The 57,671-nt window shown below is 39.8% G+C and carries 48 protein-coding genes (1 of these 48 running past the window's edge); 8 read left to right on the top strand and 40 right to left on the bottom strand.

Annotated features, from left to right (window positions below; genetic code table 11):
* From NLW78_RS12180 to NLW78_RS12170, 3 genes are all read right to left on the bottom strand, one after another.
* Nucleotides 1-1,017: the 5' portion of an ATP-dependent helicase ComFA gene (locus tag NLW78_RS12180; protein ID WP_254497422.1), read on the bottom strand. Its footprint begins 348 nt before the window's first position; the window shows 1,017 of its 1,365 coding nt (coding positions 1-1,017); the start codon lies at nucleotides 1,015-1,017; the stop codon falls past the left edge of the window.
* Between the two features lie 150 nt (nucleotides 1,018-1,167).
* Nucleotides 1,168-1,848, bottom strand: a complete 681-nt coding sequence (locus NLW78_RS12175; protein WP_254497421.1) for a response regulator transcription factor — start codon at nucleotides 1,846-1,848, stop codon at nucleotides 1,168-1,170.
* 119 nt (nucleotides 1,849-1,967) lie between these two features.
* A complete protein-coding gene (locus NLW78_RS12170) occupies nucleotides 1,968-3,110 on the bottom strand; it encodes a sensor histidine kinase (RefSeq protein ID WP_254497420.1) in 1,143 nt (380 codons plus the stop codon).
* A gap of 86 nt (nucleotides 3,111-3,196) precedes the next feature.
* Here NLW78_RS12170 and NLW78_RS12165 point away from each other — a divergent pair, with 86 nt between their 5' ends.
* A complete protein-coding gene (locus NLW78_RS12165; RefSeq protein WP_254497419.1) occupies nucleotides 3,197-3,829 on the top strand; it encodes a YigZ family protein in 633 nt (210 codons plus the stop codon).
* Nucleotides 3,830-4,340: 511 nt separating this feature from the next.
* On the opposite strand, the gene NLW78_RS12160 is transcribed toward NLW78_RS12165, so the two are convergent.
* The 3 genes from NLW78_RS12160 to NLW78_RS12150 all read right to left on the bottom strand — a co-directional run bounded on the left by NLW78_RS12160 (nucleotide 4,341) and on the right by NLW78_RS12150 (nucleotide 9,702).
* The gene (locus NLW78_RS12160; protein ID WP_254497418.1) at nucleotides 4,341-4,826 is read right to left on the bottom strand and encodes a VanZ family protein; all 486 of its coding nucleotides are present in this window, start codon (nucleotides 4,824-4,826) and stop codon (nucleotides 4,341-4,343) included.
* 71 nt (nucleotides 4,827-4,897) lie between these two features.
* Nucleotides 4,898-8,431: a YhaN family protein gene (locus NLW78_RS12155; RefSeq protein ID WP_254497417.1), complete on the bottom strand. Its 3,534-nt coding sequence runs from the start codon at nucleotides 8,429-8,431 to the stop codon at nucleotides 4,898-4,900.
* A complete protein-coding gene (locus NLW78_RS12150) occupies nucleotides 8,431-9,702 on the bottom strand; it encodes a metallophosphoesterase family protein (RefSeq protein ID WP_254497416.1) in 1,272 nt (423 codons plus the stop codon). The genes NLW78_RS12155 and NLW78_RS12150 overlap by 1 nt, the downstream gene beginning before the upstream one ends.
* Nucleotides 9,703-9,956: 254 nt before the next feature.
* On the opposite strand from NLW78_RS12150, the gene NLW78_RS12145 reads away from it, so the two are divergent.
* Nucleotides 9,957-10,493: a hypothetical protein gene (locus tag NLW78_RS12145; protein ID WP_254497415.1), complete on the top strand. Its 537-nt coding sequence runs from the start codon at nucleotides 9,957-9,959 to the stop codon at nucleotides 10,491-10,493.
* Nucleotides 10,494-10,509: 16 nt separating this feature from the next.
* Here NLW78_RS12145 and NLW78_RS12140 read toward each other — a convergent pair whose 3' ends face one another.
* From NLW78_RS12140 to NLW78_RS12105, 8 genes are all read right to left on the bottom strand, one after another.
* Nucleotides 10,510-11,469 (bottom strand): LCP family glycopolymer transferase, encoded by a 960-nt coding sequence (locus NLW78_RS12140; protein WP_254497643.1) that lies wholly within the window; start codon nucleotides 11,467-11,469, stop codon nucleotides 10,510-10,512.
* 64 nt (nucleotides 11,470-11,533) lie between these two features.
* Entirely contained in the window at nucleotides 11,534-12,490 is a 957-nt protein-coding gene (locus NLW78_RS12135; RefSeq protein WP_367617682.1) for an LCP family glycopolymer transferase, read from the bottom strand.
* Nucleotides 12,491-12,651: 161 nt separating this feature from the next.
* Nucleotides 12,652-13,356, bottom strand: a complete 705-nt coding sequence (locus NLW78_RS12130) for a LutC/YkgG family protein (RefSeq protein WP_254497642.1) — start codon at nucleotides 13,354-13,356, stop codon at nucleotides 12,652-12,654.
* A 12-nt stretch (nucleotides 13,357-13,368) separates the two neighbouring features.
* Entirely contained in the window at nucleotides 13,369-14,784 is a 1,416-nt protein-coding gene (locus NLW78_RS12125; RefSeq protein WP_254497413.1) for a LutB/LldF family L-lactate oxidation iron-sulfur protein, read from the bottom strand.
* Between the two features lie 17 nt (nucleotides 14,785-14,801).
* Nucleotides 14,802-15,524, bottom strand: a complete 723-nt coding sequence (locus tag NLW78_RS12120) for a (Fe-S)-binding protein (protein ID WP_254497412.1) — start codon at nucleotides 15,522-15,524, stop codon at nucleotides 14,802-14,804.
* An 85-nt stretch (nucleotides 15,525-15,609) separates the two neighbouring features.
* A complete protein-coding gene (locus NLW78_RS12115; protein ID WP_254497411.1) occupies nucleotides 15,610-17,283 on the bottom strand; it encodes a ribulokinase in 1,674 nt (557 codons plus the stop codon).
* Nucleotides 17,284-17,322: 39 nt separating this feature from the next.
* Complete coding sequence (locus tag NLW78_RS12110; protein ID WP_254497410.1) at nucleotides 17,323-18,087, bottom strand: DeoR/GlpR family DNA-binding transcription regulator; 765 nt, start codon at nucleotides 18,085-18,087, stop codon at nucleotides 17,323-17,325.
* A gap of 66 nt (nucleotides 18,088-18,153) precedes the next feature.
* Entirely contained in the window at nucleotides 18,154-20,220 is a 2,067-nt protein-coding gene (locus NLW78_RS12105) for a bifunctional aldolase/short-chain dehydrogenase (RefSeq protein WP_254497409.1), read from the bottom strand.
* Nucleotides 20,221-20,589: 369 nt separating this feature from the next.
* Between NLW78_RS12105 and NLW78_RS12100 the strand changes: the two genes are divergently transcribed.
* A complete protein-coding gene (locus NLW78_RS12100; protein WP_254497408.1) occupies nucleotides 20,590-21,612 on the top strand; it encodes a LacI family DNA-binding transcriptional regulator in 1,023 nt (340 codons plus the stop codon).
* A 53-nt stretch (nucleotides 21,613-21,665) separates the two neighbouring features.
* Here the strand turns inward: NLW78_RS12100 and NLW78_RS12095 are convergent, their stop codons facing one another.
* From NLW78_RS12095 to NLW78_RS12015, 17 genes are all read right to left on the bottom strand, one after another.
* Entirely contained in the window at nucleotides 21,666-23,453 is a 1,788-nt protein-coding gene (locus tag NLW78_RS12095; protein ID WP_254497407.1) for an L-fucose isomerase, read from the bottom strand.
* A gap of 15 nt (nucleotides 23,454-23,468) precedes the next feature.
* Complete coding sequence (locus NLW78_RS12090) at nucleotides 23,469-24,935, bottom strand: rhamnulokinase (RefSeq protein ID WP_254497406.1); 1,467 nt, start codon at nucleotides 24,933-24,935, stop codon at nucleotides 23,469-23,471.
* Between the two features lie 24 nt (nucleotides 24,936-24,959).
* On the bottom strand, nucleotides 24,960-25,610 hold the full coding sequence (locus NLW78_RS12085) for a class II aldolase/adducin family protein (RefSeq protein ID WP_254497405.1): 651 nt from the start codon (nucleotides 25,608-25,610) through the stop codon (nucleotides 24,960-24,962).
* 31 nt (nucleotides 25,611-25,641) lie between these two features.
* A complete protein-coding gene (locus NLW78_RS12080; RefSeq protein ID WP_254497404.1) occupies nucleotides 25,642-26,379 on the bottom strand; it encodes an SDR family oxidoreductase in 738 nt (245 codons plus the stop codon).
* 139 nt (nucleotides 26,380-26,518) lie between these two features.
* Complete coding sequence (locus NLW78_RS12075) at nucleotides 26,519-27,445, bottom strand: ABC transporter substrate-binding protein (RefSeq protein WP_437181976.1); 927 nt, start codon at nucleotides 27,443-27,445, stop codon at nucleotides 26,519-26,521.
* 114 nt (nucleotides 27,446-27,559) lie between these two features.
* Nucleotides 27,560-28,561, bottom strand: coding sequence for an ABC transporter permease (locus tag NLW78_RS12070; protein WP_254497402.1), 1,002 nt, complete (start codon nucleotides 28,559-28,561; stop codon nucleotides 27,560-27,562).
* Between the two features lie 30 nt (nucleotides 28,562-28,591).
* Complete coding sequence (locus NLW78_RS12065; protein ID WP_254497401.1) at nucleotides 28,592-30,094, bottom strand: sugar ABC transporter ATP-binding protein; 1,503 nt, start codon at nucleotides 30,092-30,094, stop codon at nucleotides 28,592-28,594.
* Nucleotides 30,095-30,407: 313 nt separating this feature from the next.
* Nucleotides 30,408-31,946 (bottom strand): xylulokinase, encoded by a 1,539-nt coding sequence (gene xylB, locus NLW78_RS12060; RefSeq protein ID WP_437181971.1) that lies wholly within the window; start codon nucleotides 31,944-31,946, stop codon nucleotides 30,408-30,410.
* A 17-nt stretch (nucleotides 31,947-31,963) separates the two neighbouring features.
* Nucleotides 31,964-32,398: an RbsD/FucU family protein gene (locus NLW78_RS12055; RefSeq protein ID WP_254497399.1), complete on the bottom strand. Its 435-nt coding sequence runs from the start codon at nucleotides 32,396-32,398 to the stop codon at nucleotides 31,964-31,966.
* A 27-nt stretch (nucleotides 32,399-32,425) separates the two neighbouring features.
* Entirely contained in the window at nucleotides 32,426-33,298 is an 873-nt protein-coding gene (locus NLW78_RS12050) for an ROK family protein (protein WP_254497398.1), read from the bottom strand.
* Nucleotides 33,299-33,318: 20 nt separating this feature from the next.
* Nucleotides 33,319-34,311 (bottom strand): Gfo/Idh/MocA family protein, encoded by a 993-nt coding sequence (locus NLW78_RS12045; protein WP_254497397.1) that lies wholly within the window; start codon nucleotides 34,309-34,311, stop codon nucleotides 33,319-33,321.
* A gap of 58 nt (nucleotides 34,312-34,369) precedes the next feature.
* Nucleotides 34,370-35,194: a carbohydrate ABC transporter permease gene (locus NLW78_RS12040; protein WP_254497396.1), complete on the bottom strand. Its 825-nt coding sequence runs from the start codon at nucleotides 35,192-35,194 to the stop codon at nucleotides 34,370-34,372.
* Nucleotides 35,194-36,096, bottom strand: a complete 903-nt coding sequence (locus tag NLW78_RS12035; protein ID WP_254497641.1) for a carbohydrate ABC transporter permease — start codon at nucleotides 36,094-36,096, stop codon at nucleotides 35,194-35,196. Before NLW78_RS12035 ends, NLW78_RS12040 begins: the two co-directional genes overlap by 1 nt.
* A 129-nt stretch (nucleotides 36,097-36,225) precedes the next feature.
* Nucleotides 36,226-37,485 carry an ABC transporter substrate-binding protein gene (locus NLW78_RS12030; RefSeq protein WP_254497395.1) on the bottom strand — a complete coding sequence of 420 codons (1,260 nt, stop codon included), beginning with the start codon at nucleotides 37,483-37,485 and terminating at the stop codon, nucleotides 36,226-36,228.
* Nucleotides 37,486-37,588: 103 nt separating this feature from the next.
* Nucleotides 37,589-38,995 (bottom strand): response regulator, encoded by a 1,407-nt coding sequence (locus tag NLW78_RS12025; RefSeq protein ID WP_254497394.1) that lies wholly within the window; start codon nucleotides 38,993-38,995, stop codon nucleotides 37,589-37,591.
* Nucleotides 38,995-40,434 carry a sensor histidine kinase gene (locus tag NLW78_RS12020; RefSeq protein ID WP_254497393.1) on the bottom strand — a complete coding sequence of 480 codons (1,440 nt, stop codon included), beginning with the start codon at nucleotides 40,432-40,434 and terminating at the stop codon, nucleotides 38,995-38,997. The genes NLW78_RS12025 and NLW78_RS12020 overlap by 1 nt, the downstream gene beginning before the upstream one ends.
* Nucleotides 40,431-41,423 carry a sugar-binding protein gene (locus NLW78_RS12015; protein WP_254497392.1) on the bottom strand — a complete coding sequence of 331 codons (993 nt, stop codon included), beginning with the start codon at nucleotides 41,421-41,423 and terminating at the stop codon, nucleotides 40,431-40,433. Before NLW78_RS12015 ends, NLW78_RS12020 begins: the two co-directional genes overlap by 4 nt.
* 212 nt (nucleotides 41,424-41,635) lie before the next feature.
* Between NLW78_RS12015 and NLW78_RS12010 the strand changes: the two genes are divergently transcribed.
* The 3 genes from NLW78_RS12010 (at nucleotide 41,636) to srtD (ending at nucleotide 44,070) form a co-directional block, all read left to right on the top strand.
* Nucleotides 41,636-42,688, top strand: a complete 1,053-nt coding sequence (locus tag NLW78_RS12010; RefSeq protein ID WP_254497391.1) for a DUF5005 domain-containing protein — start codon at nucleotides 41,636-41,638, stop codon at nucleotides 42,686-42,688.
* Between the two features lie 94 nt (nucleotides 42,689-42,782).
* Nucleotides 42,783-43,475, top strand: a complete 693-nt coding sequence (locus NLW78_RS12005) for an LPXTG cell wall anchor domain-containing protein (protein WP_254497390.1) — start codon at nucleotides 42,783-42,785, stop codon at nucleotides 43,473-43,475.
* Complete coding sequence (gene srtD / locus NLW78_RS12000; protein ID WP_254497389.1) at nucleotides 43,468-44,070, top strand: class D sortase, LPxTATN-specific; 603 nt, start codon at nucleotides 43,468-43,470, stop codon at nucleotides 44,068-44,070. Before NLW78_RS12005 ends, srtD begins: the two co-directional genes overlap by 8 nt.
* Nucleotides 44,071-44,160: 90 nt before the next feature.
* Here the strand turns inward: srtD and NLW78_RS11995 are convergent, their stop codons facing one another.
* Nucleotides 44,161-44,748 carry a helix-turn-helix domain-containing protein gene (locus NLW78_RS11995; RefSeq protein ID WP_254497388.1) on the bottom strand — a complete coding sequence of 196 codons (588 nt, stop codon included), beginning with the start codon at nucleotides 44,746-44,748 and terminating at the stop codon, nucleotides 44,161-44,163.
* Between the two features lie 97 nt (nucleotides 44,749-44,845).
* On the opposite strand from NLW78_RS11995, the gene NLW78_RS11990 reads away from it, so the two are divergent.
* A complete protein-coding gene (locus NLW78_RS11990) occupies nucleotides 44,846-45,820 on the top strand; it encodes a DMT family transporter (protein ID WP_254497387.1) in 975 nt (324 codons plus the stop codon).
* 139 nt (nucleotides 45,821-45,959) lie between these two features.
* Here NLW78_RS11990 and galT read toward each other — a convergent pair whose 3' ends face one another.
* The 8 genes from galT to NLW78_RS11950 all read right to left on the bottom strand — a co-directional run bounded on the left by galT (nucleotide 45,960) and on the right by NLW78_RS11950 (nucleotide 56,044).
* The gene (gene galT, locus NLW78_RS11985) at nucleotides 45,960-47,492 is read right to left on the bottom strand and encodes a UDP-glucose--hexose-1-phosphate uridylyltransferase (protein ID WP_254497386.1); all 1,533 of its coding nucleotides are present in this window, start codon (nucleotides 47,490-47,492) and stop codon (nucleotides 45,960-45,962) included.
* Between the two features lie 29 nt (nucleotides 47,493-47,521).
* On the bottom strand, nucleotides 47,522-48,511 hold the full coding sequence (gene galE / locus NLW78_RS11980; RefSeq protein WP_254497385.1) for a UDP-glucose 4-epimerase GalE: 990 nt from the start codon (nucleotides 48,509-48,511) through the stop codon (nucleotides 47,522-47,524).
* Nucleotides 48,512-48,532: 21 nt separating this feature from the next.
* Entirely contained in the window at nucleotides 48,533-49,711 is a 1,179-nt protein-coding gene (locus tag NLW78_RS11975; RefSeq protein WP_254497384.1) for a galactokinase, read from the bottom strand.
* A gap of 153 nt (nucleotides 49,712-49,864) precedes the next feature.
* Entirely contained in the window at nucleotides 49,865-51,625 is a 1,761-nt protein-coding gene (locus NLW78_RS11970; protein WP_254497383.1) for a glycoside hydrolase family 2 protein, read from the bottom strand.
* A gap of 25 nt (nucleotides 51,626-51,650) precedes the next feature.
* Nucleotides 51,651-52,484, bottom strand: a complete 834-nt coding sequence (locus NLW78_RS11965; protein ID WP_254497382.1) for a carbohydrate ABC transporter permease — start codon at nucleotides 52,482-52,484, stop codon at nucleotides 51,651-51,653.
* Complete coding sequence (locus tag NLW78_RS11960; RefSeq protein WP_254497381.1) at nucleotides 52,484-53,470, bottom strand: carbohydrate ABC transporter permease; 987 nt, start codon at nucleotides 53,468-53,470, stop codon at nucleotides 52,484-52,486. Before NLW78_RS11960 ends, NLW78_RS11965 begins: the two co-directional genes overlap by 1 nt.
* An 80-nt stretch (nucleotides 53,471-53,550) precedes the next feature.
* On the bottom strand, nucleotides 53,551-54,819 hold the full coding sequence (locus NLW78_RS11955; protein WP_254497380.1) for an ABC transporter substrate-binding protein: 1,269 nt from the start codon (nucleotides 54,817-54,819) through the stop codon (nucleotides 53,551-53,553).
* A 145-nt stretch (nucleotides 54,820-54,964) separates the two neighbouring features.
* A complete protein-coding gene (locus tag NLW78_RS11950; protein ID WP_254497379.1) occupies nucleotides 54,965-56,044 on the bottom strand; it encodes a M24 family metallopeptidase in 1,080 nt (359 codons plus the stop codon).
* 225 nt (nucleotides 56,045-56,269) lie between these two features.
* On the opposite strand from NLW78_RS11950, the gene NLW78_RS11945 reads away from it, so the two are divergent.
* Nucleotides 56,270-57,487 (top strand): ROK family transcriptional regulator, encoded by a 1,218-nt coding sequence (locus tag NLW78_RS11945; RefSeq protein ID WP_254497378.1) that lies wholly within the window; start codon nucleotides 56,270-56,272, stop codon nucleotides 57,485-57,487.
* Nucleotides 57,488-57,671 lie beyond the last annotated feature (184 nt).

The raw sequence follows: 57,671 nt of genomic DNA, 5'->3' as shown, positions 1-57,671 counted from the left end.
ATCGATAGTTGGAGCAAAAATTAAAAATGCTCGTTGTTCCCTTTCTTTTTCTTGAATCCATACTTTTAGTTCGTTTGGGACTTCCCCTTTTTTTATATCTTTACGAAGATGGAAACACGGTAAAAAACGGGGAACTGGGAGTGGTTGGCCGTGGTATCGTTGAGGGACAAAGACAGCAGGCAATATACGCAATTTCGCTTGCCACTTAAGTAGAAAACGAGGTGTTGCTGTCAGGTAGATAAAGCTACACCGGGGACGTCGAGCACGGGCGACGGCAAAAGGTAGCATGGGATCATGATGATACGGGAAGGCGTCTACTTCATCTATCACAAGAACATCAAAGGCTTCTTTATACCGTAATAACTGATGAGTTGTAGCTAAAATAAATTGATGCCCTTCGTCTTTATCGTTCGTTCCACCATAAAGCGAGGCGATTGTTACATTCGGAAAGGATTGACGAAAACGGGGAACTAATTCCTTAATGACATCCGCTCTCGGGGAGACTAAGCATACTCTTTCCCCACGGAAAAAGCATTGTTCGAGACCGGAAAACAACATTTCAGTTTTGCCCGCACCACAAACTGCCCATACAAGTAGTTTCTCTTTATCCTCCATAGCACTGTTAATTTTTTTGGATGCTTTATGTTGAAAATACGTCAAGGTTCCATTCCATCGTGACGCCTTCCTTACTTTAGGAAATTGAACTGTAGGACCAATCCAAACATATAGGGGTTCAAATGTACTTGCCCTCCCCATTTGAATACATTTACGGCAATACATTTCCCTTTGGCCTTTCCTGGGAATTTCAGCAAAAAGTTTTGTTTCCCTATTACCACATCGATTGCAACGATAGTGAAATAATCGTGCTTCAATGCTCGGTACTTTTTTCAAATAACCATCTTGCAGCAACCAAGCTATAACGGAAGATGAGAAGGGAAGTTCCGATCTTAGTAATTGCTTTCCTTGTAATACTCGAGCATAACGTTGTATTGCAATGTTTCGGACTATTTCATTCATAACCGTCACCTTCCAGTTATGATTCGTACCCATGTTAAATGTTTATCCTTCATTTATCGATAAATGAAAATGCTCTTTTCCAACAAAAAACTTACTTTAAAACTCAGTTTTTCCGCTAACAAAAGAAAAAACTCTACCTTTACGGCAGAGTTAGAGTACTTCAACCCATCCTTTTTTGATTGCTTCTACAACTGCTTGAGTGCGGTCGTTTACTTTCATTTTTTGAAGAATATTCGATACATGGTTTTTTACGGTTTTTTCACTAATAAATAATGTTTCTGCTACACCTCGATTACTTTTTCCATTGGCAAGAAGTTGCAACACTTCACATTCACGTCTCGTCAGTAGGTGAAGTGGTTTCCGATACTCGACTTTTTCCATGGAACCGTTACCGCCACCTTCAGCAGCAAGTCGACGATATTCCTTTACTAAGTTATGTGTAACCTTTGGATGTAGGTATGAACCGCCATTGTGTACTACTTTTATCGCTTCGATTAATTCCTTCGTATCCATTTCTTTTAGTAAGTACCCTTGGGCGCCCGACTTTAATGCATGGGTAACATAGGATTCATCATCATGAATCGACAAAATAATTACTTTTATATGCGGAAACTTATGAATTAAATTACTCGTTGCCTCAACACCGTTAATATGTGGCATGTTAATGTCCATCAAAACAACATCAGGTTCATGTTCTTCCACAATGTCATTCACTTGGCTGCCATCGTCACCTTCCGCCACTACAGTAAAGCTCTCTTCAAAATCTAGTATTCTTTTAATTCCCTCTCGAAATAACTTGTGATCGTCTATTAAAACGATATTTGTCCCCATCTTTAAACCTCCTAATAAGTAGATAAGGCACCCCTCGGTTTATCTCTCTCTACGTTTCTATCGCTTCCATTTACGTAACATTATACACGATTTGTCTAATCTTTGAACTACTTAATTTCTTATTGTTTCGTTAATGGTACTTTTATAATGACTTTTGTCCCTGTGTTCGTTCTAGTTTGTATGTCTATTTTCCCATTTAGCATCTCTACTCTTTCTTTCATACCGAGAATACCAAATGAAGATTGTGCAATATTATCTAATTCAAAGCCGACACCGTTATCTTTTACCTCAATTTGAATTTGGCTATTCCCCTTTTTCATATATACTTCAATGATAGAAGCGTTCGCATGTTTCACTGCGTTTTGTACTGCCTCTTGAACTAAACGGAAAAAAGCCGTCTCATACTGAGTTGGTAAACGTTTGTCGAAACCTTCAGACAGAAAACGAATCTCGGTATCTTCATAATGCTCCTCCACCGTAGCTAAATATTTCTTTAACGTCGGGATTAACCCTAAATCATCTAAAGCCATGGGACGTAAATCATAGATAATTCTACGAACTTCATATAGAGCCGATTTCACCATATCTTTCATATGACGAATTTCATTCTTTGCCTCATCGACTCCTCGTTTATCGAATGTACGTTCAACTAAGTCTGAACGTAACATGACATTTGCTAACATTTGCGCAGGACCGTCATGAATCTCCCGGGATAAACGGCGTCGTTCCTCTTCCTGGGCATCAATGATTTTCAGACCGAATGCCTGTTTTTCCTTTGCGGACTGTAACGTTTCATATACATCTTTAAAATCATCTGTTAGATAATTCAATATGACAGAAATTTTGCTTAATAAGTTATCAGAGCGATTTAATGACTGGGAAATAGACGAAATACGATGTTCGAGCTCTGATCTTCTGCGGCGGAGCTGGTCTTCTTTTTCCCGCATAATAAACAATTTTGATTGAAACTCATGTGTATCTTGATATACTTGACGTACTTGTTCTTCTGTATATTGATCAAAATTTTGACTCACTTCAGCTAGGCGAAGACGGTACTGCTTTACCTTTTTTTCAAGGCTGTCCCCTTCTTCGAATATATCAATAATATCTTTTTTCACAACTTCTAATTCTTGCTTTAATTGCTCAAGCTCTTGACGAGATTGTTCACCAATATTAAAGATTTCATCCTTACTATTTGTTACGACAGATGTCATATCTGTTATGATATGATTCAAAGCTCGCTTATCATTTTCTTGATCCATATCGAATGCTCCTTCATATACATTTCGTATACTATCTTAATTTTGACAGGGTCCTCCCTCTTCACAATTGGAAGGTGGTAAATATTATGTTAAATCAATACTATACTGTAAAACAAGAAGGTTCAAATGAAATCGTGATTCAAAAATCCCGCTTTATCGGTTATATAAAGCGTACCGAAACAGAAGAAGAGGCACAACAGTTTATATCTTCCATTAAAAAGAAACATCGTGATGCCACTCACAACTGTTCAGCTTATATGATCGGCGAACATAACCAAATCCAAAAAGCGAATGATGACGGCGAACCTACAGGTACAGCCGGTGTGCCCATGCTAGAGGTTCTAAAGAAAAAAGAGCTGAAAGATACGACAGTAGTCGTCACAAGATATTTTGGCGGAATTAAACTAGGGGCAGGTGGTTTAATTCGGGCATATTCAAAAGCTACGTCAGAGGCGATTAACGAAATCGGAGTCGTCAGTCGGGAATTAATGAAAAAAATGAAGGTCACCGCAGATTACACGTTACTTGGCAAGCTCGAGAATGAACTACGCCAATCAAAATATATGTTAAAAAGTATTGACTACACAGATAAAGTTCACCTACTCGTATACGTGAATGTTGAAGAGGCAGATAAATTCAATAGTTGGATTATCAACGTCTCAAACAATCAAATCGACATTTACGACGAAGGAGCGACGTTTGTAGAAATTGACGTCTAATCCAACTTAATTCGCAATTTCCGGGGAAATATCGACAAAAACTCTGATGACAAAAATCATCAGAGTTTTTTTATAATTATTTTTCTTCAATAATTTTCCATTAAAACATAAAAAAATGCTGTCCCGTACCTCTACGGGACAGCCAAGATAGCGTCTAGTTATTCCAAAATGATCGAGGTTGTTTCTATTGTAATATAGGGATTAGGTAGTATTCAAGACTTATAGGTTGAGAAAATTCATCAATTTTCGCCGGTTCTTAAACGCTTTTGTAGTTACATTTTCTCAAGTTTTTTAATTCGGGGAATTCCGCTTACAAAATGGTCCTTTTTTACTAGGTGAACATTTGACTCTTTTTCCTACCCATAATTAAAATGCATAAAAAAATGCTGCTCTGTACCTCACAGAGCAGCCAATTAGCGTCTAGTTATTCCAAAATGATCGAGGTTGTTTCTATTGTAATATAAGAAAACCTAGTATTCAAGTAGGAATTGTCGAATTTTGCGAAGTTTCATTACCGTTTTCTTTTCTTTCGTTGACAGAACAGGATAAAGATAATGGCAAGAAGTCCACCTGCTGTATCTAAGAAAACATCGCCTATATATGGTGTTCGATTTGGTGTCCATCCTTGGTGAATTTCATCGAAGATTGCATAGGAAACTGTTGCTAATAGTGCAAATAATGAAATATATAGTGGTTTCACTACGATCGTTCTTTTCATCGCCATGTAAAATAACATACATAAAACAAAAAATACGGTAACATGAGCCCCTTTGCGAATAAAAAATTCAACAAATCCATAAATCCCTAGTGCATCTACACTTATCGGATCTTGTTTATAAGTAAATTCAATATGATGTACATAAGGAATGAGGAACGATAAATCCACAAAATCACTCATAAACGGCTTCACATCTTGCTTTTCATAAGGTTGGGCTGACGAGTAAAAGATGACGCCCATCCATAAGAAAGGGAGTGCCCATATGCTCCATTTTTTCATGACAATCGCCCCTATTTTTCTTACTATATATTAAAATGGTATGTTGGTAAAAAAAGTCGTAGTTTTACAAACTACGACTTTACTACATCAACTTTTTCATGCTTAATTTCGTGGTATTGAAACTGAGAATCTCGAAATAAACTGTTCATTAGCTCTACTATATGAAAATGATGTGTAAAAAAGATAATTTGTGTACGTTCAGCTAATTCCATTAATATTTGTAATGTTTCTTTGGAACGTTGTTCATCAAAGTGAATTAATATATCATCTACGATAAACGGGATTGGTTCGTTGGTTGTTGCATACCTCTCTATACTAGCAATTCGGAGTGCTAAATACAATTGATCCGTCGTCCCGTCACTCATACCATCTATAGAAACCTTTTCCCCGTCCACTCGTAACCCGATTAAAACCGGCTCATCCTTATCATCATAATCAACAGTTAATCCCGCAAAAGATTGTAAGGTTAATCGAGCAAATAAATCACTAGCCCGTTTTAGGATTGGGTTCTGATTCTCATTTCGATAGTATTCAATGCCTTTTTGTAACATCATAGAGGCAAGTTTTAATTGAATATATTGTTCCGTTTGTTCTTGTAATTCAGCCAATACATTCTCTCTCTCTTCACTTGCTTGAACAGAAGCTAAGGAGCTTCCTTTGATTTTTTCATTATACTCTTTTTTTACAGCTCCAAAATGTTGCTCCAGGGTAGATCGTTTCCGATCAAGTTCCGAGATAGCACGTGTTGTCTCTTCTAACTCCAGCTCAATGTTATCCCAATTTTCTTCCCGGGCTTCAGCCATGAGCTCCTCAATTGATCTACCTCCACCTTGCTCAAGAAGGTCCGTTTCAAGTTGTTCGATTTCTCTTCGATATTTATGAACCGTCTCTACCTTTTCCTCTATTTGTTTTAATTCTTCGATACTGTCACAATTCCCTTGATTTAAGAGGTGGCGTAAATATTGATTACATTTATCAATACTTTCATTTGCCTCTTCTATTTTTCGCTCTATACTTTCAAGTTGTTCCACAATATGAGAATAGCGGACCGAATCCTCTTTTGCCCTTTGAACTTTGCCATATAACTCATGGACTACTACGTCAGGTTCACCATCTAAGTCCGGAATCATTTCCCTCAGTTGAGCAACCTTTTCTTCAAACATCACGATCTGTTTTCGAATCCGTTGCAATTCATGTTCTTTCTCAATCATCTCTTGATAGAGCTGTAAGCTTTCCTCATAAAGTTCAACAATAGACTCGACAGCTTTTGTCGACATATCTTGGGGGAGTTGCATTTGGAGTAGTGCTTTTTCCCACTTTTGTCTCCAATTTTGGATTTCCGTTTCAATGTAGTTCCGTTCAACAGTAAGGGTTTCTTCCTTTTCCTCAATCTTCTGTTGTTCTTCCATCAATTGTCTTTTAGTCGTCACATGTTGTTGATACCAACGCTCCCATTTTTCGGCTAATTGTATTACATCAGCTAACTTTAATGTGGTAGGTAACGACTCCAAATTTTCAATATATTTGGCTAATTGAACTTTACGCGCCTCAATACGAGACTGAAGCTGTTGCTGATCACGTACATGTTTATAATAGACTTCAATCTTTTGCTTAATATGATGAAACTTGCCGATCCATTCTTCCATTTCAACCGGGCTAAGTGGAGAAATATTTGTCCCACTCCATAGCTGTTCCCAGTTCCGTTCCCATGCTTTCATACTTTTTTGTAATTGAGCAAGTGTCTCTTCTTGTTTCTGTAAACGTTTCTTCCCGTTATGAATGTCTGCTCGCAACTTGGACTTTTGACCGATTTTCTCTGCTTCTAACCGCATTTGATCTGCTACATCATCCGCTGTGGTTACACTTTGCTCATAAACAAAGTCGAGTGGTTCATTACCGCTATAAGCGTTTACTTGTTCCGCATTCAATTGGTCTGGATATTGTAGTTTTAATTTAATGAGCTTCCATCCTTCACTCCGGCGCTTCCGTGCTTTCCGTAATTCTTCTTCTGTCGGTATGTTTGCCAGAAACTCTAATTCTTGAATATCCTTTTCGCTTTTTTCAATACGTTCTTGTTCTTCCGTTATTTTATCTTTAGTCAGCTGAATTTGTTGCTGAAGTTCAACGTATTGTTCTTTATGCTGTTTTATCGTTTCAACTAAATTGGGAACGGGTAATTGATTTAGTTCTTCAATGGTACCGTCCCATAGAGGGAGTTGTTTGATAAGGTTGTGAATGTCCCACTCTAACGTTTTTATTTCTTGTTCCAGCGCTTGTAGTTGCGCTTCCAGCTTTCCGTCCGACCTTACTTCTGCAATCTCATCCCCTAAATGACGTAACGTATCAGGAGTTGATCCTAGCTTTTTCAAATCCGTATCGATTCGTTGTTTGGCAAGTCGAACTCTCTCTTCTTCCTTCTCAATTGTATTCAGTTGTTGATCAAGTAATGGCTTTTCATCAATGAGTTCTTTCAACGTCCGCTTCATTCCCGTTGTTAAACGGTTGTGTTCTAACCGGTCCAAACTAGGTGTCGAATGGTCAATTTCCTTTAACAACGACAATACTTTTTGTTTCATTTGTGCAATCGACTGCTCAATAAGAGGAGATTTTTTCACATTGTCCTGATAAATATTAATTTCTCGATATAAATCTTGAATAACATGTTCCTGTTGTAGCAATGTTTCCGGTATTTGAATATTTGCTTTCTTCTCTATTAATAGTTTACGTTGCTTTTCTGCTTGCGCTTTTTCACTTGTTACTTGGGCTAGTTTCTGTTCTACCTTTTCTCGATTTCTTTTCCCATCTTCCGGTAGATTCGGCAAACTACCATATTGCTGAATACTATGCAGTAAATTATCACGCTTCGCAATTTTCGGTAATGTATATCGGATTCTTTGTAGCTTCTCTTTCTTCCGATTTAACATTTCATATTGCTGACGAACATCATCAAGTTCACGTTTTCCTTCTTGATAGGACCGATCAAGCTCTTTCCATTTTTGTACCGCAAGAGCCGATTCTGCAAGTTTTCGATTAATCTCTTTCTCTTCTTTAATTAGTTGATTAATTTTCGGCTTAGAACCTCCCTTTTTGTACAAATCACGGCTTTGTTCCTCAATTTGCTCCATTACCGTACGAAGAGTGCTCAAGCCTGAAGCGGCTGAAAACAGGCCTTCACCTGCATTTCCACCACTTTTTAATAAATTATCTCCACCTTCTCGTAAGCGAACGTGATCGAGGGCAAACATATTTAAAAAGTGAGAATGGGCTGTTCCATTTAAAAACTGCTTTACGAGCTCCTCAGCAATAGGATTTTCTTCGACATCTAATACCGTATTTTTCCGTCCTTTACGACGAATAAAATGAAGTGACTCGCCGTTTAAACGTGAGAGTTTTCCTTCAATTCTTAGCTTTTTATTGTCATGGTGAAAGGAGTCCGTTGTTTTGTCTGGAATACCATATAACAAATTCCATATAGAACGTAACATTGTACTTTTTCCTGCTTCATTCGGACCATATATGAGGTGGAACTGTTTTTGTTGTTCAAAGGTTAACGGGTAATTTTCAAAGTGGCCAAAGGCATGCAAATGTAAATAATCAAGTCTCATTATTCCTTCACCCCCGCATTCGTTAAATAGTGAAGAATCATATCCTCAACTTCTTTCCGGTAATCATCGACAAACTGCTGTCGGCTTGAACGTAACTTTGCAGTTTGCTTTTTCACCTCTACCGGTAGTGCACGCTCTAAACTTTCAAATTCTTGCATAAGTTCAGCAATAAATTCGTCATCTTCACTAACCGTTTTCATATATTGAAAGATGGTAGAGACAGGTGAATCTTGCTCTAACCATTCATCTATATGAACGAGACTTGTCGTTAAAAATTTTACTTTTTCAATCCAAATATCACCATAGCCGATTTCCATTGCCAATGCCCGGAAATTGTTCGTCATATGGTCCTTTTCAAGAACGAGTTGTTCGTGTAGACTCGTCGCTCCAACGAGTTCAATTCTAGCAGCTAAATAGCGACCTTCCGATTGATCATAGGCATGTTCTACGGAGGTTCTTACGAGTTCCATCACATCATCAATGACTTCCGCATTGCTTATATCGACTTCACAACGTTCCCATCGCAAAACATCCAATGTAATAGGAGTTAGCGTCTCAACTTGTCCATCTTTCACGTGAACAATAGTGCATCCCTTCGCTCCTGTTTCTCTTATATGCCTTCCTTGAATATTCCCCGGAAACAAAACAACCGGATTCCGTTCGTGTAATAATTCCCGTTGATGAATATGTCCTAATGCCCAATAGTCATATCCTTTCCCTTTTAAGTCCTCCAGTGAACAAGGGGCATAATGTTCGTGCCCTTCTCGACCCGTGACACTTGTGTGTAATATTCCGATATTAAAATAATCTTGAATAGGTTCTGGATATTGACTTGCCATATTATCTGTTACCGCTCTAGTTGGAAAACCTTGTCCATGGATCGCTACTTGAAGATTATCATTTATGAAGGTTTCAGGTTGACTAGTAGAACATTCAGTCACGTTTTGTGGCAAACGAATTTCCTTTGTAATTAAACTCGCAGCATCATGATTTCCCCTGATAAGATAGACAGGGATTCCTTCTTTCTCCAAGCGGCTCATTTGATGAACGAAAAATAGACCAGTGTTATAATCTTTCCAATCGTTATCATACAAGTCACCTGCAAGGACAAGAAAATCAACACGTCTTTCAATAGCCGTATCAATAAGTTGAACAAATGCTTTTCTTGTTGCGCCTCGAATCTTGTCTACCGGTGCTCCTTCATACCGCTCCAGCCCTTTTAATGGACTATCTAAGTGAATGTCAGCCGCATGAATAAACGTAAAATTCATTGGGATGCTCCTTTCGCCGTTTAAAGATGTTACTTTTGAAGAGTGTAATAGTGAGGAATCATTATGGAAGTTACTCTATATCTATGATAAAACAACAGTCAACAAAATTCTATCATTCCCCCTTTCCAAATAGAGGAGATAGATGAGTATCGAGTGAAAAATACAATGTCCATATTAATCACTGGTCAAATGTATGGATGGCCAATTTACTGACCATAATGTTGAATAAAAAAGCAGCATGGTTGGTGATTATTATGATTAGATTGATTATCACGACAATTGGCCTGATGGTCTCCGGCTCATTGTTTTACTCTTATGACCCGCTACAAATGTTTCATAACACGGGTCAAGACCTAAAGTCGGTTACGTCTGAGCAGTTAGACGTTCCAAAAGTAAGTAATCATGTTCCAAGACATATTCAGGAACAACAGGAGCAAATTTCATTAGACTCCATCCTTTCCCAGTATGAAGAACAACTCTCGTTATTACATGAAGAAGTAGAAGGACGTATCCAGAAGGTTTTGTCTACTGCAATGGAAGACTATTATGAAGCAAAGGACAATGATCAAGGACAGTCCGTTACATCCCTATTTTTTAAATATCGTAACGTGATAGAACATCTGGAACTTCAGGCCGATGAATCTTTTGCCGAAATATACGAGAATTTAGAAAGGGAATTGGAGCAGCATGGGTATGGAAAAAGTGATGCTCTTCCCATAAAACAACACTATGAAGAGATAAAAGAAGCAACAAAAGCATCGATCATAAGAGAAGCAAGGGGAAAGTTTTAATAATAAAGCCAGCAGGTTAACTGCTGGCTTCTTCTATTTCTTCCCGCTGATTAAATTCCTCAATGACAGTTTTTATATTTTGACGTTCTTCATTTGGAACAATGTAGTACCATAGATCGTCAACAAACCCGCCATATCCTTGTACTTGATATGTTTCAATATTGTGACGGGTGCTTTTATAGTTTAAAAACAAATCTTTCATTTCATCAAAAGTTAAATTTGTGGCCATGTTATTTCCTAAAACTTCTAAAATATCATTAATTTTCGTAACGGAGCCAAGGCTGGCTCCTTTATCAATGATCGCCTGTATCGCGATACGTTGACGTTTATTTCGTCCGAAATCCCCATCTGGATCCTGTTTACGCATGCGGACAAACCCTAATGTTTGTTCCCCGTCTAATTCAATTTCTCCTTCGGCATAATGATACCCCTTTTTATAATAGCCTGAATCATACCATTCAACAGGGTTATCTACGGTTATGCCACCAAGCGCATCGACCAAATCGGTTAATGCATTAAAGTTCAGCTTGACGTAATAATCGAAATCAAAGTCTAACATTTTTTCTACAGTAGCAACGGTTAAATCAGCACCGCCGTAAAAGTAGGCAGCATTAATTTTGGTGAACGTGCCAGTATCCCCTATTTCCGTTCTTGTATCTCTAGGAATACTGATTAGCTGAATGCTATCAATGTTAGGGTTTAAAGATAAAACGATTAGCGTGTCAGCACGACCTCTATCATACTCATTTTCATCTACACCCATTAAAAGAATATTGATTGGTTCAAGACCCTTTTTCACTTTCTTTTCGACTTTAGCGACAGTATTATCATCAATACTAGCAATTGGCTGGTGCATTTCCGTATCTACGACTTCCTTCACATTATCATAAATACTGTAAGCATAAGCCCCTACCCCTAACACAATGACTAGGACTGTTATGAAAACTATTTTAAAGATTAATTTTTTCTTACTCATCTTTTTCAACAGGAACACCTCATACTAGATATATCATCTATTCGAATGGATCTACGACGACATCTTACTTTGTTTTTTCATTAAATTCGTTGATCATGTTATGAACTTTTTCCCGTTCATTTTCTGTTACATGTAAATAATAAATATCGTTAATGTAAATCCCCTGACCCGATACTTGATAAGATTTAATGTTTTTTCTAGCTTCTCGGTAATTGGTCATTAAATTTTTCATATCATCAAAAGTTAAATTCGTTTCAACATTATTTCCTAATACATCTAATACATCATTAATTTTCGTGACAGACGCAACAGAAGCACCTTGCGATACAATCGCCTCGATCACCTTTCGTTGACGTTTATTACGTCCTGCATCACCAGCTGGGTCTTTATAGCGCATCCGTACATAACCCATCGTTTGTTCTCCATTTAAATGAATTTCACCTTTTTTATAAACAAACCCGCGCTCATAATAACCACTATCAGTCCACTCCATATCATTGTAGACCGTTATGCCGCCCAGCACGTCTATTAAATCTTCCAGCCCTTCCATGTTCAACTTGACGTAATAATCCAGGTCAACATTGGCAAATTGTTCAACTGTGGAAATCGTCATATCAGATCCACCAAAAGCGTAAGAATGGTTAATTTTATCCTGGAATCCTCGGCCAACCATTTCAGTTCTAGTATCTCTAGGAATACTAATCATTTGTAAACTACTAATATTCGGATTAATAGACAATAGGATAAGAGTATCTGCCCTACCGCGGTCATGCTCTCTTTCATCTACACCCATAAGCAATATATTTAACGGTTTTTTCTGTTCAATTTTCACTTTTTGATCAGGGGTGTGCTGAATACTCTCTACCGGTTTATGAATTTTTTCATCTACGGTATTTTTTACGTTATTGTAAACACTAAAGGCGTAAACACCAGTGCCTATAATTAAACTTAATAATATACCAACAATAATGAGAATAATTCGTTTCTTTTTACTGCCTTTTCTTTGCCCCAATAGGTTCACCTCATATTTATTTATAGCTACATATTTTACTATGACTAATATACTACTCTAGTCTTTTATTTTACATTTTTAGCTAATTACTTGCAATTTATAATTTGATTCTCCACGATTTTTGGCTAAAAAAAATATCCCATAATTGGAATATTTTCATACCACAGTTTTTATTTGTCGTGAACAATGATATATGTAACGTGGATAGGGCCATGTACACCTACAATTAAGTTCATTTCTATGTCTGCACTATTACTTGGACCTGAGATGAAGTTCACACAAGAGGCAACTGCATTCCCCTCTGCTACCTCTCGTTCAATCATGCTCGCCGCCTGTGTCATACGTGGAACAATGGTACTTTTCGGAATGATTGCAACGTATGTTGATGGAAGTAGACTCACTGACCTACCTTTTCCTTTATCGCTAAACAATGCTACTGTACCCGATTCGGCTAATGTAATATCGCTGAATGTAATTCCGATATTGGCTTTCTCAGCAGTTTTCACATTTTCCTCACCAAGTTCCGCCTTCCATACGTGGGCCTTTGCTTCTTCGTGTAAATAATTCTTAATGTTAAATTCCTCAAACCGTGGATCATCCCACGTTACAACCGTATCTTCCCCATATTGTTCAATCACTCTCCGCAAGCAATCTTTGAGATTCGTAACAGTCGTTTCCTCTACGTTCGTGTGTATTTTCGTACATTGTTCTTTCAAAACTTGAACGAGCTGATCTTGACTATAACCGTCATAAACGTTCCATTGAGGTCGATAACTCCATTTCGGTTTCTCGACTTTACGCTTACGCTCCCGTCCTAACGTACTTGCTATATCGTCTAAGAATTCGTCCTTATTTTGGATACTACCCGGCACGATACAACCCCCCCCTTAATTTGAACGTTCCTTATACCAATCTCTAAATCTTTTCTTTTTCGGTGACGGCATGTGACGTGCTTCAGTCCATTTTTTTAACGGACCGATCCCTTTCTCAATGCTCTCATCTTTTGTAAAAGGAGCCATAACAGTTGGCGCTAACCTCGTTCCAATGTTATACATGGAAGGTGTTGCTGTTCCCATCCGAAATGCTTTCATGGACAACTGTTCAAATTTCGGTGCTTTTTTTTCTTTTTCTACTATATTTTGCCTATGCTTTAAGAGCAAGTCGTGCAACGGAATTTTCACGGGACACGCTTCCGTACATGCAGCACATAATGTAGAAGCATAAGGAAGCTCCTTATATTCGTCATAGCCACCTAATAATGGAGATAATACAGCACCAATTGGACCAGGATAAATCGACCCATACGCATGCCCACCTACATGGCGATATACTGGACAAACGTTAATACAAGCAGCACACCTTATACAATGCAACGCTTCTTGAAATTCTGTCCCTAAGATTTTCGAACGACCATTATCAACAACAACTAAGTGAAATTCCTCTGGTCCATCAACCTCTTCCTGACCTTTCGTACCTGTTAACGCAGTTATATAACTTGTTAACTTTTGGCCAACCGCTGCTCTCGTTAGTAGGCTGACGAGTACTTCCATCTCTTCCCATGACGGTACAATCCGTTCCATACCCATTACCGTAATTTGGGTATCTGGAAGTGATGTGACAAGCCTGGCATTTCCTTCGTTTGTCACGAGAGATACGGTTCCAGTGTTAGCGATGGCAAAATTACATCCAGTAATCCCTACATCCGCAGACAAAAATTCCTTCCGCAGCTGTTCTCTCGCATATAACGCTAACTCCTCAGGCTTATCCGTTTCATCATAACCGAGTTTTTCATGGAATACATCACGGATTTGTTGACGGTTTTTATGTAGTGCCGGTGTTACGATATGTGACGGAGGATCAAAATCATCCAACTGTAAAATCCATTCACCTAAATCTGTTTCGACCACTTCTGTCCCTTGTTTTTGTAACGCATCATTAAGCCCAATTTCTTCACTAACCATTGATTTTGACTTTGCCACTTTTTTCGCCTTTTTGCGCTTAATGACGTTTGTAATATACTCATTCGCCTCTTCAGGTGTTTTAGCGAAAAACACGTGTCCTCCACGTTTCGCCACGTTTTCACTTAACTGGTCTAAATAATAATCTAAGTTTTCAAGAGTGTGAGTTCGTATTTCTTCTCCTAAGCTACGCCAATCTTCCCAATCTCCCAATTCTTCTGCTGCATTAAGCCGACCATTGCGGAATCGAGTTTGTGCAGAAGAAACGGCTCCCCGCATAAAGGTATCAGACAACCCTTGATCTACACGTTCATCAAACTGATCTGAACCAATTTTCATTGACATTCTATCTCACCTCTTTCTTAAGCTTGTTGATTTAAAACAGTTGCAATGTGCATGACTTTAATAGGCTTACTTTCCTTTTCTATTCTTCCACCGATGTTCATTAAGCACCCACAGTCCGCTCCGATTAAAAAGTCAGCATCCGTACTTTCCACGTGTTTCACTTTCTCATCTACCATTTGCTCTGATATTTTGGACATTTTCACGGAAAAAGTCCCGCCAAACCCGCAACAATCATGGGCATTTGGTAGATTGATTACATCTAGTCCCTGCACATGGCTTAATAGCTTGATCGGGGCATCAACATTTTGCAGTAATCGTGTCATGTGACATGATGTATGATAAGTAGCTTTGCCTTTTAATGCTGCTCCAACATCTTCTACTTGTAATACATCCACGATAAATTGGGTTAATTCGTATGTTTTATTGGCTAGCTGAACCGCTTTCTCTTCCCACACTTCATCACCTGCAAATACGTGTGGGTATTCCTGAAACAACATCGTTGCACACGAACCAGAAGGGGTCACAATATAATCTGCCTCAGAAAATGTACGAATCATATGTTTCATCGTTTCCTTTGCTTCTCCAACATACCCACTATTAAAAGCCGGCTGCCCACAACACGTCTGTTTAACCGGAAATTCCACTTCACAACCTAACCGCTCTAGCAACTCTACTGTGTCCTTCCCTACATCACCGTAAAAAACATCGACAAGACACGTAATAAATAGTGAGACTTTCACGTGTTCACCCCCGCTAAACCTCTATATAATAGATGAGTTAATAGACTATCTGGATAATGGATAATCTATTAACTCACGTCAACACTTATTCACCTATTTCCGTTCGAATGGCTTTCAACCTTCTCATCACATCATTTTGACCACGACCAAAATAATCATGAAGGGTAAGATATTCTTCGTATAACTTATCATACATCTCAACATTTTCTGGAATAGGATCAATGGTTGTATCCTTTACTTTTGCCATATTTTGAGCAGCGTCGATTAATGAATCATATCCGCCATTTTGTTCTCCAGCTGCCACAGCCCCAAACATCGCAGCACCAACAGCAGGTGTTTGTTTAGAATCTGCTATTTTAATTGATCGATTGGTTACATCAGCATAAATTTGCATTAACAATTTATTGTTTTGCGGCAATCCACCACAAGCATATATTTCATGAATGGGAACACCGTCATGATGAAACGCATCAATAATTTTTCGTGTTCCAAAGGCTGTTGCTTCTAACAAAGCGCGGAATATCTCTTCCGGTTTCGTTTGAAGGGTAGCGCCCACAAGTAGTCCCGTTAAGTTTGTATCAACAAGGACAGACCGATTCCCGTTCCACCAGTCTAAAGCGAGCAGTCCAGTTTCCCCTGGTTTATAGTTAGCCGCTTTTTCCTCCAACCACTGATAAACAGAAATCCCTTCCTCCTGTGCTGCCCTTTCGACATATCCTGGTACACTGTGTTTTACATACCACGCAAAGATATCACCACCAGCAGACTGACCTGCTTCATAACCATAAAGTCCAGGGATAATGCCGTCTTCTACAACTCCACACATACCTTCAACTTCTACTTCCTCTTCCCCTAATAACATGTGACAGATTGAAGTGCCCATTGCCATCACAAGTTTGCCAGGTTCCACAACTCCTACACCTGGAACAGAAGCGTGCGCATCAATAATCGGAACGGCCACAGCAGTTCCAGCCTTTAACCCTACTAGTTTCGCCATTTCCCCCGTAAGTTCCCCTGCCTTGGAACCTAAAGGCACAACATCTCCCCGCAGCTTTGTTTCAGCTAACCGCTCTAAGCGAGGATCTAAATCCTTCAAAAAGTCATGACTTGGATATCCGTCTTGTTTATGCCACAAGCCTTTATAACCAGCTGCACAACTGTTTCTTATAAAATTATTTGTTAGTTGCAATGTCACCCAGTCGGAAGCTTCAATAAACCGATCCGCTTCCTCGTAAACCTTAGGGCTTTCGTCTAATGTTTGCCAAACTTTTGGCAACATCCACTCAGATGAAATCTTCCCACCATAACGGGCAAGAAACTTTTCTCCGCGTTTCTCCGCTGCTTCGTTTACTTTTGTCGCTTCATCTTGTGAAGCATGATGCTTCCATAATTTAACCCAGCTATGTGGTTCATCTTGCCACTTTGGATCAAAGCAAAGCGGAGTACCATTCTCGTCAATTGGCAACATGGTGCAGGCTGTAAAATCAATTCCGATTCCAATAATATCTTCCGGACTTACACCAGACTCCTTTACTACTGCAGGCACAGACTGTCTCAATACATCTATGTAGTCAGTTGGATGTTGAAGCGCCCACTCAAACCCTAATTCAACATTTGTACCTGGTAGCGTATCTTCGATCACTCCATGTTTATATGGTGTAACATGGTCCACAATTTCTTCACCATTATCTAATGAGACGAGGACAGCACGACCGGATTCTGTTCCGTAATCCACACCAATAGCATACTTTTTAGACATTCCCCTTCCCTCCCCTTTTTTGTGTTTAATTAACATTTGTTACGGCTGAATGACTTCCACTTTTCGTTTCTGAATTTCATCTACATCCTTTGCTCCTACCTTACGATCTGTAATAACATAATCCACTTTATCTAACGAGTTGATTAACGAAAAAGATTGGACGGCAAATTTTGAATGATCAACCATAACGTATACCTTTTCGGAAATATCGCACATTTTTTTCTTAATGCGCGCCTGGTCATCACTTGATTCACTGATACCATGCTGCAAATGTAATCCTTTACACGAAATAAAACCTTTATCAACGTGGTAATTTTTTAAATTATCTTCTGTTAAAGGTCCAACATAGGATAGTGAACGTTGAGTGACAATCCCCCCCGTTGAAATAACGGTCACATTCGACTTTCCGCTTAACTCAATCGCTACTTTAATAGAGTTCGTTAAAACGGTGATGGAGATATTCGGCAGCTCCTTCGCCATAAACAAAGCTGTCGAGCTGGCATCGAGAATAATTTTATCCCCTTCGTTAACTAAGTTCGCCGCAATCGTTGCTATATCGCGTTTCTCCTTTACATTCGTTACTTCTCTTTCTGTATAAGGGGTTTCATATGACTCTTGGTCAGAGGCAATGGAAACGGCACCACCGTGACTTCTTTTCAATCTGCGGTCATTTTCCAACTTTTCTAAGTCACGGCGTATCGTTTCTTCTGTAACAGAAAATAAACGACTTAATTCAGACACGCGAATACTTTTCCTTTTATTCACAAGCTCTACAATCCTTTGATGTCTTTCAGCAACTAGCATTGTTATCCTCTCTTTCTACCTAACAAACCAATATCGTTGTTCGTGTTCAATTATTTTGTTCGTCCCTTATCGTGTAAAGGCTGCAGGTACTCCACCATCTACAGTGACCATACATCCAGTTGTTTTCGATGCTTTTGAAGAAGCTAAAAACGCAATCGAATCCGCAATATCTTCAGGTAAAATATTAACATTGAGAATCGTTCTCTTACGGTAATGGTCCTCTAATTGATCAGGGTCAATACCGTAGGAAGCAGCTCTTTCTTCCTTCCATTTAGAATCCCAAATAGCTGATCCTCTTATGACCGCATCAGGTAAAACAGTATTTACCCGGATACCGTGTGGGCCACCATCGGCTGCAATTGTTCTTGCCAAATGCACTTCTGCTGCTTTCGCTGTGCTGTAGGCTGCTGCATTTTTTCCAGCATAAATGGAATTTTTCGAACCAACAAATACCATATTTCCACCAATGTTTTGGTTTTTCATTAACTTAAACACTTCTCTGGCCACTAGAAAATACCCAGTTACTAATACATTAACATTTAAATTCCAAGCATCAAGTGTCGTTTCATCAAATGGACTGGAACTCGCCAAGCCAGCATTATTGACTAAAATATCGATTCCACCATATTCTAATACTGCTTCATTTATCGCATCAGCCACTTCCTCTTCCTTCGTTACATCCATTTTAATAGCAACGGCTCGATGCTCCCCATATTTTTCATTGATTTCATTCGCTAGTTTTTCTGCACCTTCTAAATTAATGTCGGCAACAACAACGTGTGCGCCATCCTCTACTAAACGATAGCATGTTGCACTACCAATTCCACCAGCTCCTCCCGTAACAAACGCTACGTGGCGAGAGAACTCTGCTTCTGGTGGAGCTAAACTAAGCTTATAAAGCTCAAGTGGCCAATACTCAACCGCAAACGCCTCTGCCTCACTCAATGATATAAAGTTGCCGAGAACCGTTGAACCTCTCATAACTGCAATCGCTCGATGGTACAACGCTTCGCTTACCTTAGCCGCAAACCAGTTCTTCCCTGTATTGATCATTCCAATTCCAGGAATTAAAATAACTCTCGGTGCCCGTTCGGCTATTGTATCTCCTTCTGATTTATTGCGGTTAAAGTACTCCTCATACTCTTGCTCAAATGTTTCGATTCCTGATTTCACACTTTCTATTAAACTATCAACACTTTGGCTACGAGGATCCCAATCTATAAATAATGGTACACGTTTCGTGTGAACTAGATGGTCAGGACAGGCAGCTCCAATTCCAACAAGTGATGAAGCATCCACACTATTTACAAACTGCAAAACATCTTCACTGTCATCATGGGTAACGATCATTTTCTTATTTTTACTCACTTCACCTCGAACGACAGGAAGAACTTTCGCTAGTACTTCCTTACGTTGTTCTGTAGCAATAGATTCGTATTTGTTACCACCGAATAATGTATGCCCTTTAGATTTCGCTTCAATATAGTCTTCTGCCTCTTGAATAATGTTTATCGTATTCTCGTAACATTCTTTTGACGTTTCTCCCCATGTAACTAGCCCGTGCTTTTCCATTATGACTAATTCAGCTTGAGGATTTTGTTTCACACCTTCTGCAATCATTTTCGATAGTTGGAATCCCGGGCGAATATAAGGAACCCACACAAAGCGGTCACCATATACTTCTTTTGCAATTTCTTTTCCATTATCCGCACATGCAATACTAATAATGGCATCTGGATGTGTATGGTCAACGTGTTTAAACGGAAGGAAAGCATGTAATAACGTTTCAATTGAAGATCTAGGATGTTTTGAATCAATCATTGTATGTGCTAAATAGCTGACCATTTCTTCATCTGACATATCTTCTCTTTCAACTAACGGTCTTATATCCGTTAAGTTCAGGCCTGTAAAGTTCTTCTCCTTCATCGTAGCAAGGTCAGAGCCACTACCTTTCACCCACATCACTTCAATATCTCGACCTCTAAAATCCTTTTCAACGGTTTTGGCTGACGTATTACCTCCGCCAAAGTTTGCCACAGAGCGGTCAGACCCTAATAAATTCGATCTATACACCAATTGTTGTAAAGCGTTTTCAAAATTGTCTCCTCGTTCATCCCATCGATTCTGTACCATAGTTAGTTTTTTCCCCTTTCGTTTATGTTTGATTACATCATAACACGTTCTTTTACATTTTTGAATTGTTTTGTTTAACTTTATTTGTTTTTGTTTAAACAAAAAATATCGTTATTCATAGTTCCACTAATGTTTGATTTTTCCACACTTTATTATAAACTGTTATCGATAACAATCACTTCATGAACTATGCCCAATTGTAAGAACCTTACTTTACTTACAATTTATGCGAATTATCCGGTGTTAATATAATTTCTAGTAGTCTTTTAGAACGTTATAGACAAATTGTTATCGATAACATAGAATAAAAGTATCCAATTACGTCACAGACTCGCTAACTGTTTGTGATTGCATGAAGGGAAGATGAAGATGGCCACCATATATGATGTCGCAAAAAAAGCAAACGTATCAGCCATGACAGTTTCGAGAGTAATTAATAACCATCCATCTATTAAAGAAGAAACACGTAAACGTGTTGAAAAAGCGATTAAAGAATTAGACTATATACCGAACCGTTCAGCTCAAAGCTTAATATCGAAGGACTCAAAGTTGTTGTCCCTCATTGTGACTGATGTTTCGAACCCCTTTTTTACGAGTATTGCAAGAGGGGCCGAAGACAAGGCACATGAAGAAGGGTTTCAACTCGTATTTAGCAATACAGATGAAAATATTGAAAAAGAATCATCATATATCAAATCCGCTGTATCTAGAGGGATCGATGGCATGCTCCTCACTCCGGCTGGTGATGCCTCAACGAAAAACGTTGAAGCATTAACGAGACATCATATTCCTTTTGTCCTTATTGACCGGGATGTAGAAGCTATTGATACTGATATCGTTATTGGTGATAATGTGGATGGTACGAATAAACTGCTAAACCATTTATACGAATTAGGTCACGAACGAATCGGCTTCGTTACAGGACCGGCTACGGTCTCCAATGTTCGGGAGCGTGAGGGAGCTTACGTTGACTTTTTAAAGAAACATCAGTTGCCGATAAATGAAAACTGGATGTTCCGGACTGATTTAAGAAAAGTGAAAACATCTACTTATATTAAAACGTTACTCACAATGCCAAAAGAATCACAACCAACCGCTATCTATTGTTCCAGTAACTTTTTAGCCGTTGATTTAGTAAATAACTTACATGTATTCGGCATCAGGGTTCCCGATGACATTTCGGTTGTATGTTACGACGATCCCCATCCAATGCCTCTACACAACTCATTTTTCACCGTTGTAAATCAGCCTGCTTATCAATTCGGCTACAAAGGAATGGAGATGCTAATTAACCGCATCGAAAACAAAGAGGCAAAACAGAGTCAAAAAATTATCTATTTACCAGAACTGATCATTCGTCGATCATCAAAAAATCTTAACTATGATTCATGACATAAAAAAGGGTCTGCTAGTATACTAGAGACCCTTTTTCTCTGTTTATATCTTTATTTATATAACGGACCAAAGTTTTGACACGCTCGGAAATCTGCACCTTCAGGATCCCTCGTACCAAACATTCCCCATGCACTCGGTCTAAAGATATTTTCCTCAGGAACATTATGCATGTTCACCGGGATACGTAAAATGGACGCGAGTGTAATTAAGTCAGCTCCGATATGGCCATAACTCATCACACAGTGATTAGCTCCCCATGAATTCATGACAGAATATACATCACGGAACACTCCTTCACCTGTAATGTTAGGAACAAACCAAGTCGTCGGCCAAGTTGGATTTGTCCGCACATCAAGTGTGTCATGGACTTCTTCAGGCAAGTCTACTGTATACCCTTCAGCTATTTGTAGTGCAGGGCCGAGTCCTTTCACTAAGTTAATTCTAGCAATGGTCACAGGCATATTTCCCTTTGTTAAGAAGTCACTGGACCAACCTCCTCCACGGAAGTACTCTGTTGATGCAGGTCTCCACAACGTCTCATCAAGGCATTTTTGAACCTCATCATCGGTAATTTCCCAAAACGGTTTAATCGCCGGCTTTCCATCTACCGTTTGTTGTCCTGTACCATCTAATGCTGCAGGACCGGAATTAATCAAATGAATAAAGCCTTGTTCTGCTAACCCTTTTGGATTATGTCCAGTTACGCGTTCTACAGCCTCTGGACTCCAATATGTTCGAACATCAGCAAACACTTGAGCCGTATTTGTCAGCAAATGACCGAATAGCATTGTCACACCATTTAAACTATCATTTTCCGTCGCAACAATATACGGTGCCCGCTTCCCATTCCAATCAAATGATGTATTTAATATCGCCTCCATAAAATCTCCGTTAGGAAAGTGATCTGTCCACTGACGTTGCCCTTGGAATCCACCAGCAATTGCGTTACGACCTAACGCTTCTTCTTCAAAGCCTATTTCGGCTAACTTTTCGTTACCGACCATCAGGTCACGGGCAATTAATGTCATTTTTACGCTTGTTTCCCAATCATGGTCCAGTTGAGCACGGGTACGCTTAAATCCTTCAGCATTATCATCTGGACCTTCTTTACAATTTTCCTTCACCCAGCTCATTGCCTTTTCAAACTCGTCTTGGTCATATATGTCTTCATTAAGTCTTCTAATAAATTCAGACATATCAACATACTCATTGCGCATCCCTAAATATTCCTGGAAAAAGTCTTCCGTTACAACACTTCCGGCAATTCCCATGGAAACAGAACCCATAGAAAGATAAGACTTCCCTTTCATCATGGCAGCAGCTAAACCCGCTTTCGTAAACCGTAAAATTTTCTCCTGTACGTCCTCAGGGATCGACGTGTCATGTAAATCTTGCACATCTTTCCCATAAATTCCGAATGCAGGCAATCCTTTTTGGTTATGGGCTGCTAGTACGGCTGCTAAGTAAACAGCACCTGGGCGGTCCGTACCGTTAAATCCCCATACCGCTTTCGGAATTGTCGGATTCATATCCATCGTTTCGGCCCCATAGCACCAGCAAGGTGTCACAGTTAAAGAAACACCGACACCTTCACGCTCGAACTTTTCAGCAGTTTGTGCCGCTTCAGCCACTCCACCAATACAAGTGTCGGCGATGACACATTCAACAGGTTCCCCATTATAATATTTCACATTCTCTTCTATGAATGTTGCAACGGATTTTGCCATATTCATAGTTGTCTCTTCTAGTGATTCACGAACGCCCTTTCTTCGGCCATCGATTGCCGGTCGAATTCCAATTTTAGGTAATTGCCCATAAAATCTATTATCTTGTGCCATTTTCAAGTTCCTCCCTTATAATCGTTTTACAAATTGTTGGTAAGCATCTTGCCAACTTGCTTGGTCGTTCGGCTCGTATACATTTGTTGTAATCGAACGATTAATGACTTCATTTGCCTGTTCATAATCTTTAATTTCACCAAGTGCCATAAATTGGCCTACCGCATTGCCGATAGATGTTGCTTCGACAGGACCTGCTACAACTTTCCGCTGGGTTGCATTCGCTATGAATTGGCATAACACTTGATTTTGAATTCCACCACCGCCCATATATATAGTTTGAATAGACTTATCTGTCATAGATTCCAAGTTTTCGATCACCCATCTATATTTCAAAGCAAGACTTTCTAATATACAGCGTAAAAAGTCTCCCTTCGTAATAGGTGGAGATTGGCCTGTTTCTCTACAAAACTTCGCAATTTGCTCCGTCATACTTAGAGGATTTAAAAATTGCGTGTCATCTGGATTAATAAAACGTTGGAACGGTTTCGCTTCGTTTACTAAACGGTTTTCTTCTTCATAGGATATGGAAGTTCCTTCCTTATCCCATACCGCTTTACAACGCTGGATGAGCCATAGCCCCATACTATTTTTCATTAATCGATATTTACCATCCATTGTTCCTTCATTCGTAAACCCAGACTGAAAGGCTTCCTCGGTGACGACTGGTTTGTCGACTTTAATCCCTAATAAAATCCACGTTCCACAGCTCATAAACACGGCGTTTTGATCATTAGCCGGGATTCTCGCAAAAGCACAGGCGGTATCATGCCCAGCGCCAGCAATGACTTTTACGGGATGAATATGGAGCTCATCATTAATGGCCGACATTGTCGGTCCAACAATTGTACCTGGTTTCACTACAGGTGCCATCATGTCGGACGGTATATTCAACATATTCATAAGTTCCGTATCCCAATTTTTTTGTTCAATATTGTACATAGACGTTGTTGTACTAATTGTATACTCGTTAAATTTTTCACCGGAAAATAAATAACTTACCAGGTTAGGAGTTAAAAGTAACGTTTCCGTATGTTCCAGTAAGTGTGGTTGTCGTTCTTGAATGGCCACCAATTGACAAATTGTGTTTATTGGAGCAGGCTCAATTCCGGAACGTTGAAACCATTCTTTTTTCGTTACCTTTTTTAACACCTTCTCCATACCGGAAAACGTTTGGTTATCCCTGTATGAATAAGGATTTCCTAATAATTCTCCACTCGATGAAATAAGGCCGAAATCAACACCCCAAGTATCAATTGCCATACTTTCAATATCGTTATGACCCATTTTCACACTTTTGGAGATACCCCGTTTCATCTCTTGAAAAATGTTCAATAAGTCCCAATGGTAATGGTTCGTAATAAAGACAGGATGATTAGAAAAACGATGTACTTCTTCGGTATGTATTTGTTGACCATCAAAGGAAGCTAGCATCAACCTGCCACTGGATGCCCCTAAATCAAATGCCCATACTTTTTTCATCACAATAACACCTCAGTATAATCGTCATTTCGAGTCTTTTAATAGTTTTTGACGATACTGCTCTGACGATAAATTACGTAAATCATCGCACTCTTCCTCCGTTAGTACTCTTGGTGTACCTACTGTACAACTGATCGTATAAACTTTTGCAGACTCTTCTGTTAGTTGCATGAAAAAGAATGCTTCTTTCATCGTTTTTCCAACCGTTAATACACCGTGGTTGCGCATGACAACGACATCATGTTCTTCTATCACATCACTAACAGCATCTGCCAACACATGAGTGGTTGGTATCATATAGTCTAAATAAGCAACACTTTTCACCATTGCCGGAAAATCCGGAAATAAGTTGGGAATCTTTTGACCTGTGGAAGATACCCCGACTGAATAACTAGGATGAGCGTGAAGAACTGCAGTAATATCTGGACGTTTCCTAAAGCACTCGAGGTGCATTAAAATCTCTGAAGAAGGCTTTAAATCATCTAACACTTCTCCTGTCGGAATATCTACTCGAACCCACTGGTGATCCTCGATTTCCTTTAAATCAAAACCACTTGGAGATAAATACATAATGTCCCCACTTCTCATACTTAAGTTTCCACCTGCTCCTACGACAAGTCCTGTGTCCACGATTTTATGAGCGTATTTTTCCAAATCTTTCTTGACGTCTGTCATATAATCCCTCCTTTATTCGTTAAAATTTTATTTAAATAGGTTCAGATACAGGTCTCATAAACAATTCGATTACGCGACTTTTTGGTGACTGTTTTAAGATAAACATGACCGCCTCTAACACATCTTTCGCATCTAAAAATTGTTCTAAATTAGGATCATCTGGTGTTCGACCTGTTCCCATTGCAAAATTCGTATTGATTCCTCCTGGACAGAGGCTGCTTACTTTAATGCCAAACTCACGTACTTCATGGTCTAAAGCTTGCGCAAACCCTACTTGAGCAAATTTGGAAGCACAATAAACGGTTTCGTTTGGTAATCCTTTTTTACCCGCAACTGATGCAACATTGAGGATATGACCATACTTCTGTTCTTTCATAAACGGGAGTACACCTTTTGAGAAGAGGAATGTACTTCTCATGTTGCTATCCATCATCGCATCGTAGTCACCAATGTCGAGGTCATCCAATTTTCCGTATCTTCCAATGCCGGCATTGTTAATTAACATGTCGACTCTTCCGTGTTTCTCCTTTACAGCATCCATTGTCTTATGTAATGTTTCCTCTTTCGAAACATCACCAGCAATTCGATAAAGGTTCGTCCCGTTCTCTTGACGTATTTCACTCGTTTCTTCATGTAAACGATCTAAATCTTCTTCACTTCTTGTCACTGCAAAAACATGTACCCCCGAAGATAAAAGTTCCTTTGCAACTTCTTTCCCGACACCTTTTCCTGCTCCCGTTACTATAGCTATTTGATTTTGTAAGGACATGAACTTATTCTCCTTTCAATAGTAAAATGCGAAAATACTTCATGGTTAAACATATAACCATTCTATTAGTATTCCTTGCTCATCAGAAACAATAATAGAATGGTAGGAGGCTGCTACATAGCAACCTCCTCCTCATTTTTTATTCATAAAGTACAGCTTGAATTTCATCATCATCGATATTGCTTTGATCATAATAGAAGAATCCAGTATCAATGACTTCTGGTACATCTTTACCGTTAATAGCATCAACAGCAGCTTTTACTGTTTCATACCCGATACCGATAGGATTCTGTGTAATCGCTCCTGCCATTACGCCATCCTTAATAGCATCAATTTGTTGCTTACCTGAATCAAATCCAACAATCGTAACTTCGCCCTCTTTACCTGCTTCACGAACCGCGTTTACAACACCAATTGCTGATCCTTCGTTAGAACCGAAGAAACCGTCAAGATCTGGATGCGCTTGCATAATGGTTTTTGCAAGGTCAGTCGATTTCAAGTGGTCCCCACCACCATATTGAACGTCAACAATTTCAATGTTTGGATATTTCTCTTCCATTTGCTCTAAAAATCCGTCACGACGGTCAACACCCGTAACACTCGTTTGGTCGTGAACGATTAATGCCACTTTTCCTTCTTCGCCAATTAACTCTGCCATTTTATCGGCCGCTAGAGCAGAAGCTGCTTTGTTGTCTGTAGCTGCAGTTGTAATTGGTAAGTCACCATCTACACCAGAGTCAAAGGCTACAATAGGAATGCCTGCATCCGCTGCTCCTTGTAGAACAGGGATCGCTGCTTGGCTGTCTAATGCCGCAAATCCAAGTGCATCTGGATCTTTATCCAAGGCTGCCTTTAGCATATCCATTTGTTTATCAACTTGTGCCTCTGTTTCAGGACCTTCAAACGTAATTTCAACATCAAACTCTTCAGCCGCTTGTTCCGCACCTTGTTTTACTGCTTGCCAAAACTGGTGTTGGAATCCTTTTGAGACGATTGGAATGTAAAGCTTATCAGGATCTCTTTCCTCATCCGAAGATGTCTCTTCTTCGCCACAGGCTGCCAGCATCACTGCAACGATTGAAAAAGTAAGTAACATTAATAAAAACTTTCTCACATTCATTTCCCCCTTTATTTTGTGAAAAATTGTATTGAACTCCTAACGGAGATAATACCGAAATGATTAAGCTGTTTGACGACGACGTAAGATATCTGCATAAACAGCAAAGATGATGACAATACCTACAACAACCGTTTGCCACTCTTGAGGTACAGACAGGATTCGTAACCCATTCGTAAGAACACTCATGATCAGAGCACCAATGACGGTTCCTACCATGGTCCCTTTTCCTCCACTTAATGAAGTTCCCCCGATTACGACTGCCGCAATTGCTTCCAATTCATATCCCATCCCTAAACCGGGCTGGGCAGAGTTTAATCGAGATGCCATAAGTACACCTGCTACACCTGTAAATAAGCCGGCAATTGTATATATGATAACTTTCCATCGGTCCACATTGACCCCAGATAGACGTGTTGCTTCTTCATTACTGCCAATTGCAAATGTATAACGGCCAATTACCGTTTTCGATAAAATAATGGAACCAAATATCGCCATGAAGAAAAAGATTAAAACAGCGTTCGGGATTTTAAGCCCTGGAATGATAGAACCTAGTGCAATTTCGGAAAATCCTGGTGTGTCAGAAAAATAGATTGGTCTCGTACCAGATATAACGAGGGCTAACCCTTTTGCAATCATCATCATCGCGAGTGTTGCAATAAAGGATGGTATTTTCATTTTTGCCACCGCTAAACCAGATAAGCAGCCTGCAAGTGCCCCTGTTAAAATTCCTAGTAACACCCCTAACGGAGTAGGCAATCCCCACGTTACGACAAAGACTGCCGTCATTACGGAACATAACGTCATTGCTGTACCAACAGAAAGGTCAATACCAGCCGTTATAATGACGAATGTTACACCAAGAGCTAAAATTCCGATGACTGAAGTTGAGAGTAGAATACTTACGATGTTAGAAAACTGAAAGAAGTTTGGTGAGGCGATTGAAAAAAAGATAAGTAAAACAATTAAACTCGCAAATGCTAAAAGTTGTTGGATTGCCCCTGATTTTATTGGTAATTTAAAAGGTTTCTTCTCCACCTTGGAACCGTTTGTTTCTGGCTTCATGCTTTTCCCCCCATTTTGTCTGTTAAAAACTTATTTAATTCGTTGTGTAGCGTATGTCATAATAGCCTCTTGTGATGCTTCTTGACTGGATAGTTCTCCTGTGACTCTCCCTTCACACATCACCATAATACGATGGCTCATTCTGAGAACCTCAGGTAGTTCCGAAGAGATCATAATTACAGATTTGCCTTCGTCTACTAATTTATTAATCAGTTTATAAATTTCACCTTTCGCACCAACATCAATTCCTCTCGTTGGTTCATCAAATATTAAAATTTCACTATCCCTTGTTAACCACTTGCCGATGACAACTTTTTGCTGGTTTCCCCCTGAAAGAAGTCGAACCTCTTGGTTAATACTCGGCGTTTTCACCTTTAACGCGTCGACCATTTCTTTTGATTGCTCTCTAATGCGCTTATCATTCGCCCAACCCGTTTTTCTGAGGAACGATTTTAAAGAAGCTAGCGCAATATTTGATTTTACGTCCATATTCACCATAAGACCAAAACGTTTTCGATCCTCTGAAATGTAACCGATTCCATTTTCCACCGCATCATTTGGCGAATTAATGTTCGTTTTTTCACCTTTTATATAAATGTCCATCGAATCGACTGGGTCTGCACCGAAAATGGCACGGGCTACTTCAGTACGCCCTGCCCCCATTAGGCCAGCAAAACCAAGAATCTCACCTTTCCTTAATGTAAAGTTCACATCTTTAAGGAAATTACCCTGGTTTAAGTTTTTTACTTCTAATACGATTTCGTTATCATTTTCTTTCACTTCAGGACTGGAGGATTCATAGATTTGGCGACCTACCATCATTGAAATAATTTCATCTATCGTTGTTTCATCGGTATTCACGGTGCCAATGTATTCTCCATCTCTCATGACGGTTATACGATCGGTGATTTGTTTCAACTCTTCCATTCGGTGTGATATGTACACAATGCCAACGCCGTTTTCCCGTAGCTGATCAATAATGGTAAACAACGTTTCAATCTCTGAGTCTGTTAAAGCAGCTGTCGGTTCATCCATGACCAACACTTTGGAGTTAAAAGAAAGGGCTTTCGCAATTTCGACCATTTGTTGTTTCGCTACAGATAAATTGGAAACATATTCTCTCGGATCAAGATTAATATTCATCCAATCGAACAGTTCCTTCGCTTTATCATTTAATTTCTTCTCGTCTAAAAAAAGATTGAACCCTTTTCGTATTTCCCGACCGATAAAAATGTTTTGGGCAACCGTTAAATCTTGCGCTAAATTTAATTCTTGGTGAATTATACTGATTCCTAAGTTTTGTGCAAATTTTGTATTCGGAATCTCGATCTCATTGCCTTGATAACGTATTACACCTTTATCTTTCTGATAAATACCGGTTAAAATTTTCATTAAAGTGGATTTACCAGCGCCATTTTCACCTACTAACGCATGTATCTCCCCTGATTTCAATTCGAGTTGAGCATTGGACAACGCTTGAACACCAGGGAAACCTTTATAAATCCCTTCCATTCTTAATAAGACATCGCTCATGTGATCACCCTCTTCTGCATGTAATAGGTGTTACATTTTTGTTACCGGTAACAACACTGGGTAAAAAAATATACCTGCACTACAATATAAATTTGATAATCGATATCATTTCGTTTTGTAAGCACTTACAAAAAAAGAAAAAAATAGTTCTTTTTTCCTCGTATTTTATTTGATTATATCGGACATAGCGGACAAAATCAACAGAAATTTTCAACTAATTCAAATAGTTTGTAAATTTGCTTAGAATGACTGTCACATGAGGGTTTTTCCATGAATTAACCTTAAGGAAAGTGAGCCTTGAGGTTGCATTCGATCAACCTCGCTTGCTATGTAAATCACTTAATCTATGATTTATGGGGGCTAATTGTTTATAGGCATCTTGAAAAATGTGAAACAATTCATCATATAATTGGCGATGTTCATTGTTAGGTAAATGACTATCGTCCTTTTTTACCCATTCCTTTGCCACTGAAAGATCTTTAATGACGCCAGCTCCAACGCCTCCGGCAATCGCTGCTCCCATGGAAGTCGTTTCATCCAACAGTTTCGGTACGTGAATTTCAACCCCGTAAATATCGGCTAAAATTTGGCGCCATAATAGGCTTTTCGCTCCCCCACCAAAAAGCCACATATCATTGAAATGGCCGTGGTACTTACGGAAGGTGTCTAATACGACTTTTAAATTCATCGTAATCCCTTCTAATGTAGCTCTCGCTATATCTTCTCTCGTGTGTGTCACGTGAAGTCCAATAAATGATCCTTTCGCCTTTGGATCCCACCACGGTGAGCGTTCACCAAGTAAATAAGGTAAATAAATTAAATTATTAGCGCCAGGTTTCGAGCGTCCCGCTTCCTCATTCATCACATCGTACGTGTTCTTCCTACCACCTACGTTACCGATAACATTTTGATAGATTTGGTCTCTTACCCACTGATAGGATGTCCCTGCCGCTTGCATCGTTCCACAAGGTAAATACTTATTTTCATCAATATGGGCAAACGTAAATGTTTTCATTTCAAGGTCAATCAACGGCTCTGAACTGCATAATGCGATCCATGAAGATGACCCAATATAGTTAAAGATATCCCCATCTTCTACAATACCTGCACCAAGTGCAGCACAACTACCATCTCCACCACCCATTACGACTGGTGTTCCGAATTGTAATCCCGTTTCAGCTGATGCCGTGTTCGTTACTTCTCCAATAACATATGTGGAAGGATATAGGTTCGGCAATTTCTCCCCATCAATCCCCCATGCATCCACAATTTTACTAGACCACTCTTTCTTTGAAAGATCTAATAAATTCATCCCACTAGCGTCTGTATAATCTGTACCGAATTTTCCTGTTAATTTAAAAATTAAATAATCTTTTACATGCAAAAATTTATACGTCTTTTGATAAATGTCAGGCTCATTATGCTTTATCCATACAATTTTCGCACCAGAATAAGATGAGCTTATTCTATGCCCTGTAATTTCATAAATCGTATCAAACCCAAGGCTGTCACTTAAATATTTCGCCTCATCCTCTGCTCGCATATCAGCCCAGATAATAGCATCCCGCAGCAATTGCCCCTTCTGATCGACTGCAACAACACCTTGCATTTGAGCACTAAAGGATATACTTGCGACTTCATTTGCCAATACATTTGCCTGTTGCAACAATTCCTTTGTTGAATGACAAACCGCCTTCCACCAATCATTTGGGTTTTGTTCTGCCCATCCAACTTGTGGATAATTTGTGTTATACCCGTAAAACGTACTTGCGACAACGTCCCCGTCTTTACTAAAAAGGGTCGCTTTATTACCGGTTGTGCCGATATCATGGGCTAATAAAAATGTACTCACACTCATCCCCCTCAATATTAAGAATCTGTTACAACGCCCTTTTTCAAGACGATATTTGCATAAAGAGCACCCTCGCTCGTTGCGACAATGGCATATGCCTTCTTCGCCCGCTCATAAAAAGCAAATCTCTCAATAAATTTAAAGTGTTCAAATTGCGGTTCGTACTTTTGGATAATAGATTGATATTCACCCCAAATCGTTGGTACTGTAGAATCACCTTCTACAACTTCCATAAGCGCTACCGGATCGTCACTAAATGTATCAATAGGAAAAAACTTTAATATCCCATCGAGCAGCTCTTTCGTTCCGTTGCCGTCACTACGAACCAACCGTTGAGCACATGAAGCTGCCGGAAAATTCCCGTCAGCTATAATAAGTTCATCCCCGTGGCCCATCTCTAGTAAAATCTTCATCAATTCTGGAGAAATCACGTTTGGTATGCCTTTTAACATATTCTCTTCCCTCCATTTCTACCTGCGTTACACATTTTGTTCAGCTAATAATAATGCTCCAACAATTCCTGCATTTGACCCTAATTCAGGAGGCACGATATAGGAATGAATGTTTTCCTTCTGTAAAATGGGAAGGTCATAATAGTTTGCATTTAACTTGTAAACTTCTTCATGAATAAGGGAAAAGAGTTGTTTTTGCTGCATGACTCCCCCACCGAGAATCATCTTTTCCGGTGATAATGTGTACATGAAGCTAACTAATCCTTGAGCTATGTAGTATGCTTCCATTTCCCATACTTCGTTTCGATCTTGCAATTGCTCTGCCGACTCTCCCCAACGCTCCTTTATAGCAGGTCCTGAAGCCATTCCTTCTAAACACGAACCGTGAAAAGGACATGTACCCGAAAAGGAGTCATTCGGGTGTTTCACGACACGGACGTGGCCCATTTCCGGATGTGATAAACCTTTTACTGTTTGTCCATTCATGACTGCGCCACCGCCAATGCCAGTGCCAACTGTTAAATACAAACAGGAATCAACATCCTTGGCTGCCCCTAATGTTTTCTCCCCGAGTGCGGCCACATTCACATCCGTATCAATCGCTACCGGAACATGTAAAATTTCCTTTAGCTCTCCGAGCAGATTATAATTTTGCCATTTCACCTTAGGTGTTGTCGTAATAAAACCGTACGTCTCTCGATTTGAATTTAAATCGACTGGACCAAACGTACCGACACCGACTGAAGTTAATTGCTTATTTGCAAAAAACTTCTCCACTTCCCGAATTGTTTCATCTGGCGTCGTAGTAGGGATCGTCTTTTTTTCTACGACTTCCCCATTTTCCTTACCGACGGCAACGACAAATTTTGTTCCTCCTGCTTCAATCGCACCAAATAACATGTCCTTTCCACTCCATTCACTTACAAATTTATTGGTTGATTTTGTTTCATCGATTCAAAACACGCATCCATTGCTTTGGCATGTCGCCATATTTTCTCAGGTGTGTAAGAAGGTGTTTGACCTGTACGTACACTTTCAGAGAAATGCTCAACTTGCAGCTTATATTGGTCACCGAAAACTTGATGTTCTTGAGTGGATCCATCTTCTTTGTGCACAATCACAACTCCATTATGGCCATTTTTGTCTGGTCGAAAGGCATGGGGAACTTCGATTGTCCCTTTTGTCCCAACGACTTCGTACACTGTTCGAAACGTTACATCAAAACTGCTATCAAATACTGCTTCGATTCCGTTTTCTAATTGCATAACTCCTGTAACTGTTGTATCAACTTCGGATCCAGCGCGCTTTTTCCCACGGACAAATACTTCTACTGGCTCACTCCCGGTAATATTACGGATAGAATGTAAAGCATAACAACCTACATCATACAACGTTCCTCCACCTAGTTCAGGGTTTAAACGTATGTTTTCGTCTTCTCCTGGCAAATAAAATGAAAATGAAGAGCGGATAAAGGAAACATCACCAATCTCTCCCTCAGCAATAAATTTTTTCACGAGATCATGTTGGGGATGAAACTGATACATGAAAGCTTCCATAAACTTTACGTTATGTTTTTCACAGGCGTCCACCATCACTTGTACTTCGTCTGCATTAAGCCCTGCCGGCTTTTCTACGAGAACATGCTTTCCATGCTCAGCCGCTTTTACAACCCAATCTTTATGTAAGCTGTTTGGCAATGGGATATAAACGGCATCAACATTCTCGTCTTTCAGTAATTCTTCATAATTCATATAGGCCGTAGGAATTTGAAATGCTTTCGCTACATCGTAAACGTTTTCATTTCTTCCGGCAATTGCTACTACTTCAGCGTTTTCAGCGTTTTCAATAGCAGGGATTAACGCCTTCTGTCCGATCTGTGCTGTACTTAAAATCCCCCATTTTACCTTACTCATATAAATTCCTCCCTTTTATAAAATAAGAGCCCAAAAACCTTTTTGGACTCTTTTCTACCTAACCCTTAACTGACCCTGCTAACAGTCCGCGAACGAAATATTTGCCTAGTATGATATAAACAATCAATGTCGGTAAAGCGGCAATTAAAGCTCCAGCCATTTGAACATTCCATTGTACAATTTGGCTTCCGGATAAGTTTTGCAATGCAACCATGACAGGCTGGTTATTATTCGTCGTAATGGTTACAGCGAACAAAAACTCATTCCAAATATTCGTGAACTGCCAAATGGCTACAACGACAAACCCTGTTACAGATAACGGTAACATGATATGGCGGAATACTTTCAGGAAATTCGCTCCATCAATCTGTGCTGATTCAATCATTTCATCAGGAATGCTAGCATAAAAGTTTCGGAACATTAGCGTTGTAATCGGTATTCCGTATACGACGTGTACTAGAATTAATCCAGCAATGGAATTGTACAATCCAATGTCCCGTAAAAATTGGATAAGTGGAATTAAAATACTTTGGTACGGAATGAACATTCCAAATAATATGAACGTAAATAATGTCTCAGAACCTTTAAATTTCCATTTTGATAGAACGTACCCATTCATCGCGCCTAACAAAGCAGAAAGTAAAGTAGCAGGAATCGCCAAGTAAAAGCTATTTAAGAAGTTTGGTGCCAGTTTCGCAAATGCTAAGCTATAACTACTAAAATCCAAACTAGAAGGTAGTGCCCACATGCTATCTAAAGAAACTTCATCTAGTGGTTTTAAACTTGTCACGATTATAACATAAATTGGCAGAAGAAAGAATATTGCTAATATTGCTAATATAAAGTACTTGAATAGTCTCCCGTATGAAAATGTAGTAGCCATTATGAACTCCCCCTTCTAGCATTCCATAAATAAGGGACAATGAAGATCGCAACAGTTAGCAACATAATAATCGCGATCGCGGCACCATTAGCATAATAGTTTCCCCTAAAGGTCGTTTCAAACATGTAAACCCCAGGTACGTCGGTTACAAAGTTGGCACCAGGTCCTGTCATCGCGTATATGAGATCAAATATTTTTAACGATATGTGGGCCATAATGATGATGACACTAACTGTTATCGGACGTAGTTGTGGAATGACCACTTTCCGGTAAATATAAAGTTCTGATGCTCCATCTATACGAGCAGCCTCTCTTATTTCTTCCGGAATGCCGCGTAAACCGGCCAAGTACATCGCTAAGGCAAATCCGGTCATTTGCCATACCGCAGCGATGACAACAGCTATGATGGCAACAGGTACTCCAAATTCGATTTTCCCCCATTGAAACCCAGCTAAAATATTTGTATCGGTATACCATTTCGGCTGTATTCCGAAGGTTTGCAAAAAGTTGTTAATCCCTGTTGAAGGGTTTAATAACCATTGCCAAACGACACCTGTTACAACAAAAGAGAGCGCCATCGGAAAGAAGAAAATGTTCCGAAAGATCGACTCGCCCTTCAGTTGTTTATCTAATAAAACCGCTAACGTTAATCCTAAAATAATAATGAGTCCAATAAATAAAATCGTAAAAAATAACGTATTCCGTAAATCCGCTTGGAAACGGTAATCTTGGAATAGATAAATGTAGTTTTTCAAACCTGCAAACGATAAATCTTGGACGATCGAATTCCAATTACTAACGGATACGTATCCAGTCCAACCGATAAACCCATATACAAAGATGACAATGAGGAGAAAAGAAGGCATTAAAAATCCAACCGCCATCCATCTGTCTTTTGTCATTTTTGATCCATTTGCTGCTTTCACGCTATTCCCCTCCTGTTCTCGTACGCTATTTTATAAATGAACCCCGTATCACCCATTGTGATACGGGGCTATAAGGGGAGGTTCAACTGTACCCCGAGTTATCATTTATAGTTCTTCAGATGCAGCTACTAGTGAATCGATAAATTGTTCAACATCTTGTTGTGTGACAAGAATGTTAATGGCTTGGTTCAGTTTCGTCACGAAACCTTCAGGTGCTGCTGAACCGTGGGCGATACTAGCTGCCAGTTCATCTTTGTTGAAGTCTTCAATCGTATCTTTTCCGTACTGATCATATTTTGATTGATCCGCATCGACACGAGCCGGAATGGAACCTTTTAATGGATTAAACGTATCTTGACCTTCAACAGAAGCTAATACACTTAAAAAGCTCTTTACATCATCAGGGTTGCTAACACCTTTTGGTAGACCGAACGTATCTGTAATAACCATGAACGTACCGTTTGTACCTGGTGTAGGTACATATCCGAAGTCCTCGTTTGTCACTAAGTTCAAGTCATTAGAGAAATAACCTTTTGCCCAATCACCCATCACGTTCATCGCTACGTCCCCATTCCCTACTAGCTGGGAAGCGTCTTGCCAGTTACGGGAACTATGATCTTCGTTCACATATTCCAGCATTCTGACAAATGTTTCAGCGGCCGCAACAACGCGGTCATCGTCAAAACCAATTTCTTTCGTCCAAAGCTTACCGTAGTCCTCTGCACCAAGTTCCGCTAACAGTACAGTTTCAAATAAGTGGGACGCAGTCCAAGATTCTTTATCACCAAGGGCTAGTGGTGTAACACCAGCTGCTTGTAACTGTTCAGCTACATCAAAAAACTCATCAAAAGTTGTTGGAGGCTCCAGTCCATGCTCCTCAAAAATATGTTTGTTGTACCAAAGCACATTTCCTCTATGGATGTTAACAGGTACAGAATAAATGTTTCCATCTTTACTAACTAGGTCAATCAGTTCTTGTGGAAACTTATCCATTAAGTCTTCTTCTTCGAAAAAGTCATTTAGCGGTTCCATCTTGCCAGCCGCTACCCAACTTTCATTTAATTCAGCACCACCGTGCACTTGGAATGTTGATGGTGGATCGTCACCAGCCATTCTTGTAGCTAATACTGCTTTTGCGTTCGTTCCAGCACCACCGGATACCGCAGCATTTTCTACTTCTATATCTGGATATTGTTCTTGGAATAAGTCAATTAGTGCATTTAAGCCATCCTCTTCACCGGCTCCAGTCCACCAGCTAAAGATTTCCAGTTTTTGTTCATCATCTGAACCACTCGCATTATCACTACATGCTACAGCAAAAACAGCAATAACGAGTAGTAGGATGAAACTCCACAATTTCTTCATTTTTATATCCCCCTTTGACTATTTGGTAACGCTTTCATCACCATTATAAATGAGAAGTGATAAAGGAAAAGGACTTGTTTTCTGTACTTTTTTACGATTTTCTTCACTTTTTTAAGATTTCGCCCTGGAATTGCTTTGGGGATTTCGATGTATGTTTTTTAAACACCCTACTAAAATAATTTGGGTCTTTATATCCAATCATGAAACAAATTTCTTTTAAACTATGTTTATTTTGTTGTAATAGTTCAATCGCACGCTCCATTCGAATATGCGTGACGTATTCAATGAAGGTTTGGTTCGTCTCTTCTTTGAACAATACCGATAAATAACTCGGGCTTAAGTCTACAAGGGCAGCTGCATCTTCCAAAGTCATAGAATGATGGTAATTTTCTTTAATATATTGTTGTACCCTTTCAATATAGCGCTGGGATTTTTGTACGTGTTGAATGTGGGTCGTACAAAGTCGAACCAGCTTTTCCCACTCTGCTTCATCTAATATATTTTGAAACTTAAAGTCGTCGAGTAGTTGCTGAAGGCCTTCCACATTGTGTTTCATATGAAAAAAGATTTCCCGCACATCATCTTCGTCCAGTTTGTTCAGGCAATTTTTCATTTCTAACATCGCTCGTTGTTCGTCACCTAATTGCAAGGCGGAGAAAAAAGCCTTTTTACAGTCTTCTGATTTATGCTGTTTACGATAAAAACCATATGACTGATTCCGGCTTTTTAATTGCTGTGTTGCTAATACCGCTTCATTGTAAGATTTCAAAGCATCTTTTAAATAGTGATAGGAACAACCGATTCCGACAACTACGTCAGGGGCACGGTGGTACATTGATTTGGCTACCTCTTGTAACTGCTGACGCTTTAACTCCTGTTCGGTAAATAGAAAGATGATAAGTTGTCCGTTTTGAAACGTAAACAGAGAGGGGACCGCCAATGACTTCGCAAGCCATTGTTCCCAGTTTGATAGATTTTCTTTCTCTACACGGTCTATGGCCATACAAACGATATAGTGAGTTCCCGGGAACAGCTCTTTCTGCATTTGCTTTACTTGATCATCGATTTCGTTATGAAGGAGTTTGTATAAGAATTGCTGCTTCTTAATATGATTCGATTCAACCTCCATCTTCCGTTCCTCTTCAATTTCCTTTTTCATGCGATGAATCGCTTCAACTAATTCCTCTTTTTTACTCGGCTTTAAAATATATTCTTTCACCCCCATTTTCATAGCTTTTTTGGCGTAATCAAAGTAATTGTAGGCACTCATAATGATAAACTTCATATGAGGCTTTTCCTTACGAATGGCCTCAATCGCTTGCAGTCCATCTATTCCTGGCATTTTAATATCGACAATCATAAAATCAACATCTTCGTTTCGCGCCATTTCAATCGCGACACGTCCATTCGGTGCTTCCCCAACAACATGTATATTCGGAAAACTATCCTCCAGAAACTTCTTCAGCACCTTCCGCTCTAGATACTCATCCTCTGCAACGACAACGTTCATTATTTATCCACCTCTTCTATCGTCTTTGGTAATCGCAAACGGATCGTAGTTCCTCTATATAATTGGGAATCAATTTCTACAACGTTCTCTTCTTGATAAAACAGCTGCAATCTCCGGATTACATTTCGCAGTCCAAGCCCTGTCGAATGGCCAACATGGTCGTCATGATCATCATCATTTTGAATGTTTTGGAATTTATCGATTAATTCTTCAGACATGCCTACCCCATTATCTTCTATTTCAACGACGACCTTCTCTTTTTCCTCAAAGATGTGCAATCCAATAACACCACCATCTTCCTTTCCTTCAATCCCGTGAATAAAAGCATTTTCGACTAACGGTTGCAGAGTCAGCCGTGGAATAGGAATAGTTAAGTTGTCCGTTTCTATCCTCTTCGTAAATTTCATTCGGTCCGCAAATCGGGTCGATTGGATATATAAATACTCGTGTACAACCTCTACTTCATCTTTTAACGTAACGGATTTCCGTAAATCTCCTAAACTATGGCGTAACAAAACAGAAACAGCTTCAATTAATTTCGAAGTGTTACGGGCATTTTCCAGGTAAGCCATCCTCGAAATCGTATTTAACGTATTAAATAAGAAATGTGGATTAATTTGGTTTTGCAAATGTTTCAGTTCCAATTCTTTCAGAAGGCGATCCAGCTCGGACTTTTCTTTCATTTCTTCTATTAAATTACGAATGTTTTTCCGCATATCGTTAAACGTCGTTCCAAGCAGCTTTAATTCATCATTTGATTTAATCTTAATGTCGGGGCCTTCTAATACCCCAGACGCAACCTCCTGAGCTGCATTCGATAACGTTTGGATCGGTTTGTTCATACTTCGTGAAAACCAAACGGCGAAAAATATACCAAGCAAGACCGTCGTTCCAAACAATGAAATGATGAACCATTTAAAATGTTCATGACGTTGTTGCAGTTGCTGGTAGAAATCTTGGTATTCGGTTAACTCCATATCGATTAAATGTAATGTTGTTTCCTGGATATAATTCGCTGTTTGCCGGGTTTCTTTTACGTGTTCTGTATATCGTTCAATATCATGTTTCAATACAAAACCTACGGTTAGTTCACTCTCTTGAAGAAGGGTATCAATTATATGGATATATTGATTCAGTTGAATGGGATCTAGGTGGGTCACTTTCTCTCGAAGTTGTTCCTTATCTTCCATCAGTTTTTGCCGGACATCGTAATATCGCGTTAAATGTGGCGCTGTTTTTTCCACAACGTAAGCATTAACGGTATCATACAATTCATTAGATGTTTGGGAAATCGTATTTAATACGAGAAACCGTTCGATACTTGTATGATATTCATTCATCAACCGATGACTACTAAAATAGATGGTTGTCGCTACGATATTAAACAGTAGAACGAAAAAGAAGAAGTAGAGAATCAATTTACTACGGATCGTTTTCATCGGATTACTCCTCCCTTATACGTTCGATTTAACACATCTTCTCGGTGAATCACTTCTATGTTTGTGAAATGTAACTCAGGCGTATGCTTCCTTTTCATTAAATCCATTAGCACATGAACCCCATTGACACCCATTTCATAAGGTTGTTGAATAACCGTAGCCTGGATCTTCCCCCTTTGAACAAGTCGAATCGTTTCCGGAAGATCATCAAAGGCAATAATATAAGGATGGTTTTTTACATTCATTTGGGTAATTCCTTCATGGATACCTATTCCGTCTAATGCACTCGTTCCAAAAAAAGCGTTAATGTTAGCGTGTTCTTTTAATAATTCATAAGTCGCTTCCGCCGCCCCAACCTTAGTAATGTTTGATTCTCTGATATCAACAATTTCAATACGGTCGTAAGAAGCAATGGCGTCTTGAAAGCCGCTCACTCGTAATTGTTGATTTTTTGATACATTACGTCCCGTAATAACCCCTACATATTGATGCCCTGTTGTATTGTTTACGAGCGCTTCCCCGGCTATATAGCCTGCCTTATAGTTGTTCGTTCCGACATAAGCAAACCGTTCACTTAAAGGGGAATCTGTATCGACAGTGACAATCGGGATTCCCTTTTGACGGGCTTCGTGGACGAGATCATAGAAGCGTTCCACTCCCATCCCTTGGATTAAAATACCATCTACCTTTGCTGCAATCATTTTATCGAGCGTCCGAAGCTGCTCGTCATCGTCGGCTTGCTTTGCTCCTACGTACTCTATATATATATTGTGCTCTTCCGCCGCATCCCGAGCTCCTTGTTCAATGAGCTTCCAATAATCATTGTCAAGTTCTTCCGGTATTAAGGCGATATGGTAATCATAATCACTCGAAACCGTCCTTTCTGTTTCTACATGAAAGGTTTGAAAGCCAAAATATACGGTATACGTGAGACATAGGAAAAACAGTGCAAAACCACTCATATACAACATTACTTGTAGTCGTTTCATGATCTACCACCGATTCTGTTTATTAGATTCTTCTTAATTCGCTACTCTATCATGCATTCCCTTTCATAGAATCTGCGAACCCTACTGGAAACATTTCACATTCTATAAAAAGTTGTGTTTTTATATATCTTTCCATTGTGTAAAAGCGTTTTCAAGTCTATAATAATAATTAATTAAATTAATTTATTACAAACAACTGGAGAGTGAATACCATGTCGAAAAAACTTAGTCTATTATTCTTCCTTCTGCTTATCGTGATAGTAGGATGCAGCAATAACTCCAGCGATGGGGAGAATGACGGGAAGGAAACTGATGAAGCAATGTTTCAAAACCCTGTATATGAACCTGTACTAGCAGACCCATCGGTCATAAAGGCTGATGACGGATACTATTACGCATACGGAACCGAGGATGCTTGGGGAGAACACTCCAACACCGTTTTGGTACCGGTTACAAGGTCGAAAAACTTAATTGATTGGGAGTATGTTGGTCCTGCTTTTGAAACGAAACCGATGTGGAAGGGCTCAGGCAGCATTTGGGCTCCAGATATCCAAAAGTATCAAGATCAATATTACTTGTACTACTCACTATCCATCTGGGGTGATTCAAACCCGGGAATTGGGGTAGCAGTGTCTGACAAGCCTGAAGGACCATTTGAAGATAAAGGGAAAATTTTTGATAGTGAAGAAATTGGTGTTTTCAACTCTATTGACCCATATTTCTATGTAACAGAAGACGGAAGACCTTATATCTTCTGGGGAAGCTTCCACGGCATTTTTGGTGTCCAATTAAGTGAAGATGGATTTGAAGTTGCAGGCGAGAAATTCCAAATTGGCGGATCAGCCTTTGAAGCCCCTTATATCATTGAACGAAATAATAGTTTCTACTTCTTCGGATCCCTCGGGTCTTGTTGTGAAGGTGAAAACAGCACGTATCATGTTGCCGTTGCAAAAGCGGATAACATCGAAGGGCCATATTTCGATAAAGATGGCAATGACATTAAATATTCACCAGGAACAACCATTTTAAAAAGACAAGCAGACGGTAACTATGTAGGTCCAGGTCATAACGCAATCGTTCAGGATGACGCAGGAACGGATTGGATTTTATACCATGCTATCAACAAAGAAGATGACAAGCTTTGGACAGGAGCAAGTCGTCGCCCACTTATGTTAGACCCTATCGTGTGGGAAGACGGTTGGCCAACTGTAAAAAATCAAGAACCGAACACCGAGCTACAGCCAGCCCCAGTCTTGAACGATTAATCGTTCAAGACTGATCATAAAGGGGGTGGTGGACAGCATAAGTATCCGCAATACGAGCAAGGGAACATATTACAAAATAGGAGGCTACAAATCGATGAAGAAAATTGCAAACGCTTTATTAATTGCTGCATTAACGATTTTTTCTAGTATCGCTGTATTTGCTGAAACAGTAGACAAGGATAGTTGGGGGCCATCCAGCACTGGTGCTATCGTTTACGGTCAATGGGATATCGCTGATGATGGCACAGTAACAAGTACATTAAGCCCTGGTTGGAATCAAATTTATAATGGGAATCATGATGCAACAGACTTTACAGTAAAAGCTGATATTAAATGGCTTGAAACTGGTTCTGCGGAATTTCCAAAGTTCGGACTTATCACTACTTTTCAAGATGTAAATAACATGACTGCTGCATTCTTAGATAAGCAATTTAATGTACTTGCAATATTTGCAAAAGTACAAGGTCAAGATGATCAATGGATTAACGTTGACTTACCGGAAGACTTCGATTGGAGCGTTGCTCACGAATTGAAGGTCGTAAAATCTGGCGAGCAGTATGAATATTTTGTAGATGGTGAAAAGTTAACGACACAAGAATTTGCAATCAGTAACGGTGAAATTGGTTTAATTACAGAAGATTCTAAAGCTGAGTTCGCTAACGTTTCTGTTGAATACCCACTACCAGACACTGCAACAAACAGCTATAACACACTTCTTTTCGGAGCATTACTTGTAGCTGCTGGTGGCGCGTTCTTCTTCCTTAACCGGAGAAAAGTGAATGCGTAAGCTGTTAACGTATTTTTCCCTCCTCCTTTTTATAGGAGGGGGAATTTTATTATTATTAGGTGGGTGGCAAATTTATCATGAACATACTAGTGTGGAACGCGCTTTAGAAGAGGCGAAGGAAAAAGCAATGCAACATGGAGAAGAGAATACAGCTAGGGTTGATCAAAGATCGTATAAAGAACGAATGAACTTTACCAAAGGCGATATGATCGGTATCCTTTCTATACCTGCCATTGATAAGGAACTTCCCATTGTAGAAGGGACCGAAGAGGATGAATTAGACAAAGGGGTAGGACACTACTCCATTACTGCTCTTCCTGGTGACCCTAATCAAATCCTTCTTGCCGGTCACCGAAATACCGTTTTTACAGGGCTCGACCAATTACAACCGGGTAGTGAAATTATGGTTCAAATGCCTTACGGGATGTTCACGTACATTATGACGCATACGAAAATTGTTGATGCCCATGACACATCAATCATTAAAACATCTTTAACGGAAGAAGAACTCGTAATATCAACGTGTTACCCATTCAATTATATCGGAGATGCTCCAGAGCGTTATATTATATATGCTTACCCTGCACCAAAATAAAAGGTTCCTGCACTCTATCATGTAGAGAAAGGAATCTTTTATTTTAGCTAAAAATAGGTTGAATTTCTTCACTTTACTTTTATCACACCTCTAAGAAGTTGGTTTAGTATATGTCATCACAAAATGTAATACGGTTACCGAATTAGTAGGGTTCATATATGCATGTTCTACATCACCATTAAACTTTATCGAGTCATACTCATACAGATGATGGTATTCATCCTCTATCTTCACTTTCAATTCCCCTTCCATCACGGTTACATATTCAATAACCCCCATTTGATGAGCACCTGGTGAATATTCACTATTAGGTTTTAAAAAAGCTCTATGTATTTCGAATGAACCGTAATTAGGGGTATCAAAAATAGGTTGTAATGTACAGGCCCCATTGGTACTAACAACATTATTCCCTTCGTTTTTTCTTGAAACAAGCACTTCTTTACCTTCGTTAAGTAATAACGAAATGGGAATTGTAAGTCCGTTAGCTATTTTCCAAATAACAGTAAGTGATGGGTTCGCTTCACCTCTTTCAATATTGCCCAATGTTAGTTTGCTTACGTCTGTAATATCAGCTAATTCTTGTAAACTCATTTTTCGCTCTTGCCTAATTCTCCTTAACGTTTCACCAACCTGTCGAGCCAATCTTTCTGCATCTTTGGAATGATTTGTTTTCCCCATATGTCAAACCCCTATCTTTTTGGTTTTTATGGTATATTATAATTAACCAACAATAAATTTTATTATACCCCTATAAATTAAAAAAGGTGGTACATTTATGAAAGAAATATTCATTGGCATTTTAGCTTCTATGTTCTTCGCGGTAACATTCATTTTAAACCGATCTATGGAGCTTGCGGGAGGAAGTTGGATATGGAGTTCATCTTTACGATTCCTATTTATGCTCCCATTTCTATTTTTTATTGTACTGCTACGACACAACTTAAAACAACTCCTGCACGAAATGTTAAAACACCCTCTACAATGGCTATGTTGGAGCTTCGTTGGATTCGGATTATTTTACGCACCGTTAACATATGCTGCAGCATATGGCCCAGGCTGGCTGGTTGCTGGAACGTGGCAGCTAACGATTGTAGCCGGGACTTTATTAGGCCCTTTTCTCACTAAAACCATTCAAACAGAAGACGGCCCCCAAAAAGTAAGGAATAAATTCCAAACTAAAGCTTTAAGTATTTCACTAATGATTCTGTTCGGGGTTACTCTTATTCAAATACCAAAAGCCAATCATTTACATGTAGTTGAATTAATCATGGGTATCCTCCCTGTAGTCATTGCGGCATTTGCCTACCCTCTAGGGAACCGGAAAATGATGGAGGTGTGTAGCGGTAAACTTGATACATTTCAAAGAGTGCTTGGGATGACATTAGCAAGTTTACCGTTTTGGCTCGTTCTTAGTACTGTTGGTTTGCTGAAAGTAGGTGGTCCTACTTCTGACCAACTGATTCAATCTTTGATTGTAGCCATTTGTTCTGGTGTCATCGCAACAACTTTATTTTTTATAGCAACAGACAGGGTGAAAGATAATCAGGGTAAATTAGCAGCAGTTGAAGCTACACAGTCTACTCAAGTATTATTTGTAATGATTGGTGAGGTTCTGATCTTATCCACTCCTATACCTAGCGACTTGGCTATCACTGGACTTTGTATCATTATTATAGGTATGTTTCTTCATAGCTATTTCACTAAAAACATGAATACCCAATCAACCCCTATACGACTAAAGAAAAGTTAAGAACAAACTACTTTCGCAATAATTTCCATGACAATACAATACATTTGTTTTCCCAGTCTCCAGTTTCATCGTAATGTTATTTACATCACGAATAAAAAAGCAAGTACACTTGAACGTGTACTTGCTCCTCATCAGTCGATTATCCCTTTTCCGTACCGCCGAGTTGACGAAGGAATTGACGGAATGCTTGTTGCCCTTCTTCATTGCGTTTAAACACACCAGCATGCTCTAAAATCGTTGCGAAAATATGACCAACTTCCTCTTGTAAGATGGCTTCCATTGATTGCGGTGAACGTTCCTCATGCTTGGCGGCTAAAGACTTCGCCCATTCGAGGTGTTTGACGACTTCCTCATCTTGTTGAACTTGATCTTCCCAATTCGGCTGTACTAAATAGTTGGCTAACCGCTTCAATTCATCTTGCAAACGACCAGGTAATACTGCAAGCCCCATAACTTCAATAAGACCAATGTTTTCTTTCTTAATGTGGTGCACTTCCTCATGTGGATGGAAAATGCCCATCGGATGTTCTTCACTTGTTCGGTTATTACGAAGAACGAGGTCTAATTCAAACAGATCCCCTCTTCTTCTCGCAATCGGTGTAATCGTATTATGTGGTATATCATCTGTAAATGCATACACATCCACATTCGGATCACTATATTCCTTCCAGCTCTGTAAAATGTGCTCCGCCAGCTCTGACACTTGTTCACGATCTTTCCCTTGTAAACGGACGACAGACATCGGCCATTTTACGATGCCTACATTGACGTCCGGGTATGAAGCAATCGTAAATTGTCGCTCGATATCAGCGATTGCCATCGGAAAGTCATGATGCCCACCTTGGAAATGATCATGGCTTAAGATAGAACCACCGACAATTGGTAAGTCTGCATTGGAACCTAAGAAATAATGAGGGAACTTTTCCGTAAATGCCAATAAATGATCAAAAGTACGCTTCGAAATTTTCATCGGTTCATGCTTATCGTAAAAAACAATCGCATGTTCGTTGTAATAAACATATGGTGAAAATTGAATGTGCCACAGTTCCTCATTCAACGTCACAGGAATGGTGCGATGGTTTTGACGTGCAGGGTGGTTCACCCGGCCTGCAAAACCGACGTTTTCTTTACATAACAGACAGCTCGGGTAGTTCGTTTGTTTCACAGACTTCGCCGCGGCAATCGCCTTCGGATCCTTTTCCGGCTTGGATAAATTAATCGTAATTTCGATATCACCGTACTCTGTTCCTACTGTCCAATGTTCATTTTTCGCAATTCGATCTTGGCGAATATAATGGGACGCCTTTGACATTTGATAAAAGTTTTCCGTTGCCGCTTTCGGCCCTTCCTGTTCATATAAGTCTTTGAAATCGCGAATGACTTCCGAAGGACGCTTTACAAACGCAGCCATAATCTTCGTATCTAGTAAATCTCTGAACGTAACCGTATTTTCTTGTAGCAGCCCTTGCGCTGCTGCCCAATCGAGAATACGCTCTAAAATGTCGGACGGTTGGTTCGGCACTTCCTCCCCTGTTACGTCGACCTGTTCCCAATCTTCGAGACGAAGAATTTCCAGAATGCGGTTTCTCGTATACACAACATCTTCCTCATGAATTAATTGCTGTGATAAACCGTATTGGATCAGGCGCTCAATATCTTCATAGATGTTCATTTTATACACCCTTTCTTACTATCAATCGTTTATTGTTCATATCCATTCGGGTGATTTTGGTGCCACTTCCACGCTGTTTCAATCATTTGCTCTAACGTATTGAAACGTGGCTGCCAATGTAATTCTTTCTTCGCCTTTTCAGAGGATGCGACAAGCTTAGCAGGGTCGCCCGCTCTTCGTGGCGCAACTTCGGCTGGAATGTCATGCCCAGTGACTTGGCGTGCAACATCAATTACTTCTTTCACGGAAAAGCCATTGCCATTTCCTAAATTACATGTCAAGCTTTCTCCACCTGCCCGTAACTTTTCAATCGCCAAAATATGGGCATCTACTAAATCGGATACGTGAATGTAATCACGAATACAAGTGCCATCCGCTGTATTGTAATCATCCCCGAAAATCATAATTTTCTCCCGCTTGTTTAAGGCTACTTCTAAAATAATCGGAATTAAGTGTGTTTCCGGCTGATGATCTTCTCCAATATCCTCAGTTGGATGAGCACCTGCCACGTTAAAGTAACGCAACACGACGTAACGTAGTCCGTGTGCCTGCTCTGCCCATTTCAACATTTTTTCAATCGCCAGCTTTGTTTCCCCATAAGGATTTGTTGGTACAGTAGGATCTGATTCTTGAATAGGGATTGTCGTTGGTTCCCCATATGTTGCCGCTGTCGACGAAAATACAATTTTATCAACTCCGTGCTTCGTCATCACCTTCAGTAACGATAAAGCACCATTTACGTTATTATCATAGTATTGTAACGGCTGCTCCATACTCACACCTACGAGGGAGTCCGCCGCAAAGTGCATAACTGCTTCTATATCATTTTCCTGAAACACTTGATTTAAAAATGCTTCATCCCGTAGATCCCCTTCGTAGAAACGGGCATCCTTCAAAATTGCTTCTTTATGACCAGTTTGTAAGTTATCAACGACGACAACCTCTTCACCTTTTGCTAATAAATCCGCTACAGCGTGACTTCCAATGTAGCCAGCGCCACCACATACTAAAACTGCCATCTCTTTTCCTCCTTACATCCCTTACGAATGGTTTAACACTAATTCCCGAGCACCGTCACCAATTTCCACTTCGTAAAAGTCAGCTTTTAGACCTGTTGCATCCTCATACTGTTTGCCAACTTGTGCTTTAAACGGTTCCACTTTATCCTTCTCTACGATGGTAATCGTACAACCACCAAATCCTGCACCTGTCATACGGGAACCAATTACACCTTCTACCGCCCAAGCCGCTTCGACTAAAGCATCAAGCTCTTTACCGGTCACCTCATATAGGTCACGTAATGATTTATGAGAGTCATTCATCAGTTTTCCAAAAGCAGCAATATCACCTTGCTTTAATTTCGTGACTGCTTCTTGTGTTCGATGGTTTTCATAAACAGCATGCTCTGCCCGCTTGCGGCGAACGTCATCTTTAATTGCATCTTTATGTTGTTCAAACTGCTCAACCGTAAGGTCGCCTAATGACGTAATGTTTACGACTGTTTGCAATTCTGCTAATGCTTGCTCACATTGTTGGCGACGTTCATTATATTTCGAATCGGCTAACCCTCTTCGTTTATTCGTATTCGTAATAATGAGGGCTTCATTTTGTAATTTGACTGGGCTATACGTGTAGCTTAATGTATCGCTATTCAATAATACGGCTTGATCTTTTTGACCCATTCCGATTGCAAATTGATCCATAATTCCGCAGCTAACGCCGATGAATTCGTTTTCCGCTTGTTGGCTGATTTTCACTAACTCAATCATACTCACATTCAATTGTCCAAGCTCATTTGCGAGGACAGCTGTTGCAAGCTCAATCGATGCGGATGAGGATAGGCCAGCTCCGTTCGGAATGTTTCCGAAAAACAAGACGTCAAAGCCGTACTCAATGTTGAGGTTCCGCTGTTGCATAATGCGAATAACACCCTTCGGATAATTCGCCCAATCATGCTTTTTATCGTACGTAATATCATCTAAATGAAAGTGAATAACCCCAATATCTTCGAAGTTTTTCGAATACATCCGTACTTGCCGGTCCGTACGTTGTCTTACAATCGCATATGTCCCCACCGTTAGCGCACACGGGAATACGTGACCACCATTGTAGTCTGTATGCTCGCCGATTAAATTGACCCGGCCTGGGGCAAAGAATACACGCACAGGTTCATTTGTTTGATACAACTGATGGAAGTCTTCTGTTAATTGTTTATACATGCTGAATCACCTTCTTTGGCGGAGTCTATTTATTCATTCATATTCATGCTTGGTCTTGTCATGCACAACTGAATGCAGTGTTTACCTGATTTTTACTTACTCGTTTCCTCTGAAAAAGGAAAGAGAGTAGGGAGAACATTCCCTACCCCCCTCTTATTTTTGATCATTAATTTCTTTAATTTTGGTTAAATCACATTTCGGTTTACGGTCATACGTTAGCAATCCATTAATCTCTTGTTCTACGTCTGTAATCTGCGTATAACAGAAACCTTGTACAACTGGAGAGTTTAATAGTGCCTCTGTTTGACGGCGGTATTCTTCAATCAATGCTTCACCAGATGTTACCGAAGAGTAACCCCAACCTCTTGTTTCATCAACCTTGTACGCAATTCCACCATACTCAGTAATGACAATTGGCTCACCACGGTAATCAAATCCGTTCGCATAAATAGGACGGTCTGCTGGAGTTGTCGATACAGCACTTTCAACAGATTCATACGCTTTTTCCATCGCTTCTGCAGATGAATAGTTATGAATACCACAAATGTCAGAAATCGTATGCTCCCACCCATCATTGGATAGTACCGGACGAGTTGTATCTAGTGATTTCGTTAAATAGTACATGGCTAGAGAGTGATCCTGCTGTTGCTTTTCACGGGCAACACGGGAGATTCCCCAGCTTTCGTTTAATGGTAACCAAACTACGATACTTGGGTGGTTGTAATCACGTTTGACTGCTTCGGCCCATTCAGCTGTAATGCGGCGGGCACCCTCTTCCGAGTATTCAGATGCATTCGCCATTTCTCCCCATACGAGGAAGCCAAGCTTATCTGCCCAGTATAGGTAGCGTGGATCTTCGACTTTTTGGTGTTTACGTGCACCGTTAAAGCCCATTTCCTTCGCTAGTTCGATATCCTTTTTCAAGTCTTCATCCGTCGGAGCAGTTAGCAATCCTTCCGGGAAGTATCCTTGGTCAAGGACGAGCTTCTGATAGTACGTATGGTTGTTAATTTTAAACACACCATCTTCAATCGATACTTTACGCATACCGAAATAGCTCTCAACTTCGTCACGAACTTTGTTTTCAGAAACAAGCTGAAGTTTTACATCGAATAAATTCGGGTTTTCTGGTGTCCAATACCAGCCTGGTCCGTGAATGTTACTACGATCTGTAAAGCGGTTCCGTAAGTTAAAGCTGCGCTTAAGATAGGTTTCAAATAATTGAATCGTTTCCGATACAATCACTTGTCCTTGAAAAGAAATGTCAACTTGCAGCTTACTAGAATCGGTAATGGGTCCGACAAATTCTGCTTCTAAATCAATGTCACCACGGTCCACTTGTGGAGTCCAACGAATGTAGTCGATCCGTTGCTGGTCCACAGGCTCCATCCAAACGGTTTGCCAAATGCCTGTCGTTCTCGTGTAAAAAATGGACTCTGATTGTTCATGCCAATATTGCTTTCCACGTGGAATCGTCACATCTTCAGAAGGGTCCTCTACTCGTACGACAAGCTCATTACCCGCATCCTTTAATACGTGCGTAATGTTTGCTGAGAACGGTACGTTTCCACCTTCATGGAATGTAATTAGCTCACCGTTTACATATACCCATGCACGATAGTCAACTGCACCGAAGTGAAGAATAATATCTTTTCCGTTCCACTCTTGCGGAATATTTAGTTCACGCTTATACCAAACAACATCGTGGAAGGTCGGATCGCCAATCCCGCTTTTTTTCGCTTGATATGCGAAAGGTACAACAATCTTTTGTCCAGTCGGGAATGATTCTTTATACCACTGTTCAGTTAAGCCATTATTTTCATCATCAAATGCAAAATCCCATTCACCGTTTAAGTTCACCCACTCATTCCGAACGAATTGTGGACGCGGATACTCATTTCGAATTTCTGCCATAGTCTATTACCTCCAAAGTTGCAAATTACTTAATTCCTGATTGTGTAATCCCTTTAATTAAGTGCTTCTGTCCAATTAAGAAGAGAATTAAAATTGGAACAGTAGCGATCGTTGTTAATGCCATTAGTTTACCGTAAGAAGATACGAAACTTCCTTGTTGCATGATCGCAATACCTGTTGTGATCGTACGCATTTCCGGTGAACTTGTCGCAACAAGCGGCCACAGGAAGTCGTTGTAAATCGTCATAAATGAGAAGATTGCTAGTGTCCACATAATCGGACGTGCTGATGGTAGTACAACCTTCGTGAAAATTTGCCACTTATTGGCGCCATCCAAGTACGCTGCTTCTTCCAGTTCCTTCGGGAAGCCTTTGAAAAATTGGAAGAGTAAAAATACACCAAAAGCATTTGCTGAATAAGGTAAAATTAACGCCGCATACGTATCGAGTAGTCCTAGATGACTAAACTCCATATATAGTGGTAAGAACGTAATAACCCAAGGAATCATTAATGTGCTGACAAACATTGCAAACAATGTCTTTTTGAACGGTACATCCAGCCGTGCTAAAGCGTAAGCCGCCAGTGCATCAATAAACACGATGATCAATGCTCCAGATACACCAACAAAGATTGAGTTAAACATCCATTTCAAAACAGGTACACTAAGTCCGTCACCGAGAAGTGTGTAAACATAGTTATCAATTATGAAATCTTTTGGTAAAAAGTTTAATCCACCTGCAATTGCTTCAAAATCATTTTTAAATGATGTAGCAACCATCCAAGCTAACGGAAGGATGAAAAGAAGAGCAATTACCGATGCCAGGGAAATTAAGAAAATCTTTTTGCTTCTACTTATCATCATTGATCCCCCTTCTGACCGGCTTTAGATATTTTAAATTGAACAATGGAAACGATAATCATAATTAAAGCCATAATAATCGCCATTGCAGAGGCAGATCCTAACTGTCGCTCTTCAAACGCTTGTTCTACAATGCCCATTAATAATACATTGGTAGAGTCACCAGGACCCCCGCCTGTCATTAAATAAGGCTGTCCGTAAACGTTAAAGGAGGCAATCGTTGACGTAATTACAACGAATAACATAATTGGTCGAATGGATGGGAGTGTAATGTTAACGAATTTGCTCCATGCTCCAGCTCCATCGATAGATGCTGCTTCGTACAGTGATTCCGGTACTTCATTTAACGCATTAATGAAAATAATCATGTTGAAACCGATTGTCCACCATACCGTTGCAGCTACGATGGAGATCCATGCACCTGGTTGGCTCGTTAGCCACGGAATTGGATCAAAACCTAATTTCATTAAGAAGTTATTTAAAAGTCCTGAGTTTGTATCTAAGATCCATAGCCATAAAATCGAAATAACCGATACAGATATCGCGTATGGAATAAAATAAAATGTGCGGAAAAGACCGCGAATTTTACTTGGTAAGCTGTTCACCAGCAGAGCTAATCCCAGGCCGATAAAGACAAGTAATGGCACTGAGTAAATCACGAACTGAAATGTGTTCCATAAACCTGTGAAAAAGATTTCGTTCACGTAAGAGTTTGGATCGAAAATCTTCTTGTAGTTATCAAGTCCAACAAATGGACGGTCCTTTGAAAGTAATCCGTATTTATGAAAACTAATGTAAACACCATAGATTAAAGGTATTAATAAGAAAGCCGTAAACATTACTAGGTAAGGCAAGACGAATAACGAGGAGGTTAGTTGTGACTTACGTTTCCTGCTCCATTTTGTTTTCTTTTCAGCGGAAGCGTTAAGTTCCTTTTTCCCGTTTACTTCCTCGGTGTTCTGTTCCGACTGTTGATTGAATTTCAATGTATTCACCCCGATTTCTAGCCTTGGTCAGTCATTTTTTTGAAAAGAGAGAGCAGGTATTTAACCTGCTCTTTTTTTCATTATTGTTGATCTAATACTTCACTTGCTTTACGTTGTGCTTTTTCCAACGCATCTTCTACACTTTCTTGTCCAAGTAGTGCAGAGTTTACAGCATCCATTAGTGGATTAACCGCTTGACCCCAACCTACAACTTTTGGATTGAATGTTACATAGTCAAACTGTTTTGCAACTTGCGGCTGTTGTTTCATTTGTTGGAATTCGTCACTTTCGTATACAGCTTTCGATGCAGGAGCTTGTCCTGATTCAGCCCAAGCCATACCATTGTCACCAACGAATTTGAAGAAGTCAGTAATACCTTCTACTTTCTCGTCACTTACACTGTTTGGAATAACGAAGTTGTGTGAGTTTCCGTATACTGCCTGCTGCTCTGTACCTAACTGTGGAACTGGAGCTACACCGAAGTTAAGACCAGCGTCTTCCCACTGTTGTAACATCCAAGGACCATTTAAGTGCATAGCGTTACGTCCTTGAAGGAATAGAGTGACTTCGCCATCTTGAGACACGTTAGATGGTGATACTTCGTGCTTATTAATTAAATCAACTTGGAACTGAAGCGCTTCTTTAACGGCAGAAGAATTGTAGTTGACTTCGCCATCTTTATAAAGCTCTCCACCATTTTGCGCTACGATTGTAGGGAAAATGAAATGTTGCGGCCATAAAGTTGGTACAACAAAACCAAACTGTTGTTTATCTGCATCTGTTAATGCTTTCGCATACTCAAGAAACTCTTCACGGTTCGTTGGAGGAGAATCAGGATCTAGGCCTGCTGCCTCGAACATGTCTTTGTTCCAGTAGAACATTAACGGGTGAATATCCAATGGTACACCGTAAATGCTTCCGTCAACAGATACGCCATCCCATGCACTTTCGTGATACTGTTCTTTCGTAACTGTATCGCCAATGACGTCATCTAAGTTTTTCAATACGTCTTGTGTTGCGTAAGTGATAATTTGGTCACCGTGCATAACAAGAACGTCCGGCTTACTTTTATCACCGTTTAAAGCTAAGTCAACTGTTTTATAGTATTCAGATTGTGGTACGATTTGAAAATCTACAAAGTATTTCTCTTGAGAGTTGTTGTACTCATCAACAATTTGCTTCATTTTCGGTCCATCAGGTCCTGAGAATGGTGCCCATAATGAAAGTTTAATTGCATCTTCTGGTGCTTCGCTGCCTTTTTCTTCGCCACCGTTACCACCACAAGCTGCTAATGCGATTACTAGCAAACTAGCAAATAGGAACAGCGACCATTTCTTAAGATTTTTCATTGTGAAAGTTCCCCCTCTTTTTCTAGCTGTTTTCCCTTACCGGAAACCGCTTTCAAGTAATGTAAAAAAATATGGTGTTTAATTAGTTAATTTATTTAATTAACTTAACTAGAGTGTAATATGAAATCGTTTACTTGTCAATAACTTATCTCACTAAAATATCAGGACGTTGATAGATTTTATTTCCAACTTTGACAGATTGATAAACCCAATCCCCTGTGTGGGTCATAAACTCGATACCTTCGCTCGTTACGAGGATCGTATCTTCTGATTTTACCCCTGGTAGTGCTGGGTTCCATGCAAATGCCTGATTCTCTTGAATGATCATATCTGTATCTGGTGTTGCTAAAAATTCACGGGATTTATAGCCGGTCAACCCACCTTGGTGAAGCAATTTCCAATCCTCCGGAAACCCTTCCGCTTCATATTGCGCAATACCAGCTTGAACAACATCACCAATACGTACACCCGGCTTTGTCGCAAGATTCATCGTTATATCAATTCTAGCGACTTGTTCTTTATGCTGTACTAATTCTTCGGGCAGTTCTCCGAAGTAAACAAAACGTGTAGCATTCGCAACTAAACCGCCATCTTCGGCACAAATGACAACCATTGCTTGCTTTTCCAGCTTTTTATCCGTTGGAATTGGGTGTCTGTACTTATAAATACGCTCATCTGTCGAGACGAGAGCGACTTGTACGTTAACTCCTTTCGCCATCGCTTTGCTAGATAAGAGCGCTGCAATTTCATGCTCGGTCTGTCCTGGTGTGATTTCTTTACAAGTAGACTCCACTGCTTCCGCTGCGATTTGGCAAAGTTCTTTATAACGCGTTTGCTCATCTTCTGACAGCACGGACCGTACGGAAGTAAGGTCACCTTCTACAATGTCCCAATCTTTAAACGGAACATCTGAAGCCATTCGCTTTCCTTCCGTTAATTCCTCGATGACATGATCTGTCCCTTTGTACCAATCATCTACTGCAACCTCTACATCAAACGGAAAGTGAGCACATTCTTCTTCAATAATGCGTCGTTCTTCCATCTTTAATGTAACGACATACACCTTATCTTGGAAGATTAATAAGTCTGCGACCCCGTCTTCTGTTGCATGCACGATATGGTTTCGCCTTCCCCCTGTAACCCAAGAGAAGTTATGTTTTTTTCTTAGGAAGATCCCATCATAATCGTTATCTTTTAGAAATGTTTGTACTTTTTGTAGTGACATCTTCTTCCTCCTTTTAGTATGATAGAGTTACATTTGAAATCGCTTACGAACATATTTGTAACCGATTGCACAGAACATCATAACGTTGTTTTATAAAATTAATTAAATTAATTAAATTAATTAATTAATATGTTATAATACGAATATGAGATTGGCAAGTATTTTTTAAATCGTGAGAAAAAGTTGATGAATAGATTTTCTAGTAAAATGTGAAAGGGAGATTGGATGCAGGGATTAAGGGGTAGTTTTCAATTAATGAAATCGTTAAACCGATCAGTGATTTTGAATAAAATTCGATCTGATGGTCCAATATCACGGGCTGAAATTGCAAAGCAAACGAAATTAACACCACCTACTGTTAGCAACTTAGTCAAAGAGTTACTGAATACCGGTATTATTGTAGAAAGCAGTCAGGGGGAATCCGTTGGCGGTGGTCGAAAGCCGACAATGCTTGAATTGAATGCAAATAACTTCTATATTATCGGTTTAGATGTAGGTCCGACTCATTTACGTACCGTAATGTCGGACTTAGCGGGGAATCCTGTGGAAACGTTTAAATCTGCTATACCGAGTAATTTAACAAATGATGAACTTCTCGATTTAATGAGACAAGCCGTTTCGTCTATATTAGAGAAGTATAAAAAGGATAAAGACAAATTCATCGGTATCGGGGTCGGCATGCACGGTGTTGTCGATGTAAACAACGGGGTAGGATTATTCGCTCCTAGCTTAAAGTTATCAGACATTCCGATTAAAGAAGTCTTTGAAGAAGAATTTCATATGATCGTAAAAGTGGAGAACGACGCCCGGGTGCTGGCATTGGGAGAGTCATGGTTCGGGCAAGGCAACGGATCCAAAAATGTGATTACCGTAAACGTCGGTCGTGGCATCGGTGCCGGTATTATCCTTGATGGGAAACTGTTTTACGGGAAGCATTTTATCGCCGGTGAAATTGGACATATGACGATTGATATTGGCGGACCCCGTTGTGATTGCGGCAACTTCGGCTGCTTGCAAACATTAGCAGCCGGACCGGCAATTGCTGAACGGGCATTGAAGGAACTATCAATCGGAAGAGAAAGTATGTTAACCGATATGGTCGAAAACTTAGATGATATTGACGGAAAGATTGTTTCAATGGCGGCGAATCAAGGTGATCCGTTAAGTATAGATCTGATCCAACAAACAGGCCGTTATTTAGGCATCGGCTTAACGAATTTAATCCACACGTTAAACCCAGATAAAATTATTATTGGTGGCGGTGTTGCCGATGCAGGTGACTTACTCCTCTCCAGCATAAAAGAAACGATCAACAAACGATTAATTACGAATGCTGCCAAGGAAACGGATATTGTCCGTTCAAGCTTAGGTGAATACGGAACAGCAATGGGTGCTAGTGCATTAATCTTTGTAGAGCTATTCACAGCTAGCAGTTATCGGTAATCATAAGGCAGTGAAGGAACTTCCCTTCACTGCTTTTTCCTTTTCTCCATTCTCCCCTGTGACTGCTAAACTAAATGTAACAGTTTCCGCTTGATAAGATTTAACACTTCTTGTCCATTAAGACTCTGGTGACTCTCCAAGAGATCCAGGAAAAAAACTAATTTTTCTTCTTAGACACTAGATA

The organism is Salirhabdus salicampi (assembly GCF_024259515.1).
Classification (GTDB): domain Bacteria; phylum Bacillota; class Bacilli; order Bacillales; family Alkalibacillaceae; genus Salirhabdus_A; species Salirhabdus_A salicampi.
This window is presented reverse-complemented; position numbering and strand designations above follow the sequence as displayed.

Coding starts and splice junctions, on each gene's coding strand:
- NLW78_RS12175 (WP_254497421.1), bottom strand. CDS start 1,848: ATGGGGACAAATATCGTTTTAATAGACGATCACAAGTTATTTCGAGAG.
- NLW78_RS12170 (WP_254497420.1), bottom strand. CDS start 3,110: ATGGATCAAGAAAATGATAAGCGAGCTTTGAATCATATCATAACAGAT.
- NLW78_RS12165 (WP_254497419.1), top strand. CDS start 3,197: ATGTTAAATCAATACTATACTGTAAAACAAGAAGGTTCAAATGAAATC.
- NLW78_RS12160 (WP_254497418.1), bottom strand. CDS start 4,826: ATGAAAAAATGGAGCATATGGGCACTCCCTTTCTTATGGATGGGCGTC.
- NLW78_RS12155 (WP_254497417.1), bottom strand. CDS start 8,431: ATGAGACTTGATTATTTACATTTGCATGCCTTTGGCCACTTTGAAAAT.
- NLW78_RS12150 (WP_254497416.1), bottom strand. CDS start 9,702: ATGAATTTTACGTTTATTCATGCGGCTGACATTCACTTAGATAGTCCA.
- NLW78_RS12145 (WP_254497415.1), top strand. CDS start 9,957: ATGATTAGATTGATTATCACGACAATTGGCCTGATGGTCTCCGGCTCA.
- NLW78_RS12140 (WP_254497643.1), bottom strand. CDS start 11,469: ATGAGTAAGAAAAAATTAATCTTTAAAATAGTTTTCATAACAGTCCTA.
- NLW78_RS12125 (WP_254497413.1), bottom strand. CDS start 14,784: ATGTCAATGAAAATTGGTTCAGATCAGTTTGATGAACGTGTAGATCAA.
- NLW78_RS12115 (WP_254497411.1), bottom strand. CDS start 17,283: ATGTCTAAAAAGTATGCTATTGGTGTGGATTACGGAACAGAATCCGGT.
- NLW78_RS12110 (WP_254497410.1), bottom strand. CDS start 18,087: ATGCTAGTTGCTGAAAGACATCAAAGGATTGTAGAGCTTGTGAATAAA.
- NLW78_RS12105 (WP_254497409.1), bottom strand. CDS start 20,220: ATGGTACAGAATCGATGGGATGAACGAGGAGACAATTTTGAAAACGCT.
- NLW78_RS12100 (WP_254497408.1), top strand. CDS start 20,590: ATGGCCACCATATATGATGTCGCAAAAAAAGCAAACGTATCAGCCATG.
- NLW78_RS12095 (WP_254497407.1), bottom strand. CDS start 23,453: ATGGCACAAGATAATAGATTTTATGGGCAATTACCTAAAATTGGAATT.
- NLW78_RS12090 (WP_254497406.1), bottom strand. CDS start 24,935: ATGAAAAAAGTATGGGCATTTGATTTAGGGGCATCCAGTGGCAGGTTG.
- NLW78_RS12085 (WP_254497405.1), bottom strand. CDS start 25,610: ATGACAGACGTCAAGAAAGATTTGGAAAAATACGCTCATAAAATCGTG.
- NLW78_RS12080 (WP_254497404.1), bottom strand. CDS start 26,379: ATGTCCTTACAAAATCAAATAGCTATAGTAACGGGAGCAGGAAAAGGT.
- NLW78_RS12075 (WP_437181976.1), bottom strand. CDS start 27,445: ATGCTGGCAGCCTGTGGCGAAGAAGAGACATCTTCGGATGAGGAAAGA.
- NLW78_RS12070 (WP_254497402.1), bottom strand. CDS start 28,561: ATGAAGCCAGAAACAAACGGTTCCAAGGTGGAGAAGAAACCTTTTAAA.
- NLW78_RS12065 (WP_254497401.1), bottom strand. CDS start 30,094: ATGAGCGATGTCTTATTAAGAATGGAAGGGATTTATAAAGGTTTCCCT.
- NLW78_RS12055 (WP_254497399.1), bottom strand. CDS start 32,398: ATGTTAAAAGGCATACCAAACGTGATTTCTCCAGAATTGATGAAGATT.
- NLW78_RS12050 (WP_254497398.1), bottom strand. CDS start 33,298: ATGTTATTTGGTGCGATTGAAGCAGGAGGAACAAAATTTGTCGTTGCC.
- NLW78_RS12045 (WP_254497397.1), bottom strand. CDS start 34,311: ATGAGTAAGGTAAAATGGGGGATTTTAAGTACAGCACAGATCGGACAG.
- NLW78_RS12040 (WP_254497396.1), bottom strand. CDS start 35,194: ATGGCTACTACATTTTCATACGGGAGACTATTCAAGTACTTTATATTA.
- NLW78_RS12035 (WP_254497641.1), bottom strand. CDS start 36,096: ATGACAAAAGACAGATGGATGGCGGTTGGATTTTTAATGCCTTCTTTT.
- NLW78_RS12030 (WP_254497395.1), bottom strand. CDS start 37,485: ATGAAGAAATTGTGGAGTTTCATCCTACTACTCGTTATTGCTGTTTTT.
- NLW78_RS12025 (WP_254497394.1), bottom strand. CDS start 38,995: ATGAACGTTGTCGTTGCAGAGGATGAGTATCTAGAGCGGAAGGTGCTG.
- NLW78_RS12020 (WP_254497393.1), bottom strand. CDS start 40,434: ATGAAAACGATCCGTAGTAAATTGATTCTCTACTTCTTCTTTTTCGTT.
- NLW78_RS12015 (WP_254497392.1), bottom strand. CDS start 41,423: ATGAAACGACTACAAGTAATGTTGTATATGAGTGGTTTTGCACTGTTT.
- NLW78_RS12010 (WP_254497391.1), top strand. CDS start 41,636: ATGTCGAAAAAACTTAGTCTATTATTCTTCCTTCTGCTTATCGTGATA.
- NLW78_RS12005 (WP_254497390.1), top strand. CDS start 42,783: ATGAAGAAAATTGCAAACGCTTTATTAATTGCTGCATTAACGATTTTT.
- srtD (WP_254497389.1), top strand. CDS start 43,468: ATGCGTAAGCTGTTAACGTATTTTTCCCTCCTCCTTTTTATAGGAGGG.
- NLW78_RS11995 (WP_254497388.1), bottom strand. CDS start 44,748: ATGGGGAAAACAAATCATTCCAAAGATGCAGAAAGATTGGCTCGACAG.
- NLW78_RS11990 (WP_254497387.1), top strand. CDS start 44,846: ATGAAAGAAATATTCATTGGCATTTTAGCTTCTATGTTCTTCGCGGTA.
- galT (WP_254497386.1), bottom strand. CDS start 47,492: ATGAACATCTATGAAGATATTGAGCGCCTGATCCAATACGGTTTATCA.
- galE (WP_254497385.1), bottom strand. CDS start 48,511: ATGGCAGTTTTAGTATGTGGTGGCGCTGGCTACATTGGAAGTCACGCT.
- NLW78_RS11975 (WP_254497384.1), bottom strand. CDS start 49,711: ATGTATAAACAATTAACAGAAGACTTCCATCAGTTGTATCAAACAAAT.
- NLW78_RS11970 (WP_254497383.1), bottom strand. CDS start 51,625: ATGGCAGAAATTCGAAATGAGTATCCGCGTCCACAATTCGTTCGGAAT.
- NLW78_RS11965 (WP_254497382.1), bottom strand. CDS start 52,484: ATGATAAGTAGAAGCAAAAAGATTTTCTTAATTTCCCTGGCATCGGTA.
- NLW78_RS11955 (WP_254497380.1), bottom strand. CDS start 54,819: ATGAAAAATCTTAAGAAATGGTCGCTGTTCCTATTTGCTAGTTTGCTA.
- NLW78_RS11950 (WP_254497379.1), bottom strand. CDS start 56,044: ATGTCACTACAAAAAGTACAAACATTTCTAAAAGATAACGATTATGAT.
- NLW78_RS11945 (WP_254497378.1), top strand. CDS start 56,270: ATGCAGGGATTAAGGGGTAGTTTTCAATTAATGAAATCGTTAAACCGA.